Here is a 57,044-nt window from a genome sequence, read left to right on the forward strand (position 1 = left end):
GAAGCATGAGCGCCAGCTTGTGTGGAGGCGCCGTTGGGATACCACCCTGATCGTATCTAGGTTCTAACCCGTGACCGTGAAACCGGTCAGGGGACCGTGTCAGGCGGGCAGTTTGACTGGGGCGGTCGCCTCCTAAAGAGTAACGGAGGCGCCCAAAGGTTCCCTCAGAATGGTTGGAAATCATTCGAAGAGTGCAAAGGCATAAGGGAGCTTGACTGCGAGACGGACAGGTCGAGCAGGGACGAAAGTCGGGCTTAGTGATCCGGTGGTACCGCATGGAAGGGCCATCGCTCAACGGATAAAAGCTACCCTGGGGATAACAGGCTTATCTCCCCCAAGAGTCCACATCGACGGGGAGGTTTGGCACCTCGATGTCGGCTCATCGCATCCTGGGGCTGAAGTAGGTCCCAAGGGTTGGGCTGTTCGCCCATTAAAGCGGTACGCGAGCTGGGTTCAGAACGTCGTGAGACAGTTCGGTCCCTATCTGTCGCGGGCGCAGGAAATTTGAGAGGAGCTGTCCTTAGTACGAGAGGACCGGGATGGACGTACCGCTGGTGTACCAGTTGTTCCGCCAGGAGCACCGCTGGGTAGCCAAGTACGGACGGGATAAGCGCTGAAAGCATCTAAGCGTGAAGCCCCCCTCAAGATGAGATTTCCCAGTATGTAAGACCCCTTGAAGACGACGAGGTAGATAGGTTCGGGGTGGAAGCGCAGCAATGCGTGCAGCTGACGAATACTAATCGGTCGAGGGCTTATCCTAAAACACCCCACAAAGTGAAGAAGATGCTGTCGAAGCAGATTCCGAATACTTGCCGGGGGCCCCAACTAAAGAATGAACAAAACTTCGCATCTAGTTTTCAAGGTACAAACCTTGAATGAAATAGCTGTTTGGTGATAATGGCGGAGGGGAACCACGCGTACCCATCTCGAACACGACCGTTAAGCCCTCCAGCGCCGATGGTACTTGAACCGAAGGGTTCCGGGAGAGTAGGACGTTGCCAAGCAGATGAACAAAAAGCCTTGCTGCATCATGCAGTGAGGCTTTTTTGTGTTTCCGTGCGGCAGGGGTTTACTTTGAATGGCTTGCATGGAGCGTGACAAGGGGAGGCGCAAGTCGTTCCTACGGGAAGAGTTATCAGGTCCAGAGAGCAAGGGGACCTAAAGAAGGACGGTCTCTACGAAGCTCAGTTGAGTAGGCTCAACCGACTCCATGTTGGAGAGGGAGCGACGTTTCAGAAGCAGTCCATTCTTTCCCTTGCATGGACGCCCTCTGCCGAGAGCAGACTACTGGCAACTAAGCCAGGGCAGGAGGAATCCATGTGATTCAGCAATATTTTACGGAGCTGCAATTAAAAGTTGGTGTTACGTTGAGCGAAGGGCTGGAGGCCTTGGTCAACGAAGCCGAAGGAGAGCTCGAATCGGAATATATGGAAGTGGTGCAGGTCATCAAGCACGATCCCTTTCATTATACGGTCATTTTGAATGTCGATTATCCCGACGATGAGGACGAGAAGGAAGAGGAAGACGAGGACTCGGGCGATGGTTCCGGCAGCAAAGGCGGGTCTTCTAAGAAGAAGTAGCCAGAGGATATTTTTCCGCGGGAAATTCCAGATTCGCGTTTAAGCTGCGGAGCTTGTTGGCGTGTATGAAACAGGCGAGCGGCACTTGCCTTGTTGAGCCCTCGCTTGTTTGCGTTGTACAAGGTTTGTTAATGGTTTATAATCAATGGACAAGTCAATGGGAAGGCGTTGTCCAACATGAGATTCTATACCATTAAAGAAGTGTCCTCCCGCACCGGGCTATCTACTCAGCTGATCCGGAAGTGGGAGGAGCGCTATGGAGCAGTGGAGCCGAGCCGCTTTCCGAACGGCTACCGGGCGTATACCCGGCAGGATGTGGATACACTCATTTGGCTCAAGCAACAGGCGGATGAAGGAACGCCTATTCATCTCGCTGTGCAAGCATACAAAGACCGGCCGTTATCGCTTGCCGACGATTCTGTTTCAGGGGCCCGAACGGGTGGTATCGGCGTAGAGCAATACCGGGAGCGCCTGTGCGAGGCGCTTGTTCAATTGGACAGTGTGGAAGCGCTCAAGCTGTTCGATCAACTGGTGGCACTTCATCATGTGGATTTTGTGCTGGTAGAGGTTTTGCAGCCGGTGTTGGAGAAGATTGGAGCACTTTGGGAAGCGGGAGAGCTCTCGGAGTTTCAGGAGCATTTCGGCAGCCATTTCATACGCGATCGTATATTGGCCTGGAAGCAGTTGTATAGCGGGAGCGACGATTTGCCGCTTCTCGTGACAGCCTGTTCGCCGGAGGAGCGGCACGAGCTCGGTATTCTCATGGTCGGCCATTTTGCGATGCAGCAGGGATTTCGGGTCTTTCACTTAGGGACAAGTCCGTCCGAGAAGGGAATCTTCGACTGCATCCGGAAGGTTGAGCCGCCCGTTATCGCGTTCAGCTCTTCCTCCCAAGAGCTACTGGAAGGCAAGCTGGGGTTTTATCGGGAGCTTGACCGCTTCATCGCCTGGAGCGGCAGCCAGACGAAGATCGTGATCGGAGGCAGAGTTATCGTAGAGGACGCTCCGGTGAAAGGAACCCGGTCTTGCTTCTACGTGGCGGGAAACGCCCGGGAAGCCCCGGGCAAAATTAGAAGGCTCGCAGCAGGCGAAAGCGGAGCAGGCCGCGTGACCTTATAAGCTGCGACGGGCGCCCCTCGATCGCTTCCGAGCACAAACAAAACCACCCCCATTCCAATGGGGGTGGTTTTGTTTGTAAACCAGCAAGCTTGCGCCGGAAAGAGGGCCAAATCCTTGTCCTACGCCAAACGGCGGCGTGTTTCTCTAGGAAGATTTTCTCGTAGCCAGAAGAGCCTTCATCTCCTGCGGATCGGGTGTGATGAAGATGGTTTTCTGGTGGTCGTAAATAACGAAGCCCGGCTTGGCCCCGTTCGGCTTGCGTACGTGGCGGATGAGGGTATAATCAACCGGCACCTGGCTCGAATCCTTGGCCTGGCTGTGGTAGGCGGCAAGCATAGCGGCCTCCCGAAGCGTCTCCTCCCCGAACGAGGTGCTTCGAATCACGACGTGGGAGCCCGGAATGTCCTTCGTATGCAGCCAGGTGTCCGACGCTTGGGCGAGCCGGTTCGTCAAGTATTCGTTCTGCGTATTGTTCTTGCCCACATAGATCGGAATCCCTTCACTCGACGTAAAGCAGCTGATGACCGGTTTTTCGTTCTTTTTCTTTTTGCGCAGCTTTTTGCGCCGGTCGCGGACATAGCCCTGCTCGGCGAGCTCCTCGCGAATCTCCTCCACATCCTGAAGGGAAGCGCCCTGCACCTGCTGCAGCAGCGCATCGAGATAGCGGATTTCCTCGCGCGCCGCTTCCATTTGCTCCTGCACAACGGAGACACTGTTCTTGATCTTGGTGTACCGTTTGAAATATTTTTGCGCATTGTCCGACGGGGTGAGCAGGGGATCCAGCTCGATTGTCATGGTCCCTTGCTCTTCGTCGTAATAGTTGGGGGCCGTGACCTGGCGGTCGCCCCGCTTGAACAGATGCAGCGAAGCCGTCAGCAGTTCGCCTTTGATCCGGTAACTATCGGCTTCCTTGGCGTCTTCCAGCGTCTCCTGGAGCTTCTCGAGCTTTTTGCTGTTCTTCGCCTTCTCATTCTGGAGAAACTTCAGCAGGTCTGAGGTCCGCTGCTTGACGGTATCCCTCTCGGCCTTGTCGCCATAGAAGCTCTCGAGGCATTCGCTCACCGTGTCGAACGTCAGCCTGTCGCCGGGCAGGTGGGTCAGCGCTACAACGGAAAAGGACCAGCGTCCGCTCTCCCGGTCGATAACGATCGTCGGCTCATACCTGTGCTCGCGCACCTGGGTCATCAAGGCGGCGAATGGCTCCCACAGCGTAGTATGCAAGCTGCGGGCGGTATCGTATTCCTTGGCCTTCTCTTTCCAGGAGGAGCCGAATGTCCGAAAGACCGTTTCTTTCGCGATCAGAGGGCTGATCCCGGCGAACTGCTGGACGAGCAGGGACGGAAGCTCGGGGGAAGCGGCGCCACCCTCAGCACCCGACTGTTCGGTGCCATCCGTGTCAAGGCGGGCCAGGAAGTCTTCCCGGGTAACGGTCAACGGATCGGCCTTGTGCTGCTCGGGCGGGGATACATACGCGGCTCCCGGCAGGACGATCCGGTAGCTGCTGATGGCTGGCGTGACGTGGTGAATCCCGTCCAGGATGGTGCCATTGGCCGGATCCACCAGGATCACGTTGCTGTGGCGGCCCATCAGCTCGACGACGAGAAGCTTGCTGCTGAGGTCCCCGAGCTCGTCCCGGTGCCGGACCCGGATGCGGATAATGCGCTCCAGGCCGACCTGTTCAATGGCCTCAATAACGCCGTTCTCGCAATGCTTGCGCAGGAGCATGCAGAACATGGGGGCTTCGAGCGGATTGAAGGAAGCTCCCCCCGTCAAATGAACCCGCGGGTAAGTCGGGTTGGCGGAGAGAAGCAATTTATAAGAATGGCCCTGCGCTCGGATCTGCAGGGCGATATCAGTATCGTTCGGCTGGTGAATCTTGCTGATGCGTCCGCCGACGCAAGCCTGAAGTTCGCGGACAACCGCGTGAATGACCAAACCGTCTAATGCCATATACGTCCACTCCCCTCTTCTTCTGAAGCTAACCAGATAATAGTCCGGCTATGCTCCCGTAACCATTCTACTATGATGCCATACTTGCCCCCAAACTTGAAAGTCCAATTCGGTTCAAACCGTTTTTGGCCGGGAAGCGGACTCCCCGAGAGAGGGATATTTCGCGGCTTGTCTGAATACATTTACCCTAGTACAAGTTGGCACACCAATAGGAGGGGAGTTCGGATGGCTCGGAAGACATGGTACCAGATGTCGGTGGAGGAGACCCTACAGGAGCAGCAGACGGATGCGAGCAAGGGATTGTCGCAGGAAGAAACGGACCAAAGACGGGAAGCGGCAGGGGCGAACGTCCTGACCGAAGGAGTCGCCGTTTCGCCGGTCGCTTTGTTTTTGAACCAGTTCAAGGATTTCATGGTGCTGGTGCTCATGGGCGCCACCCTCATATCGGGGCTGCTTGGGGAATATCTGGACGCGATCACCATTATCGTCATCATTCTGATGAACGGCATTCTCGGGTTCATCCAGGAATTCCGTGCGGAGAAGTCGCTTAAAGCGCTGAAGGAGCTCTCCGCGCCTACCGCCAAGGTGATCCGCGGCGGACAGCTGGTGCACGTGGCGGCGAAGGACCTCGTGCCGGGCGATATCGTGCTGCTCGAAAGCGGCGACCGGATTCCAGCCGACCTTCGCTGGATCGAGGCCAACGGCGTCTATGTCGAAGAATCGGCGCTCACGGGAGAATCGTTGCCGGTAAGCAAGACGAGCGAGACGCTGGCCGCCTCCGAGCTGCCGGTCGGGGATCAGCGCAATCTCGGCTTCATGGGGACTATGCTGACGCGGGGCACTGCCCGGGGTGTCGTCGTGAGAACCGGGATGGAGACGGAGATGGGCAAGATCGCGGATCTCATCCAGAACACCGAGGAAATGGAGACGCCGCTCCAGCATCGGCTCGAACAGCTCGGCAAACTGCTCATCCTGGTGGCGCTCGGTCTGACGGTGATGGTGGTCGTGGCCGGCATTCTGCATGGCCAGCCGACGTATGCGATGTTCCTGGCAGGGGTCAGTCTGGCGGTGGCGGCGATCCCCGAAGGACTGCCGGCGATCGTGACGATCGCACTAGCCCTCGGCGTCCAGCGCATGATCAAACGCAAGGCGATCGTGCGCAAGCTGCCCTCAGTCGAAACGTTGGGCTGCGCCTCTGTCATCTGCTCGGATAAGACGGGGACGCTCACCCAGAACAAGATGACGGTGACCCATCTGTGGCTGAGCGGCAGCGTGCTTGAGGTGACGGGGGAAGGCTACGATCCGGTCGGGGATATTTTGCATGACGGCAAAAAACAGTCCCCCGCGGGGCAGCCGATGCTGAACCGGCTGCTCCAGATTGCCGCGCTGTGCAACAATGCGGAGCTGGTGGAGCCCGAGGCGGGCGGGGCCAAGAGCAAAAAGGGCAAGGAGGCTCCCGCGTCCGGCTGGACGGCCAAGGGGGATCCGACGGAGGCGGCTTTGCTCGTGGCAAGCACAAAGGCCGGCGTGACGGGAGCGGAAAGCGGTCTGGAGCGGGAGGCGGAGTTCCCGTTCGACTCGGAGCGCAAACGGATGTCGGTCGTAGTGAAGCACTCCGGAGGCCAATGGGTGATGGCCAAGGGGGCTCCCGATATGCTGCTGGACGCCTGTTCCTATGTGCTCTGGGAAAACAAAATCATTCCGTTCACCGCTACGTTGAAGCAAAAAGTGATGGCGGCTAACGAAGGCATGGCCAAATCTGCGCTGCGCGTCCTCGGGCTCGCCTATCGGGAGCTCAAGACGCACGAGACGTGCGAGACGGAGGAGCAGGCGGAAGCCAATCTCGTGTTCGTCGGACTGGCGGGCATGATCGACCCGCCGCGGAGAGAGGTCTACGATGCGATCCAGCATTGCAAAAAAGCGGGAATCCGCACGGTCATGATCACGGGCGACCACCAGACGACGGCGGAGGCAATCGCGAAGCAGCTCGGCATGCTGCCTTCAGGCGGGCGGGTCGTCAACGGCCAGCAGCTGGCCGCGATGTCCGACGAGCAGCTCGACAAAAGCATCGAGTCTATCTACGTCTACGCCCGCGTATCGCCGGAGCATAAGCTGCGCATCGTGAAGGCGCTTCAGCGGCAGGGCCATGTCGTGGCGATGACGGGAGACGGAGTCAACGACGCTCCCGCGATCAAGGCCGCCGACATCGGCATCTCGATGGGGATGAACGGCACGGATGTCTCCAAGGAAGCCTCCGCCCTCATTCTGAGCGACGATAATTTTGCCACGATCGTCGCAGCCATTGAGGAAGGCAGAGGCATCTACGAGAATATCCGCAAGTTCATCCGCTATCTGCTCGCTTCCAACGTCGGTGAGATTCTGACGATGTTCATCGCCATGATGCTCGGCATGCCGCTGCCTCTCGTGCCGATCCAGATTCTATGGGTAAACCTCGTGACGGACGGTCTGCCGGCCATGGCGCTCGGCGTCGATCAGGCGGAGAAGGATCTGATGCAGCACAAGCCGCGTTCCGCCAAAGAGAATATTTTCGCCCGCCGTTTGGGCTGGAAAATCATCAGCCGCGGCGTTCTCATCGGAATCTGCACGCTGGCCGCTTTTTGGCTGACGCTTCGGACGAATCCCGGAGATGCGGGGCACCTCGTCAAAGCCCAGACGGTCGCCTTCGCCACGCTCGTCATGGCGCAGCTGATCCACGTGTTCGACTGCCGGAGCTCGCGCTCCATCTTCCACCGCAACCCGCTGCAGAACAAATATCTCGTCTGGGCGGTCGTCTCGTCCGTCGCTCTCCTGCTCGCAGTCCTGTACGTGCCGGCGCTGCATCCGATCTTCAAGACGGTGCCGCTCCATACGGCGGATTGGGTGCTCGTCCTGCTGGCCGCCGGCATTCCGACCTTCCTGATGGGCTTCGGCAGCGTCATGCAGAACCCCTCCAACAAGAAAAAGCAGCCTCTGAAGGCAAGACCGGCCGTGCGGTGAAGGAAGAAGGCGTTTTCGGTACAAAAAAGCTGTCCTTTCCGGGCGAGATACGTTATTATAATGGCTAACCGACAGCTTTTGTCGAATAAGCGCACAGCAGGAAGCAGGAGAGGATCGGCAGTGAACTTTACTAAGATGCACGGACTTGGCAACGACTTCATCGTCATTGCCGGCGAGCGGGACCTCCCGCCGGACGTCTCCGAACGGGCGGTCCGGCTGTGCAACCGGTATTTCGGCATCGGGGCGGACGGCCTCGTCTATATCCTCCCTTCGGAACGCGCGGACTATCGGATGCGCATCATCAACTCCGACGGGACGGAGGCCGAGCAGTGCGGCAACGCTATCCGCTGCGTGGCCAAATACATCTTTGATCACGGCATGCTCGACCGGACAGCCGGAACCTCCGGACAGACCGGGGAAGCATGCGAGCTGACCGTTGAGACGATCGGAGCCGGCGTGCAAAAGGTCCGGGTGCTGGCGGAGAACGGCAGGGCCCGATCCGTCCGCGTGGACATGGGCGAGCCGGTGCTTCGGCCGGCGGACGTTCCGGCGCTCGTGGATGGCGTGCAGGCCGTCGACCTCCCGATCGAGACGGACGGACGCGGCTTTCGCTTCACTGCGGTATCGATGGGCAATCCGCACTGCGTCATCTTCGTCGACAATGCGCCGGGCTTTCCGCTGGCGGAGTGGGGACCGCAGCTGGAGAAGCATCCGCTCTTCCCGAACAAGACGAACGTCGAGTTCGCGACCGTCCGCTCCCGCGACCATGTCGATATGCGGGTATGGGAGCGGGGAGCCGGCCCGACGCTGGCGTGTGGAACCGGAGCCTGCGCGACGATGGTCGCCTCGGTGCTGAACGGCCATACCGACCGGCAGGCGGTCGTCTCGCTCAAGGGCGGGGACCTGTTCATCGAATGGGACGAAGAAGACAATCACGTATATATGACTGGTCCGGCGGAGGAGGTCTACACGGGTAGTCTCCTCTGAAGCCGGCATCCGGGCTTGCGGTTAGCCGCAAGCCCGATAGGTTTTTTTTGAGGAAGCAGCAGGGGGGCAGCGTCATGAAACCGGATTTGAGAGAGATTCTGAAGGACACCATTCTGACCGGGGACGGAGCAATGGGGACATACCTATACCAGCTCGGATTCCCGATCGGCATCTCGTATGAAGAATTCAACCTGGTGAAGCCGGAGGTCATCCTGGATGTGCACCGCCGTTATTACGAAGCGGGCGCGCGTCTAATCGAGACGAACACCTTCTCGGCGAACCGGGAGAACCTGTCCAAATACGGACTGGAGAACGAAGTGGGAGCCATTAACCGCGCAGGCGCCGCGCTGGCGAAGCAGGCAGCAGGACCAGACGCCTACGTCATGGGAGCGGTCGGTTCGATCCGCGGAAGCCGCCGCCGCCATCTGGAGGCTTCGTTCATCGAGCAGGAGCTGCGCGAGCAGCTGGACGCGGTGCTGAGCGAGGGCGTGGACGGCATTCTGCTCGAGACCTTTTATGAGCTGGACGAGATGCTGCTCGCGCTGCGTACGGTCCGGGCGATGAGCGGCCTGCCGGTCATTTGCCAGTTTGCGACGGAAGGCAGCGGCATGACGACCGACGGCGTACCGGTGAGCGAGGCATTCATACGGCTGGAGGAGGCAGGAGCGGACGTCGTCGGCTTCAACTGCCACAGCGGGCCGAACGGCATTCTACGGGCGCTGGAAAAGCTCGGACCGGCGGAGCGTCTCCCTTACTCGATCTTTCCGAATGCGGGCCTGCCCGGGTTTATCGACGGCCGGTACACCTATCGCGCGACACCGGAATACTTCGCTCAATCGGCGATCCGGTTCGCGGATCTCGGTGCCCGCATCGTCGGCGGCTGCTGCGGGACGACGCCGGAGCATATCCAGGCGATCGCGGAGGCGCTTGCCGGCTACCGGCCGGGCGCCAAGGCGGACGCGGCAGACGGTCGGGGGGAGCGAATCGAGATTCGTCCTGCCGCAGCCGAGCCCAAGCGGACGCCCGGTGCGGAAGCAACCCGGTCGGTCGTCGATCTGGTGAAAGAGCGGCATACGGTCATCGTCGAGCTTGACCCGCCCCGCAGCCTGTCGGTGGACAAGTTCATGGAAGGCGCCGAGGCGCTCAAGCAGGCGGGGGCCGATTTCATTACCATGGCGGACAACTCGCTCGCCATGACGCGCATGAGCAACGTATCGACCGGGTATCTCGTCAAAGACAAGGTCGGCGTTCCGCCGCTTCTGCACATCGCCTGCCGGGACCGCAACTCCATCGGCACCCAGTCCCACTTGATGGGGCTGCATGCGCTCGGTATCAATCACGTGCTGCTGCTGACGGGGGACCCGGCCAAGTTCGGCGATCTGCCGGGCGCGAGCTCCGTCTACGATCTGACGTCGTTCGACTTGATTCGGATGGCGAAGCAGTTGAACGACGGCGTCTCCTTCTCCGGCAAGCCGATTAAGCAGAAGGCGAACTTCGTCATCGGGGCCGCGTTTGACCCGAACGTCAAATATATCGAGAAGGCCGTCCAGCGGATGGAGAAAAAAATCGCCGCCGGCGCTGACTATTTTATGACCCAGCCGGTCTATGACCCGGCCATGATCGACCGCCTGTACGAGGCTACCAAGCATATCACCGTTCCGATCTTCCTCGGCTTCATGCCCGTCATCAGCGGACGCAACGCCGAGTTCCTCCACAATGAGGTGCCGGGCATCCGGATCCCGGACGAGGTCCGCGCCCGCATGGCGGGACTAGAGGGCGAGGAGGGCCGCCGCGTCGGCGTAGAGATCTGCAAGGAACTGCTCGATTACGCGCTGGACAAATTCCATGGCATCTATTTCATGACCCCGATGCTCCATTACGGGATGACGGCCGAATTGACCCGGTATGTGCGAGAGCGGACGAATCGCCTGGCTCCTCTTGTTCCGGGTTCCAAAATCCATTAGAATAGGGTATTGGATGTGATGGTACCATGATTCGGAGCATGACGGGATTCGGACAAGTATCCCGCCTGACGGAAGGAACGTCGGTTTCCTGGGAGGCCCGCTCCGTCAACCACCGGTATTTGGACCCGGTGATCCGGCTGCCGAAGGACTGGAGCCACCTCGAAGGAGAGGTCAGGGCCCGCCTGCAGCAGACGGTCAAGCGCGGGCGGGTTGAGCTCTCCCTAGCGGTGGACGAGCTGCAGCAGGCCCCGAGCGAGCCCGAGATTAACTGGGCGCTCGCAGAGGGATACCTGCACGCCGCGCGGACCGTTTCCGAGCGGTTGAACGTCAGGGGCGAGCCGTCCTTGACCGAGCTTCTCGCGATCCCGGGCCTGCTGACGCTCCGTCAGCCGTACAAGGACCGGGCCGCCGTGGAGGCGGCCGCTCTCCAGGCGCTGGACGAGCTGCTGGAAAGGCTGTCGGGCATGAGGGAGACGGAGGGCCGTCATCTGCATGCGGAGCTGCTCTCCCGTCTCGGGACGGTTCAGAGCCTTCACGGCAAGCTGCTCGCTTTTGCTCCTGCCGTGGTGGAGGAGTATCGCAGCCGTCTGGAGAACCGGCTCTCCCGTCTATTGGAAGACGAGAGACTGCCTGACGAGCAGCGCCTCGCCCAAGAGGTGGCCATTCTGGCTGACCGCTGCGACATAACCGAAGAGTTGACGAGGCTGACCAGCCATTTTACTCAATTTTCCCTCTATCTCGACGAGAAGGAGCCTGCCGGCCGGAGGCTGGATTTTCTTCTGCAGGAAATGAACCGCGAAGCGAACACGATCGGATCCAAGTCTGGTTCTTCCGACATCGCCCGTTTGGTCGTCGAAATGAAAGCCGAGCTCGAAAAGCTGAGAGAACAGGTGCAGAACGTAGAATAAAAGAGTCCGCCGCCGCTCTCGCCCAGTATGAGGCTCCCCGGAAACGGCAAAACTAGAGCAATGCCTATGAAACCCTTTTAGGAGGAACAGAATGGCTATCAAACTAATCAACATCGGATTCGGAAACATCGTATCCGCCAATCGCATCATTTCGATCGTGAGTCCGGAATCCGCGCCGATCAAGCGGATCATCCAGGAGGCGAGGGACCGCCATATGCTGATCGACGCCACGTACGGCCGTCGCACCAGGGCGGTCATTATTACGGATAGCGATCATGTCATTCTGTCCGCCGTCCAACCGGAAACCGTAGCGCATAGGCTATCGAACAAGGAAGATGATCATGTCGAATAACAAGTGGCTCTCCAACGAAGAGGACAAAGGTATCCTGATCGTGCTGTCCGGCCCCTCGGGCGTCGGCAAAGGCACGGTCTGTACCGCGCTGCGCAGCCGGGCGAGAGAGCTCGTCTACTCGGTATCGGCGACGACCCGCGCTCCTCGAGAAGGAGAAGTGGACGGACTGAATTACTTTTTCAAGACGAGAGAGCAGTTCTTGGCGATGATCGAGCAGGACGAGCTGCTGGAATGGGCCGAATATGTAGGCAATTACTACGGCACCCCCAAAGAATTCGTCAAGCAGACGCTTGACGGCGGCAAGGACGTCATTCTCGAGATCGAGGTGCAGGGCGCGCTGAAGGTAAGGGACCAGTTCCCGGAAGGCATCTTCATCTTCCTATTGCCCCCGTCTCTCGACGAGCTCGAGAACCGGATCGTCAACCGGGGAACGGAGTCCGACGAGACGATCCGCCAGCGGATGGAAGCGGCTCTCTATGAAATCAACCTGCTCGAGCATTACGACTACGCCATCGTCAACGATCAGGTCGAGGCGGCCTGCAATCGGATCGAGGCGATTCTGCTCGCCGAGCACTGCAAGCGGGACCGGTTCCTGCCCAAGATCAAAAAATGGATAGAAGAGGTGAGTGAATAATGCTATATCCCTCCATTGATAAACTCCTCACGAAGGTAGACAGCAAGTATTCTCTCGTCGTAGCGGCCGCGAAGCGGGCAAGAGCGCTCCGCGAGGGGACCGAATCGATGCTGGCCGAGCCGAAATCCCATAAGCAGGTCGGCATCGCGCTGGAAGAGCTGTACGGCGATTACATCCACTACGAGAAGATCCAGCCAAAGACAGAGACAGAGACAGAATAACGGCCGCTCAGCCACCTTCTTCCCGACAACCCTTGCGGTTGTTATTTTTTTCTGTTCGGACAGCGCCGGCAGCCGCCGGCTTTACGAAACGAGGGAGTGGAGACTATGACGATTAAGGGAAAGTCGATTCTGCTGGGAGTGTCCGGGGGCATCGCAGCCTACAAGGCCGCGGCCGTCTGCAGCAAGCTGGCGCAGGCCGGCGCCAAGGTGAATGTCATCATGACGGAGTCGGCGACGAAATTCCTCGCCCCGCTGACGCTGCAGACGCTGTCGCGCAACCGGGTAGTCACCGATACGTTTGACGAGCAGGACCCGGCGGTCGTCTCTCACATCGACCTGGCCGATCATGCCGATCTGGTGCTGATCGCGCCGGCGACCGCCAACGTGATCGCCAAGCTCGCCCACGGGCTGGCGGACGATATGCTCAGCACGACGCTGCTCGCCACGACGGCGCCGATCCTCGTCGCCCCGGCGATGAACGTGCATATGTACGCCCATCCTGCCGTCCAGGCGAACATGGACCTGCTGCGCCGAAGAGGGGTCAGGTTCCTCGAGCCGGGTGAAGGCCAGCTCGCCTGCGGCTATGTCGGCAAGGGACGCCTGATGGAGCCTGAGGAGATCGTCGCGGCTGTGCAGGCGTTCTTCACGCCGGATCGGACGCTGCAGGGCAAGCGGGTGCTCGTGACGGCCGGCGGCACCATCGAACGGTTGGACCCCGTCCGTTATTTGACGAACGATTCATCGGGCAAGATGGGGTATGCACTGGCGGAAGAGGCCCGGGCAATGGGAGCCGAAGTAGTGCTCGTCAGCGGGCCGTCGGCGCTCCCGGTGCCGGCTGGCGTCGAGCTGGTCCCGGTGCAGTCCGCCGAGGATATGAAGACGGCCGTGCTGGACCGGCTGCCCGCGCTCGACCTCGTCATCAAGGCGGCCGCCGTTGCCGATTACCGGCCTGAGGTTACGGCCGACCAAAAGATCAAGAAAAAGGACGAGGTGCTGACGCTGCGGCTCGTCAAAAATCCGGACATCCTTCAGATGGTCGGCGAGCGCAAGCAACCGGGACAGCTCGTCATCGGCTTTGCGGCCGAGACGGAGAACGTCGCCGGCTATGCGATGGACAAGCTGGTGCGCAAAAACTGCGACCTGCTGGTCGCCAACGACGTCTCCAAGGACGACGCAGGCTTCGGCACTGATACGAATATCGTTACCATCTTCGATAAGAACGGGGTCGTCGAGGAACTCCCGGTGCTGGCCAAGCAGGAGGTCGCCCGGAGGATTCTCAAGCTGGCCGCTTCCCGGATGTCCCAGCCGGGAGGAGGCACGAGCTGATGTATGCCAAGGTGATCGTCGATGTGCCGGCTAAGCAGACGGACCGCCCGTTCGATTACCGGGTGCCTGCCGAGCTCGCGCCATGGGTCGCCGTCGGCAGCCGGGTAGGGGTCCCCTTCGGCAGCCGGGTGCTTCAGGGGTTTGTGGTTGGGCTGGTCGACCGGCCGGACGTGCCCGACGTCCGGAAGCTGAAGGACATCGGCTCCGTGCTCGATTCGCATCCGCCGCTGACGGAGGAGCTCGTGGAGCTGGCCCGCTGGATGAGCCGCTCCTATCTGTGCCGCGAGATCACCGCGCTGCAGGCGATGGTGCCGGGTGCGCTCAAGGCCAAATACGAACGGCTGGTCAGCGTTGCCGAGCATCGGCCGGAGGAGCTGGCGTTCCTCGTGCCCGAGCAGCTCGAGGCGGTCCGCTGGGTGCAGGCGAAAGGCTCTGTGAAGCTCGACGACCTGGTCGCGAGGTACCCGGCGCTCAGCGGCTGGATCAAGGAACAGACGGCAGGCGGCCTCTTCCGCGAGACTAAAGCGATCCATGACCGGCTTCGCGTGAAGACGAGGCTGACCGTGTTCGTCGAGAAGGAGCCGGAGGAGCTGCGCCTGGCGGCCGAGGAGCTGCCTGTGAATGCGAAGCGGCAGAAGGAAGTGCTCGCCTATCTCGCCGATCACAGCGAGCCCGTCGGGCTGGCCGAGCTGTGCGAGCAGCTCGGTACGGGCGCCGGAACGGTCAAGAGCCTGGCGGAAAAAGGCTGGCTCGCTATCCGCGAGGAGGAAGTGCTGCGCGATCCGTACGCCGGCCGCTCGTTCAAGCGGACCGAGCCGATGGCGCTTACGCCTGAGCAGCAGCTAGCCTATACGCCGATCGCGGAGGCGATCGACCGGGCCCGGCACGAGGTTTTCCTGCTGCGGGGGGTGACCGGAAGCGGCAAGACGGAGGTCTATCTGCAGGCGATCCAGCGCTGTCTGGATCTGGGGAAGGAAGCGATCGTGCTCGTTCCCGAGATCTCGCTGACGCCGCAGATGGTGGAGCGGTTCAAAGGCCGGTTCGGCGAGCGGGTGGCGGTGCTGCACAGCCGCCTGTCCCAGGGCGAGCGGTACGACGAATGGCGCAAAATCGCTTCGGGCCAGGTCAGCGTCGCCATCGGGGCACGTTCCGCGGTATTCGCTCCATTCGCCTCCCTTGGACTGATTATTCTTGACGAAGAGCACGAGACCAGCTACAAGCAGGAGGACGCTCCCAAATACCACGCGCGGGATGTCGCCATCCGGCGCGCGCAGTCGTTCGGGGCTGCCGTCGTACTGGGCTCCGCGACGCCTTCGCTCGAAAGCTATGCCCGCGCCTCCGGGGAGACGGCCTGGCAAGCCGGTCCGTCGGGCGAGGAGGACGCCTTCCGGCGCCCGTTCACTCTGCTGACGATGGACAGCCGGGTCGAGGGGCGCCCGCTGCCTCCCGTCCGGATCGTGGATATGCGGGAGGAGCTGAAGGAAGGGAATCGGTCGATGTTCAGCCGGCCGCTTCACCAGGCGATCGAGGATCGGCTCGAGCGGAAGGAGCAGACCGTCCTGCTCTTGAACCGCCGCGGCTACTCGACGTTCGTCATGTGCCGGACGTGCGGTTATACGCTGACGTGCGAGCACTGCGACATTTCGCTGACCTATCATCAGAACTCCCGGACGGTGCGCTGCCACTACTGCGGCTACGCCGAGCGGCAGCCCGAGCTCTGTCCGAGCTGCGGAAGCGAGCATATCCGCTACTTCGGCACGGGGACGCAGCGGGTGGAGGAAGAGCTGGCCAAGCTGTTCCCCGGCATCCGGGTCATCCGGATGGACGTCGACACGACGTCGGAGAAGGGGGCCCACGAGAAGCTGCTTGGCCAGTTCCGCGACCGGCAGGCGGATGTGCTGCTGGGCACGCAGATGGTGGCCAAGGGGCTCGACTTCCCGCTCGTGACGCTGGTCGGCGTTATTGCTGCGGATACCGTTCTGAACCTACCCGATTTTCGGGCCGGGGAGCGGACGTTCCAGCTGCTGACCCAAGTGGCGGGCCGGGCGGGCCGGCACGAGCTGCCGGGCGAGGTGTTCGTACAGACGTATACGCCGGAGCATTACAGCGTACAGTGCGCGAGCCGGCACGACTACCTGGCGTTCGTTGGGACCGAGCTCGAGACGCGCGGCATGCACGGCTACCCGCCGTACTGTCGGCTCATTCTCGTGACCTTTGCCCATGAGCAGGTGCCGCTCTTGGTTCGGACCGCCGAAGGCTTCGCGAGCCGGCTCAAGGAACGGGCGGCCGCGAGCCGCGGGCTTCAAGGCGCGGCTGCGATGGAAGTGCTCGGGCCCGTCGCCTCGCCCATCTCCCGGATCAAAGATAGATATCGGTTTCAATGCATGATAAAATATCGGGGAGACGCCCGCGTGACCGATTGGATCCGTGAGGCAGCCGCGGCTTACGACGATTTGGTCCGCAAGGAGAACATGCAGATCAGCATTGACGTCGATCCGCAGCTGCTCATGTAGCGGAGACGGCCTATCCTTTTCCCGCAAAGAGGGTCCATAGAAGAGGAGCTTAAACCGACAGGAAGAACGCCGTCCCGGGAACGCTCTCCCGACCGGCTGTCATATATAGAAGGAAACCACTTAAGGAAGGTGCTTACTTATGGCATTGCGCATCATTGTGAAAGACCCCGATCCGGTTCTCCGCCAGGTCTGCAAGCCCGTACCCAAAATTACGCCGAACATCCACAAGCTGCTTGACGACATGGCGCAGACGATGTACGACGCACAGGGCGTCGGACTCGCCGCTCCGCAGGTCGGCATTCTGAAGCGGGTGATCGTCATGGACGTAGGCGACGACAACGGACTCATCGAGCTGATTAACCCGGAGATCGTCAGCAAGGAAGGCGAGCAGCTCGGACCCGAAGGCTGCCTCAGCATCCCGGGCCTAAGCGGCGACGTACGGCGCGCCAACAAAGTGACCGTCAAGGGACTCAACCGGAATGGCGAAGAAATCACGATAACCGGAGAGGAACTGTTGGCGCGCTGCATCCAGCACGAGGTGGATCATCTGAACGGCGTCCTCTTCACGGATCTGGCCTCCAAGGTCTATCCGAACGAAGCCGAGCCGGAGGAGTGATCCTGTGAACATCGTATTCATGGGGACGCCGGACTTCGCCGTCCCCGTTCTCGAGATGCTGCTGCAGGAGGGGTACCCGGTAACCGCAGTCGTTTCCCAGCCTGACCGTCCCAAAGGCCGTAAAAAGGTGCTGACCCCGCCGCCCGTGAAGGAAGCGGCGCTCCGGCACGGCCTGCCGGTGCTGCAGCCCGAGCGCATCCGCCGTTCCGAGGCGGTGGAAGCGATAGCCGGGCTTCAGCCCGATCTGATCGTCACAGCGGCCTACGGGCAGATCGTGCCGAAGGCGATTCTCGAGCTGCCGAAGCACGGCTGTATCAACGTGCACGCCTCACTGCTGCCCAAGTATCGCGGCGGCGCTCCGATTCAGCATGCCATTCTGAACGGAGAGGCGGTCACCGGCGTCACCATCATGTACATGGCGGAGGGGCTCGATACCGGCGATATGCTCGCCAAGGTTGAGGTGCCGATTACCGACGAGGACACCGGAGGCACGCTGTTCGACAAGCTGAGCGAGGCGGGCGCCGACCTGCTGCGCCGCACGCTTCCCGACCTGCTGGTCGGGAAGCTGACGGCAGTGCCGCAGGCGCACGAAGAAGCGACACTCGCGCCGAATATCAAGCGCGAGGACGAGTGGATCCGGTGGGAGCGCCCCGCTATGGAGCTGTTCAACCAGATTCGCGGGCTCAATCCGCATCCTGGCGCCTTCACGACGTGGAACGGCGATGTGCTCAAAATCTGGGCCGCCCGGAAGCCGAAGCCGGCTTCCGTCCCGCAGGGAGCCGTTCCGGGTACAGTCATTGGCACGGGCGACGACTACATCGAGGTCGCTACGGGCGACGGCGCTCTCCGCGTGACCGAGCTTCAGCCGGCGGGCAAGAAGGCGATGAGCGCCGCCCAGCTGCTGCGCGGGACAAGCGTGCCGGCGGGCACCGTGCTCGGCGAGCGGGCGGACGCCGGAACGGACGGCCGCCGATGACGGGCAAGGGCCGGCGTCCCGGCAGCCGCCCGCCAGGCCGCAAGCCGGCGGTGCCGGCCAGCGCCCGCGAGCTGGCGATGGAGCTGCTGACGCGCGTCGAGCAGGAGGGAGCGTACAGCAACATCCTGCTGAACCAGCTGCTGCGTCAGAGCCAGCTCGACCGCCGGGAAGCGGGATTTGCGACGGAGCTCGTGTACGGCACGATCCAGCGCCGGAACACGATCGATTACTTTCTGGCCCGCTTCGTACCCAAAGGACTGCACAAGCTGGACCCTTGGGTGCGGAGCCTGCTTCGGCTCAGCTTCTACCAGCTTTATTATCTCGACCGGGTGCCTGCGCATGCGGCGGTGAACGAAGCGGTCAACCTGGCCAAGAAGCACGGCCACGCCGGCATTGCGGGCATGGTGAACGGCGTCCTCCGCAACGTGCTGCGCCAGCGAGAGACGCTTGTGCTCCCGGCCGATCTGCCCGACGTGAAGCGGATCGCGCTCGAGCATTCCCATCCGGAATGGATGGTCGCCCGCTGGATTCGCGAATACGGCGCGGAGGAGGCGGAGAAGCTGTGTGCCGCCAATAACGAAGCGCCTCCCGTCAGCGTGCGGGCGAACGCTCTCCGGCAGTCCGCCGGAGAGCTCGTGCTCGAGCTTCGCGAAGCGGGCTACGAGGCGGAGCCCTCTCCCCTCGCGCCGGCGGGCGTTCGGGTAGCCGGTGCCGGCAACATGGCGGACTCGCCCTGGTACGAGCGCGGAGCGCTGTCCGTCCAAGACGAGAGCTCGATGCTTGTCGCCGAGGCGCTTGCGCCGGAGCCGGGTATGACCGTGCTCGACTGCTGCGCCGCACCGGGCGGCAAGACGACGCATCTGGCGGAGAAGATGCAGGACCGCGGCCGGATCGTCGCCTGCGATGTCCACGAGCATAAGGAAGCGTTGATCCGCCGGCAGGCGGAGCGGCTCGGCCTGACGAGCATCGATACGCAGGTAACGGATGCACGGGAGCTGGCGGCCAAGTACCCGCCCGCCTCGTTCGACCGCATTCTGCTGGACGCGCCGTGCAGCGGGCTGGGTGTCATTCGCCGCAAGCCCGATCTCAAGTGGGCGAAGGAGGAAAGCGAGATCGCTTCCGTCGCGAAGGTGCAGCAGGAGCTGCTCGAGGCGGTGCACGGCCTGCTCAAGCCGGGCGGCGTGCTCGTCTACAGCACATGTACGACGGCGCGCGAGGAGAATGCCGGCATGGTGAAGCAGTTTCTCGAGGCCCATCCGGACTTTCGGCTCGAGCCGCTTCCCGCGGACGTATTCGGACCGGACAAGCTGCCGGGGGCGGACAGCGGCATGGTCCAGCTGCTGCCCCAACAATTTCACTCGGACGGGTTCTTTATCGCCCGGCTGCGGAAGCAGGAGAACGGCTGATGCCGCGCTCCGGCCTCCGCTGGCCGGGCTTTTTTTAGATAAGGCGGTTGGACGGGGGAGTCTCCCCCCGGGCGTCGAACCAGCTGGACTATCCGGCCTATCCGGACCAGCACGGAAACCGTATTTCCCTGCGGGCGAGGGCGGGCGTTCCGGGCCGCAAGACAGCTGTGCTGGCGGCGGGCTGAGTGCCTTGTCCCCAGCGGCTTCCGGCAGCTCGGCGCCGGGACGGAGAGCGGTGAGGATTCCCGTTTCTCCTTTCCGGATCCTTGTGATAAAATAGACAAGATCGGCAAGACATTTCCATTAAAGTAAGGATGAAACCATGAAAGCGACAGAACCGACAAACAGCAAACCGTTTGTGTATGATCATACATTTGAAGAATGGCAGGAATGGATGAAGGAGAACGGGGAGCCCGCATTCCGTGCAGGACAAGTCTTTGACTGGCTGTATGTGAAGCGGGTAACCGACTTCGACGAGATGAGCAACCTGCCCAAGCCGCTGCGCGACAAGCTGAAGGAGCAGTTCCTGTTCGTGACGCTTGACGAGATCGCCCGGCAAAGCTCGAAGGACGGGACGGTCAAGTTCCTGTTCGAGCTGCACGACAAGCATGCGATCGAGACGGTCGTCATGAAGCACAACTACGGCAACAGCATCTGCGTCACTACGCAGGTCGGCTGCCGGGTCGGCTGCACGTTCTGCGCTTCGACGCTCGGCGGACTGAAGCGCAACCTCCAGCCGGGCGAGATTATCGCTCAGGTGGTCAAAGCGCAAAAGCTTCTCGATGCCACGAACGAGCGGGTGAGCAGCATCGTCATCATGGGCATCGGCGAGCCGTTCGAGAACTACGATGCCGTCATGAAATTCCTGCGGGTGATGATCCACGAGAAAGGCCTCAATATCGGGCAGCGCCACATCACCGTCTCGACGAGCGGCATCGTGCCGAACATTTACCGGTTCGCCGATGAAGATACTCAGATTAATCTGGCGATTTCGATCCATGCGCCGAACGACAAGCTGCGGTCGAAGCTGATGCCGGTGAACCGGCGGTTCCCGTTCGCCGATCTGATCGAGGCGTGCAAGTACTACGTCGAGAAAACCGGGCGCCGGATTTCGTTCGAATACGCCCTCATGGGCGGAGTGAACGATCAGGCCGAGCATGCCGAGGAACTTGGGCAGGTGCTTCAGCAAATCCCGCTTACCCATGTCAACCTCATTCCGGTCAACTTCGTCCTGGAGCGCGATTTTGTGCGGAGTACGCGGGACGATATCTTCCAATTCCAACGGATTTTGGAGAAGCACAAAATCACGACCACGATCCGGAGGGAACAGGGAAGCGACATAGCGGCCGCCTGCGGTCAGCTGCGGGCCAAGCACATGGAAACTGGTAAGAGGTGAGGTAGAGGATGAGGATTGCTAGTCGAAGCGACGTCGGCCGGATCCGGTCGGTGAACGAAGACCGAACCGCCGTTCTGCCCGATTGTGCGGGCTTTGTCGTCGGGATTGTGGCAGACGGCATGGGCGGCCATCAGGCGGGGGATCTCGCGAGCCAAATGGCCATTGAGGCTATCCAGCAGGAGCTGCGTAGCACGCTGACCGCTTCGATGACGGAGCAGGAATGCGGCGAGGCGCTCCGCCTCGCCATTCAGAAGGCGAACCAGGCGGTCTACGCGTTCGCCCAGGGCAAGGAGCAGTATAACGGAATGGGAACGACGGTCGTCGCTGCTATCGCCTCAGCGGACCGGCTCGTGATCGCGAACATCGGCGACAGCCGCGCTTACCTGGCCGACAGCGAAGGCTTTCGCCAGGTTACCGAAGATCATTCGCTTGTTAACGTGCTGTTCCGCACGGGCCAGATCACGGAGGAAGAAGCGAAGCACCATCCACGCAAAAACATTCTCATGCGCGCGCTCGGCACGGATGATCAAGTCGAGATCGACCTGTTTCATCGGTCCTGGAGCCGGGGCGACATGCTGCTCTTGTGCTCCGACGGGCTAAGCGGCTCGGTCGGCAGCGAGCAGTTGAATGCCATTCTACGCGGAGAGGACGAGTTCGACCGCAAGGCGGACCGTCTCGTCCAGGCCGCGCTGGAGGCGGGCGGGGAGGACAATATCACCGTTGTCCTGCTCATTAACGAGCCCGGGCTTCCGGAAGGAATGAGGTGATGGCGTGATAGGTCAGGTACTCGGGGGACGCTACGAACTATTGGAACGCGTCGGGGGCGGCGGCATGGCGATCGTCTACAAAGCCCACGACCTGCTGCTGAACCGCAATGTCGCCGTTAAGGTGCTGCGCCAGCAGTATGTACACGATGACGAATTTATACACCGGTTCGAACGGGAAGCCCAGTCGGCCGCTTCGCTGTCTCATCCGAACGTGGTCAGCATTTACGATGTAGGCCAGCAGGAAGACGACCATTATATCGTCATGGAATACGTCGAAGGCATGACGCTGAACGACCTCATCAAGCAGAAGGCGCCGCTGCAGGTGGAAGAAGCGGTGCATATCGCCGCCCAGATCTGCGATGCACTCGAGCATGCGCACGCCAACGAGATCATTCACCGGGACATCAAGCCGCACAACATTCTGATCGGCCGCAACGGCCGGGTGAAGGTGACGGACTTTGGCATCGCCCGGGCGGGCACCGAATCCAGCATTACGCAGACGGGTTCTGTCGTCGGCTCCGTGCACTACTTCTCGCCGGAGCATGCGAAGGGCATCGCTGCAGGAGCCAAGTCGGACCTGTATTCGCTCGGCATCGTGCTGTATCAGATGCTGACCGGACGGCTGCCGTTCCTCGGCGACAGTCCGATCAGCGTAGCACTGAAGCATCTGCAGGAGAACGTGGAGGAGCCGCGCAAGGTCAATCCGCTTATCCCGCAGAGCGTGGAGAACATCATCCTCAAGGCGATGCGCAAAAATCCGGAGACGCGCTACCAGTCGGCACACGAGATGCTCATCGATCTGGACACATGCCTCTTGCCGGAGCGGCTGAACGAGCCCAAGCTGATCGATCTGGAGGATTTGGACGATGCGGAGAAAACCCGCATCGTGCCGGCGATCCGGCCGGACCGGGGGCTCGTGCTCGAGGAGCAGCCGGTCGCGACGCCTCCGGAGAAGAAAAGCTCCAAGTGGGTGAAGCCGACCGTCTGGCTGCTTGTGTTCCTCGTTCTGGCAGCGGGCTTATGGGGCGGCATCGAGTATGTAAAGGGCAATCTTATCATCAAGGACGTGACGCTGCCCAATACGGTCAACAAGACCGTTGAAGACGCGCAAAAGGAACTGGAGGCGGCCCATCTCAAGTCGGAGGTCATCGTCAAGCCGAACAAGGACGTGCCGAAGGATGTCGTCTACGAGCAGTCGCCTCCCGCCGAGGTCAAGACGGTGAAGGAAGGATCGACGATCAAGCTGTTCGTCAGCGGCGGAGTCGAACAGCAGACGATGGAGAATTACGTGGGCAAGAAGTGGCTCGACGTCAATGCCGACATCTATGCGCTCGGCGTCGACAAATCCCGGGTGCTCGTCGAAGAGAAATTCGGCGACGGGGAGCCGGGCACCATTGTCGACCAGTCGCCCAAACCGAACGAGCAGTACGATCCGACGACCATCCAGTTGAAATTTACGGTGAGCAAGGGCAAAGAAAAAACGAAGATGCCCGGTCTGATCGGCGAGACGGTAGAGAAGGCGGAAGCATTGCTCGCGGATGCAAATCTGAAGCGGGCGCCCGGAAAGGACGGACTCATCGAGAAGCCGACCTTTGCCCAGCCGAAGGGCGTCATCTTCGATCAATGGCCGTACAAGAAGGGGCAGGAAGTCGACGCGGGAGCGAGCAACATCGTGCTCTACGTCAGCGCGGGACCGCCGCCGGACGCCGGACAGATGGTCGTCTCGCTGACAGACCTCAAGCCGGCCAAGGAGGGAGGCACTTCCTCTTACAAGATCAACGTCACCGACGCCCAGTACGACAACTATGAGCTTCGCTCCTTCACCGTCTCCAAGCCGGAAACGATGAACCTGCCGGTGGTCGTCACCAAGGAGAAAAACGCCGTGATCCAGATTTTCCGGGACGGCATTCTGGCGGACACAAGAACCGTCACGTACGACGATTACCTGAAGCAAAAAGACAAGCCCGCCTCCGGCAACCCGTCGCCGACACCGACGCCGTCGCCGGGCGGGACCCAGCCGCCCGCCAATTCGGGCAAACCGCAGGGCGTAGCTCCGAGCCGCCCCCCGGGAACAGGAGGACAGTAACGGCATGCCGAATGGAATCATCGTCAAAGCGTTGAGCGGCTATTATTACGTGCTGCCGGAAGGAGCCTCGGATAAAACCGCCATGGTGCAGTGCCGGGCGAGAGGAGTCTTCAAGAAGAAGAATGTCACTCCGCTCGTCGGAGACCGGGTGGAGTTCGAATGGACGGACAACGGAGAAGGGACGGTAACCGAAGTAAAGTCCCGTTCCTCCGAGCTCATCCGGCCGCAAGTGGCCAACGCGGAGCTGGCGGTGCTTGTGTTCGCGGTCGCTGAGCCCGCGCTCAGCCTCAATCTGCTGGACAAATTCCTTGTCCATATCGAATGTGCGGGGCTGGATACGGTGCTCTGCCTGACGAAGCAGGATCTCGCCCGTCCTGGAGACCGGCAGCCGGTCTCCGAACAACCGGAGTCGGCGGCCGAACAAGGGATCGTGGAGACTATCCGCGCGGTCTACGGCGACGGGATGGGGTACCCGATCGTGCTGACAAGCGCCAAGGAAGGCGTCGGGCTGGAGGAGATCCGCCGGCTTCTGGAGGGCCGGATCAGCGTGTTCTCCGGGCAGTCGGGCGTCGGCAAGTCGTCGCTGCTCAATGCCTTGATGCCGGAGCTTGGACTGGAGACGAACGCGATCAGCCAGAAGCTGGGCCGGGGCAAGCATACGACCCGGCACGTGGAGCTGATGCCGCTTGAGCCTTCCGGCTGGGTCGCGGATACACCGGGCTTCAGCCAGCTCGACTTTGCCTCGATCGAAGCGGATGAGCTGGGAGGCTGTTTCCGTGATATTCGGAAGGAGTCCGAGGGCTGCCGGTTCCGCGGCTGCCTGCATGACCGGGAGCCGGGCTGTGCGGTCCGCCGAGCCGTTGAAGAAGGCGGCATCGCGGAGTCCCGCTACGAGCATTATCTGCAGTTTTTAACCGAAATCCGAGAGAGAAAACGGAGGTATTGACATGGGGAACGTGCGCATCGCGCCTTCGATTCTTTCGGCCGATTTTGCGAAGCTCGGGGAAGACATCCGGGAAGTGGAGCAGGCCGGAGCCGATTGGATTCATGTGGATGTGATGGACGGTCATTTCGTCCCTAACCTGACGCTGGGTCCGCCGATCGTCAAAGCGATCCGGCCGCATACGCGGCTGCCGCTCGACGTTCATCTGATGATTGAGAAGCCGGAGGCCTACATTCCGGCCTTCGCCGAAGCCGGGGCGGACTGGATCTCGGTGCACGCCGAGACGTGCCCGCACCTTCATCGGACGCTTCACCAGATCCGCGAGAACGGCGCCAAAGCCGGCGTCGTGCTTAATCCCGCCACGCCGGCGGTCGCCATCCGGCACGTGCTCGATGCGGTCGACTACGTCCTCGTCATGACGGTCAACCCCGGCTTTGGCGGCCAGTCCTTCCTCGCCACCATGCTGCCCAAGATCAGGGAAATACGGGCCATGCTGGACGAGGCGGGCCGCCCCGACGTTCTCATCGAGGTCGACGGCGGCATCCAGGCCGGGAATGCCCGCGAGGTCGTGGAGGCGGGGGCGGAGGTGCTGGTGGCCGGCAGCGCGGTCTTCGGGGCCGCCGATCGGGCCGAGGCGATCCGGCAAATCCGGATGAGGGGAGAGGCGCGGGATGCGTAAAGCAGGCTGGCTGCTTCTCTGCAGCCTCGTGGCCGGGGCCCTGATGACGGTCTTCGTCATGCTGCCGGGCTCGATCACCCGTCATTTGTTCTCGCTCGGGGCACTGGTTATCGGTTTTTATTTCTTTCAGCGGTTTGAAACGAAAGGCATCCGCATCGGCTTCGTCGTCTTGACACTTGTCTTTTCGTTCCTGCTTCCGCCTGTCTATGTTCTGCTCGCCCATGCCAACGGCTGGCCTGTCGATCCGGCCTTCCTGGAGGGCGTGGAATAGAGCACGAGACGACGAGGCGGAACTTGCAAGCCGTTTGATCCGCTTGCCCGAAGGCCCAGCCGGCAACCTGCCGGCCGGCCTTTTTTTTATGGACGCTGCGCTTGCTGTTAAAGAAGAGGAGAGGCGATCGGGACCGTCTCGCGGTCCACTGCCGGGCATACATCGGCCGCTGCCGGCATACACTTGGTGACAAGAGCATGCGGGCTGGCGCCGCCGCCGCGGGCGATCCGCCGGAAATGAGAGGAAGGCAGGCACATTTTGAGCAAACCCGGAATAAAGTAATAGTAATGAGGCGGGTAAGCGAGTCTTCCCCAGGCACGCAAGTATTCACACGGGAGGGGTTCAAAATGAAATTCTATACCATCAAACTTCCTAAATTCTTGGGCGGGTTTGTCAAAGCGGTCCTGAACACTTTCAGCAAAAACTGAAGCTGCCTGGCGGCGCGGCCTGACGGGGAGAAGCGGCCCGGGGCCGGCTACGTCCCAATCGGCGTCGGTCCGGGACGGGAGCCGAACGGCGAAGGGAGCGGACGGCCGTTCGGCTCCGCACCCGTCCGCCGGCTAGCCCTTGCCCGGGCAATAAAAAAAAGCACCTGGAAAGGGTGCTTTTTGTCTATGCGCCGCGGGTAAATTACACGCGGGTCACTTTGCCGGATTTCAGGGCGCGAGTGCTAACATACACGCGCTTCGGCTTGCCGTCCACGAGGATGCGGACTTTTTGTACGTTGACTCCCCAGGAGCGCTTGCTCTTGTTGTTGGCGTGGGATACGTTGTTTCCGGATTTCGGTGCTTTACCGGTAATGAAGCATTTGCGAGACATGACTACACCTCCTCTTGCGGCTTTCGGAGTAACCTTAAGTCCAAAATCGAGCTTAATACATACCATATTATATTAGCATAGCCCAGTTCGGACAGTCAACGCCAGAAAAACCGCGATCTTGCATTTCTTTCTTTTTTTTATTATAGTACAATGAGACTTAATCCCTAATCAAACGAATGAAAAAGGTGTTGATCTGCATGCCCATTCAAATGGCTAACGAATACGGTAGCATTCATGTAGGCGATGAAGTCATCGCAGTCATCGCCGGCTCGGCAGCACTCGAATGCTATGGACTCGTCGGTATGGCTTCGCGCAAGCAATTGAAGGACGGAATTGCGGAGCTGCTCGGCCGCGAGAACTTGAGCCGCGGCGTCGAAATCCGGCGGGAGCCCGACGGGGTTCACATCGATTTATACATCATCGTCAGCTACGGCACCAAGATCTCGGAGGTTGCTCACATCGTGCAGAACCGGGTCAAGTATGTTCTGCAGGAGATCGTTGGGCTTCAAGTCGCCCATATTAACATCTTAGTCCAGGGCGTTCGTGTAACCCGTTAGCCAGGAAGGAGAATCTGATTGAGTAAGCGCTTCATTTCCCTAAACGGTACAGATTTCATTCACATGGTGTTGTCGGGTGCCTCTCGCTTGCAGAAGAACGTGAATAACGTCAACGCATTGAATGTATTCCCCGTTCCGGACGGTGATACCGGGACCAATATGAATTTGACCATGACGTCCGGTGCAGAAGAGTTGACCCGCAGGCAGAGCGCCCATATCGGCAAGGCTGCAGAAGCCTTGTCCAAAGGATTGCTGATGGGGGCCAGGGGCAACTCCGGCGTCATTCTTTCCCAGCTGTTCCGCGGCTTTGCCAAGTCGGTCCAAGAGCTTGAGGAAGTGAATCCTCAGCAGTTCGCGGCCGCGCTGCAAAAAGGCGTCGACACCGCTTATCAGGCGGTCGTGAAGCCCGTCGAGGGAACCGTGCTCACGGTCGCGCGGGAAGCGGCCAAGCATGCGACCTCCTATGCGCGCAGAGCGACCGATATTGTGGATCTCATGCAGGAGGTTCTCAAGGCGGGCAAGGAGACGCTTGCCCGGACGCCGGACATGCTGCCGGTGCTCAAGCAGGTCGGCGTCGTCGATGCCGGCGGCCAAGGACTTATCTTTATATATGAAGGATTCGTAGCCGCTCTGACCGGACAGGCTCCGGCCGCCGACTATGTGCCGGCCTCGGTCCAGGCCTCTTCGGACATGCCCGGACACGACCATGCGACCGCGCAGTCCATGCTGGCGACGGAGGATATCGAGCACGGCTATTGCACGGAATTCATGGTCAAGCTGGGCTCGGAGAGCGGCAAGCCCGCTGGAGCTCCGTTCGATGCGATCCGATTCCGTACGGAGCTGGAGAAGCTCGGAGATTCGCTCCTCGTCGTCGCCGACGACGAGCTCGTCAAGATTCATATCCATGCCGAGCATCCGGGCGACGTCATGAACTACGCGATGAAGTTCGGCGAGCTGACGCGCATCAAGATTGAGAATATGCGCGAGCAGCACAGCCATATTCTGCAGACGAACGAGTATGACCCGCGGTTTGCGCCGGTCAGCGAGACGGAGGAGGAAGAGTCCGAGCAGCCGAAGCCCCTGCAGCCTTACGGCTTTGTGGCGGTATCCGCAGGCGAGGGCATTCGGGAGATCTTCTCGAGCCTCGGCGTCCAGGAGATTATCGCCGGCGGCCAGACGATGAATCCGAGCACGGAGGATATTGTCCAGGCGATCGGGCGTGTGCCGGCGCAGACCGTGTTCGTGTTCCCGAACAACTCCAATATCGTCATGGCGGCGCGCCAGGCGAAGGAGCTGGTCGAGGACAAGACGGTCATCGTCATTCCGTCCAAGACGATCCCGCAGGGCATGGCTTCGCTGCTGGCGTTCCAGGAGACCGCTTCACCGGAAGACAACGAGGAAGCGATGGCGGCCGTTCTGCAGCAGATCAAATCGGGACAGGTGACCTTTGCGGTCCGGGATACGGAGATCGACGGCATCGCCATCAAAGAAGGCGATTACCTGGGCATTTTCGACGGCCGGATCGTAGCCGCCCGTCCGGATCTGCTGGAGACGTCCAAGCAGCTGCTGGACGCGATGCTCGCGGACGGAGGAGACATCGTCACCATTCTGTCCGGAGAGGATGCCGAGACTGCCCGTACCGAAGAGCTGCAGGCGTATATCGGCGAATCGTATCCCGAGACGGAAATCGAGACTCATGACGGCGGACAGCCTCTGTACGTCTACTTGTTTGCAGTCGAATGATGCCCGGCTTTCGCCATCTTCCCATATTGTAGATGAGGTGATTTAGTGAGCAGGGTCCGCATCGTTACCGACAGCACATCGGATATTCCGGCAGAGCTCCGGCAGGAACTCGGCATCGAGGTTGTGCCCCTTAAGGTGCATCTGGGGACCGAGACCTTCCTGGATTCCGTCAATATCGAACCCGAGCAATTTTATGAACGGCTGGCCCAATCGTCGGCTCCGCCCACCACGTCGCAGCCTTCGCCGGTCGATTTCGTTGAGTTATATAAGCGCATTCTATCCGAGGACCCGGAGGCCTCGATTCTCTCCATTCACTTGTCCTCCGCCATGAGCGGCACGTACCAGTCTGCGGTATTGGCCCGCTCTCTGCTCGAGCAGGACGCGGACATTACGACGATCGATTCCCGTTCGGCCTGTTACGGCTTCGGCCAGCTGGTCGTGCTTGCGGCTGAAGCGGCCCGCGACGGCAAATCCAAGGACGAGATTGTGGCGATGGTAGAGAAGGCGAGAGACAATATGGTCCTCTACTTCCTCGTGGATACGCTGGAATATTTGCAGAAGGGCGGACGGATCGGCAAAGCTTCCGCGCTTCTCGGCTCGCTGCTGAATATCAAGCCCATTCTTTCGATTGACCAGGAGGGCAGCATCTATTCGATAGACAAAGCCCGCGGCACGAAGAAAGCGATGGCCCGCATCATGGAGCTGATGAAGAAGCAGGTCGGAGACGACCGCACGCTTCGCGTGGTCGTCGCCCATGCCAATGCGATGCCTGCCGCCGAGGAGCTCAGCGCCTCAATCCGGCAGCACTTCCAGGTCAGCAGTCTGGGGTACACGTCGATCGGTCCGGTCATCGGCACGCATGCCGGTCCCGGCACAGTCGCCGTGTTCGCACTCGTGGAGTAACGCCATGGAAGTTAGACAAATTCCAGTCCGGCAGGTGAAGGGCGTCGGTCCGAAGAAAGCCGAAGACCTTCTTCTGCTCGGCATTGAGACGGCCGAGGACCTGCTGGAGTATTATCCGTTCCGTTACGAAGACTACAGCTTGAAGGACTTATCGCAGGTCAAGGACGGAGAACGGGTCACCGTAGAGGGGACAGTTTACGGCATGCCCGCCCTGCAGATGTACGGCCGGAAGAAATCCCGGCTGTCCTGCAAGGTGGTCGTGGACCGGTTCGTCGTGACGGCGGTCTGGTTTAATCAAGGTTATTTGAAGGAACGCCTAGTTCCCGGGGAGACGATCGTACTCACTGGGAAGTGGGACGGACGAAGGCTGCAGATCACGGTGGCGGAATGCGAATTTCCCGGCAGGGAAGGAGCAGCCCGGACCGACACGCTGCAGCCTGTTTATTCAATTGCGGGGCCGATCACGCAAAGCTGGCTGCGCAAGACGATCGCCCAGGCACTGGAGACGTATGGCCCGTCGCTCCCCGAGACGCTCCCGCCCGGCCTGCTGGCGAAGCACGGCCTGATGCCGCGGGGCGAAGCCATCCGGATTCTGCACCAGCCGACGGATGCCGCCGAGGGCAAGCGTGCCCGCAAGCGGATCGCTTACGAGGAGCTGTTCCTCTTCCAGCTGAAGATGCAGGCGTATCGGGCATTGAGCCGCAGCAAATCGGACGGCGTAGCCCTTCCGGTCGACCATCCGGCCGTCCGGGCGTTCGTCCGTTCGCTGCCGTTCACACTGACCGGCGCGCAGAAAAAGGTCATCGCCGAGCTGCTCGAGGATCTCAAACAGCCCCATGCGATGAACCGGCTTTTGCAGGGTGATGTCGGCGCCGGCAAAACGGTCGTTGCAGCGGTCTGTCTGTTCGCCGTCGTCAAGGCGGGCTACCAGGGGGCGCTCATGGTGCCGACCGAGATTTTAGCCGAGCAGCACAAGCGTTCGCTCGAGAAGCTGTTCGCCCCTTACGGCATTCAGGTGGCACTGCTTACCGGCAGCCTGACGGACCGCAAGCGCCGGGAAATTCTTGATGCGCTGCAGATGGGGCTGATCGACGTCGTTGTCGGCACCCATGCGCTCATCCAGGAAGACGTGTTTTTCCGCAGTCTCGGCCTCGTCATTACGGACGAGCAGCACCGGTTCGGGGTCAACCAGCGGGCGATTCTCCGCCGCAAGGGACTGCATCCGGACGTGCTCATGATGACCGCCACTCCGATTCCGCGTACGCTTGCCATCACGGCGTTCGGGGATATGGATGTCTCGACGCTGGACGAGCTGCCCAAGGGACGCAAGCCGATCAAGACGTACTGCGTTCCCCACACCATGCTGGAGAGGGTGCTTGGCTTCATCCGCCGTGAGGTGGCGGCAGGCCGGCAGGCTTATGTCATCTGTCCGCTGATCGAGGAGTCCGACAAGCTAGATGTCCAGAATGCGATCGACGTCCATGCGCAGCTGACCCATCACTTCCCCGATCTCAAGGTCGGCCTGCTGCACGGCCGGCTTCCGAATGCGGAGAAGGAAGAGCTTATGCGGGCGTTCAGCGAAAACCAGCTGCAGGTGCTTGTCTCCACGACCGTCATCGAGGTAGGCGTGGATGTGCCGAACGCCTCGCTCATGATCATCTATGACGCGGTCCGCTTCGGCCTGTCCCAGCTTCACCAGCTGCGGGGCCGTGTCGGGCGGGGCGAGCATCAATCGTACTGCGTGCTCATCGCCGATCCGAAAAATGAGATCAGCAAGGAACGGATGCGTGTCATGACCGAAACGAACGACGGCTTTGAGATTGCACGGCGGGATCTGGAGCTGCGCGGTCCGGGCGAGTTTTTCGGCACCCGGCAGAGCGGGGTTCCCGAGTTCAAGGTGGCCGACATGGTCAGCGATTTTGAGCTGCTGGAGCAGGCGCGCGAGGATGCGGCGGAGCTGGTGAGCCGTCCGGACTTCTGGACGGCGGCTGAATGGCTCCCGCTTCGGGATTACTTGCAGAAGGAGCAGGTATTCCAGGGCGCCCCGTTCGATTAGGCGATGAGGACTGGCAAGATTCTCCGCTCCCGGTCATAGACTAGGAGAGATCGCGGGAGCGGAGGTGGAACATGAGCTACCAGCAGTTTGGGATACCGAGGGAATTGGTGGAGCGGATCAAGGTCAAGCTGAAGAATCCGATCGCCAAGGACAAGGTCAAGAGGATTTTGGACGGTGTCACCAAGTACGACTTGCAGGATAAGGCAAAGGTGAGCACGCTTTTGGCGAAGGTGGCCAAAGCGCTGAACGAACCGCTTTCTCCGTCGCAGTCCTCCAATATCGTGCAGTTCGTCCTCGCCCAGAAGATCGACCCGTCCAACACGTTTCATCTATTGAAGCTGTGGGGGATGTTTCGGTAACGGCGGGACGATTGCTCTTCTCGGATCCAGAAAGAAAGGACCGGCTGCGAAAGCAGCCGGTCCTTTCTTTGTGAGCCGACGGGGGAGGGGAGGATGGGCCAACGAGAGGGCCGGTGAGAATGGGCAACAAGGGAGCCGAAGGGTGTGCTGCCGGGGGTTCCGGCGAGCAGGGCCATACGAGCAGGACAACGATGGCGAGTAGGCTGACAGGTAGGCCGACGGGTAGGCCAACGGGAAGGGCCGGCGAGCAGGGCCATACGAGCAGGACGACGATGGTGAGTAGGCTGGCAGGTAGGCCGCCGGAGGTTCCAGCGAGCAGGGCCAGTGGGCCCGACGAAAGGGGCGGGCGCGATGGGCAAGGGCGATGGGCCGTATACTGATGCCGTCCCAATCATGCGCCCATCCTACCCCAGCAAACCGGCGCGGGCTCATTCGTCCGGGTCGGACGCCGCCTCCTCGATGTCGAGAATATCCTTGAACGGCAGCCACGTGAACTCGTCTTCGTCCTGGTGGCGAAGCTTGACCCGGAGAGCCTGCGCGTCGATATGCTCGACGGTTCCGGTCAGCCGGACGGGCTCATACGGATCGTACAGCGTGACGCATACGGGGGAATGCCAGGCCGCAGCGCTCGACAGTTTGCGGGCAAGCAGCTCCAGCCGCTGCTCGTCGAGCTCGGGAGCTTCCCGGCGCCCCAGCTCCTTGCGGTGCTTCAGAATCTGCTCCTTATGCTCCGGCAGCATCATCCGGGACGATTCCCACAGCAGGTTGCCTCGCTTCAGCTCGCTCATTTGGCATGCCCTCCAATCCGGGTAGCCCGGTAGAACGCCTGCCCAGCTTCGCTCAGCGAAGCCGCCTTGACGATTGCGGCCGCCCCGTACCTCTCCTTGATCCCATCGATGGCAGCATCGAGCCGCCGTTCCTTGTCTCGGTTGCGAAACAGATCCAGCTGGTATTGGTGATCCGGCCGGAGCTGATCCAGGTTGACGCCGAGGCTGCGGACCGGCTGGCCGTCCCAATGGACGTCGAACAGCCGGCACGCCGCCCGGTAAATATCCTTGGCGGAATGGGTCGGATCCTCCAGCTTCATCTGCCGCGAGAAGCCGCTCGGGCGGTCGAAGTCCGCTCCCCGGCAGCCGGCCGACACCGTCGTGCCCATCAGCCCCTTGTAGCGCGCCCGGCGGCCGACCTCCTCGCTCAGCTCGAGCAGCACGACGCGAATTTCCTCCATCGTCCGGTAATCCCGGGGCAGCGTCATGTTATGGCCGATGGCCTTCTGCGTCCCGTGCGTGCCCGGCGAAACGGGCGAGTGATCGATGCCGTTGGCCGTCATCCACAGCACGTGGCCGTTGACGCCCCACAACTGCTGCAGCCGGGCGAGGGGGAAGCGCGCGAGTTCGCCGATCGTATGAATCCCCATGCGCTGGAAGTGGGCGGTCATCCGCCGGCCCGCTCCGAACATGGAGCCGACCGGCAGCGGCCAGAGCGCCTCCGGCATCGTCTCCCGGGTCACGTGGAAGATGCCCTCCTTGTTTTTCTTGGCCAGGTTGTCGCAGGCCATCTTGGCCAGCACCTTGTTCGGACCAATGCCCACCCGCGCATAGACGCCCGTCTCCAGATTGATCGAGCGCTGCATCGCCTTGGCCAAGGCAAGCGGCTCGCCGAACAAGCCCAGGCTCCCGGTGACGTCGACGAACTGCTCGTCGATCGAATAGGGCTCGACCTGGTCGCTGTAGCGCTCCAGAATTTCCGTGATCTGAATGGACACGTCGATGTACCGCTGCATATGCGGCCGCACGACGACGAGCCCGGGGCAGCGGTTCAGAGCGTCGCCCAGCCGCTGGGCGGTCGAGACGCCGTGCTGCTTCGCGAGTGGACAGGCGGCCAGCACAATGCCCGAGCGCCGCTCCGGGTCGCCGGCGACGACCAGCGGCCGGTTCTTGTATTCCGGGTAGGAGGCCTTCTCTACACTGGCGTAGAAGCTCTGCATGTCGACAAGAAAAATCGTCCGGTCCTCCGTCACGTCCGAACTCCTCCTTCGGTATGGTAAGTGGAACAAATGTTCTTATGTAGGGTATGCTCATTATATGGCGAACATGCGTTCTATTCAAGTGGCAATTGCTGGCGGGAATAAAAGAGGCGGCCCGCTTCATACTAAGCGGGTGTTAAATTTTGCGAGTGGAGGGAAATTCCATGTATTTCGTTAACGCCAACCAGCAGATCCAGCATTGTCAGCAAACGCTCCAGCAGCTGATGCAGCAAACCCAGCAGGCAAGCGCCATGTACCAGGAGATGCTGCAGCAGGAGCAGCAGAACGCCGTTCAGCTCGAGCAGCTCGCTCACAAGGAGCATAGAGCGGTTCAGGCCATCCAAACCGCGCTTCACGGCCACCAGATGGCGGTTCAGCAAATGCAGAGCCTCTCGCAGGTCATCGGCCAGCTTGGCCAAATCGTGACCAGCATGTCGCAGAACGTGCTTGGTCAGCAGCAGCAGGGCCGCCAGGACTTCCAGCAGGGACAATCGTTCCCGAATTACCGCCAATAAAAGCGATCCCCGATACGACCCCCCCTCCAGACTCTGGAGGGGGTCTGTGCTGAGACGCCGGCTTTTAGTTTAGACGAGAGGCCGGTCAATCAGCGTTGCGAATTGGAAGGCGTGTCTGTGCTCGTCGTTTTCGGTCGTCATGCCGGATACGAAATGAACGTGCTTCCCATTGCCGACGGGAATCGCAGGCCCGGTTCTTATTTTTTTGAGGTCATGGAAATGATCAAGGAAATCGGTATGCGAGAGATCGATCTCGTGGACATGGCTGTTCCCTACCCGAATCGCTTGTCCGGTAACGCCCGCAAACCGGTGATTGTGTCGGTCCGGACCGGCTTCTGCCAGCTTCGTGCTTCCTTCAAATTCATGGACGTGCCGCTGCCGGCTTCTTTTTAACTTGCTCTTCTTGGATAACGTTCTGCTCATGCGTGCCCTCCTAAGGTCAAATGGAACTTCAGGGCATCATACGGCAGGACGGTCCAGAAGGTGTGGGCCTAGTGTCAACGTCAAGACGATTCATCGGGCTCGGGGACTTGGAAAGATGACGCCCCATAATCGCCACAGCTATAAAAGGTCTCCAACAGAAAGCGAGGGCCCCTTGCGGGGCCCTCTTTCATGGGAGAGGAGAAACCGGACGAAGAACTTATGGGGAAACGTAAGCCTTCTCCGCGGTTGTCTTCGACACTTTCATGTCGATACTTTAAGGATGGACAGGGGGCAGGCGAAATATACATCGGCTGGCAAAATTTTTTTGTCGCGTCTGCGAAGTGTGGTACGATAGCAACGAAAAGCAAACGATAAGACGGGTGAACACAAGATGAGAGTCATTTCGGGAGAAGCCGGAGGCCGGCCGCTCAAGGCTGTGCCCGGCATGGGCACAAGGCCGACGACCGACAAAGTGAAAGAGGCCGTCTTCAGCATGATCGGCCCTTATTTCGACGGAGGCAAGGCGCTCGACCTGTTCGCGGGTACGGGCGGCCTGGGCATCGAGGCGTTGAGCCGCGGCATGGAGCTCGCGGTTTTCATCGACCGGGAGAAAAAAAGCATCGACGTCATACGCGACAATCTGAAGGCGACGGGACTCGAGAAGCGGGCGGAGGTCTACCGCAACGACTCGTTCCGCGCCTTGAAGGCGCTGGCCAAACGGGACATCCGGTTCGATCTGGTGCTCCTCGACCCGCCTTATAAACTGACGGGAATGGACGACGTCCTGCTTCAGCTCGAGGAGCTGGGTCTCGCGAACCCGGGGGCGGTCGTGCTGATCGAGCATGATGCGGAGCACCGGTACGCGGCCCGCATCGGCTCGTTTGTAGAGCGTCGGCATACCGAATACGGGGAGATTGCCATCACACTGTACGACTATGCTCCAGCCCCCGGCGACGAGCCGGAAGGGGCGGAGACGCCGTAAGCAGAGCAGCATAGGGAGGGAGAACGCATGAAGAGCATAAGACGGCATTCGGGGATTGCGGTTTGTCCGGGGAGCTTCGACCCGGTTACCTACGGGCATCTGGACATTATCCAGAGAGCGGCCCAGGTGTTCGACAAGGTCATTGTGGCGGTTCTGGTCAACGCGAGCAAGACGCCGTTGTTCGATCTGGAGGAGCGCAAGGGACTGCTGCAGCAGGTCACGCAGCATCTGCCGAACGTGGAAGTCGACAGCTTCAACGACCTGCTGATCAACTATATGGTGCAGAAGCAGGCCGACGTCATCGTCAAAGGGCTGCGCGCCGTCTCGGACTTCGAGTACGAGCTGCAGATGGCGGCTCTGAACCGCAAGATGAACGAGGATGTCGAGACGTTCTTCATGATGTCGAGCAGCCAGTATTCGTACCTCAGCTCCAGCATCGTGAAGCAGATCGCGCAGTTTCACGGGCCGGTCGGCGAGCTCGTGCCGCCGGAGGTGGAGGCGGCGCTCCGCGCCAAATATGGCACCAGCTAACGGGTACGGGGCTTCCGAAGCCGGGCAAGGATAGACAAGCCAGCCGCCAGTAGGACAAACAGGGACGCCAGCACGGCATACAGCCAGAGGGCGAGCGTCCACAGCTCCGGCGTGCCGGACACGGAGCCGGCAGGAGCCGCGGCGGGCAGGAAGCCGGGCGCCGCGCCGAAGAACAGGCTGCCGAGCGGCTTCCACAGCGCGAGCGTGAGTCCGAACGCCAGGGCGGCGTGCAGGACGCGGGCGGCGAGAAAGGGGCCGTAGCGGAGCCCCGCCGAGCGCGCCAGGCTGTAGGCCTGCGCGTGGACGGACAGGCCGCTCCAGCCGAGCACGGCCCCCGCGAGCGCCGCCTGCAGAGCCGGGCCGCCGGGCGCGCCGCTGGCCGCGTAGGCGCCGAGGTGCGGCTCGAGCAGCGCGGGCGAAGCGAGCGCGGCGAGCCTCGCGGGCAGCCAGGCGCCGGCGAGCTGCAGGACGACGCGGTTCAGCACCGCGAAGGCGATCATGAAGCCGCCTACGGCCATGAGCGCCTGCACGGAGCCCGCCACCGCGTCGCCGAGCAGCTTGCCGAAGGCGCGGCCGTCGTCCCGCTGGGCGGCGCGCATCGCACGGGCGGCGCGTACCGGCAGGCTTGCCGGGCGTCGGCCCGGAGACCGGCCCGGCGAAGGGGCCTCTCCGGGCCGTGCCGCTTCGCCCGGCGCGCCTCCGGTCCCGGCATCCGCGGGAGCGCCCGCCCCGTCGGGCCTGAGTCGCAGCGCCAGGCCGGTCAGCATCGCCGCCGTGTAATGAACGACGGCGAGCAGGAATCCGGTTTGGGCGCTGTGCAGGAACCCGACGCCGACGACGGCGATCAGCAGCATCGGATTGCCGAGATGCGACAGGGCGAGCAGCCGCTCAGCCTCGCCCTGCCCGAGCAGCCGCTCGCTGCGCAGCTGGGACGTGACCTTGGCCCCCGCGGGATAGCCGGCGGTAAGGCCCATGGCGAGAGCCCAGCCGCCGGCGCCGGGCAGGCGAAAGACGAGCCGCAGCAGAGGCTCGAGGACCACGCCCAAACCGTGGACCACGCCAAGGCCGATCAAGAGCTCCGACAGGATCAGGAATGGCAGCAGGCCGGGAAACACGAGGTCCCACCAGATGCCGAGTCCCTGTAGGGAGGATTGAAACGCCTGATCCGGATATACAATAAGAAAGACGACAAGCACCGCGGCCAGCAGGCCGAGCAGAAGCGTAAACAGCCGGCTGTCCGTTTTGCCGGAGGACGGCGAAGAGGCCATACAGCACGTCACCACGCAATCTGGAGAGAAGTTTGCTAAATGTTTACGCCGGCCCGGATGCAATTAGACCAAGCCGGGCTTGTCTCGGAAGGAGGCATCAGCCTTTGGAAAATCATGACGGCGGGCGGTGGATGGCCGCAGGCAGCGGCCGCAGGGGAGGATCAAGCAAGCGAGGGGACCGGGCCTATTCCCGGTTTTGGCCCGCCGCCGTATGGGGATTTATCCTATTTCTTCTTCTCTTTGTGTTTCCGCTGCCCTATTTTATCTTTAAGCCGGGGTCCGCGGAGGTGCTGGGCCCCATGGTGCATACCAAAACGGAAGCGAAGCCGGTCTCCGGGCAGTTTCTGCTGACGACGGTCGGGGTCAAAAGCGCTAACGCGGCGGGGCTCGTCGCAGCCAAGCTGAAGGGCGAGGAGATCCGCACCAAGAAAGCCGTGCTCGGGACGGACAGCAACGAGGACGAGTATAACCAGCGGCAGGAGTACAACATGATGTCCTCCCAGAGCAATGCGATTCAGGCCGCGTACAAAAAAGCGGGCATTCCTTACACCATCCAGGGGGACGGCGTGCTCGTGCTGCATGTGCAGAAGGGCATGCCGGCCGCACAGGTGCTGCAGGTCGGCGATCTGATCATCGAGGCGGACGGCCAGACGGTGCGGCAGCCGGGAGACCTCACCTCGCGCCTGAAGGGCAAGCAGGCGGGCGACCGCGTCGCGCTCGCCTTCAAGCGCAAGGAAGAAACAAAGCGTGCCGAGGTGACGCTCGGCGTGATTCCCTCCCCTTCGCCATCGCCGGGGGCGTCACCGGCGCCGTCGGCCTCCCCTCAGGGCGGGCCTTCCGTAGGCATCGGCATTACGCTCGGAAGCGTGCAGTCGGTCCAGCCCCATGACGAGTCCAAAAAGGTGACCGTGAGCGCAGGCGATATCGGAGGCCCTTCCGCAGGCCTTATGTTCTCTTTGGAAATTTACAACCGGCTCGTAGCGGGGGACATTACCAAGGGATACCGGATCGCAGGGACCGGCGAGATCGACCCGGAGGGACATGTCGGGGTCATCGGAGGGATCAAATACAAGGTGATGGCGGCGGACCGGGAGAAGGCGGAGATCTTTTTCGCACCGGCGGACTGGACCTCCCCGAACGGGCAGACGCTGCCGAACTATTCGGAGGCGGCCGAGCAAGCGCGCAAAATAGGCACGACCATGAAGGTCGTGCCGGTGAAGACGATGCAGGATGCGCTCGATTATTTGAGCAAGCTGCCGTCCAAGGCGGAGAAGCCGGCCGCCTGAATCAGTCGGCCCGGACGGGCGGCTGGTAGTAATCCCGGAACAGCTCGTCCGGGTGCGGATTCGCATAGCCGAGCGCGTAGACGGCCGTCGCCCGGACGTCGAGCTCGAACAGAGGATCGGCGAACCGCCCAGCCTGCGCGATCACCGGGCGGGTGGCGGTACGCTTCATCCGCTTGAGGAGCGCCTGTCCGCGGGAAGTGAAGCCAAGCACCCGCAAGTAGGAGGGGCCTTCCGCCAGTATGGGGCGGGCCAGCTGGTCCTTGCGGTGGTTCAGCAGAATGCGCAGCAGCGTCCGCTGGAGCTTGGTACGGGTGTAGCGTTTCGTCTTGAGCGCCGCCAGCAGCTCCTCAAAGCGGATCGTGCCCGCGGCGGGCTGCAGCCGGGGGAGCGCCTGCAGGATGCGGTGCTCGAGCCCCTCGCGCACCTCCGCGAGGGATTCCAGCTCCGCGGCGGGGCGGGTGACGAGCTGGTGGAGCAGCGCGGGCACGAACCGGTCCCAGTCGACCGGCCCGCGGCCCGCCGCCAGCTCCTGCGTGAGCACCTCGTAGGTCGAGTGCGGCACGTAAGGCCTCAGCGCTTCGAGCCCGTCTTCGCCGAGCATGCGGCGCAGCGCGGTGGCGCTGGCGATGCGGGCGTCGGCCGCCTCCCGGTCATGGTACCCGGCCTTGTGCCGGGTGACGGTGGCCGGCTCGATCCGGCTGCCGAGCCGCCTCAACGCGAGCAAATAGTGCAGGCCAAGCGTATTGTTCGGCTCGGCCAGCCGGCGGGCGTCGGCCTCCGGGAGCGTGTCCCCTGCGGCTTCCCCGTAGGCCGCCGGGTACGGCAGCCCCTGCTTCAGCCGCGCCGCGAGCGCGGTCCGGAACGCCGCGCTTTCGGCGGACAGGCCGTCCGCGAGAGCGGAGAGCCAGGCGAGATCGCCGCTCTCGCTGCCGAAGCATAGAGCGTCCACGACGCCGGTCCGCTCGAGCGTCGCCACGGCGCCGTAGGCGAACCATTCGGCGGGCTGGCACGCATAGGCGACCGGCAGCTCGAGCACGAGATCGGCGCCCATGCGGAGCGCCATCTCGGCCCGGGCCCATTTGCCGACGACAGCCGGCTCGCCCCGCTGGAGGAAATGGCCGCTCATGACGGCGACAGCGGCTTCCGCGCCGGTCAGCCGCTTCGCCTGCTCGAAGTGGTAGACATGTCCGTTGTGCAGAGGATTGTATTCGACGATCAGTCCGACGGTTCTCACGACTTGGCTCTCGTTCCTTTCGCCAGGCGGACGGCGCGGGTTCCGCCGCTTCCGGAACGGCACGCGCGGCCGCCGAGAGGGCGGCGCCGCCTGTTTTTGCTAGTTTGACTATAGCACGTACAGAAAATGTTGACAAAACCCTTTTCCTATAGGATAATTACTTTTGTTTGTTTGGGGTGAATGTGATGCAGTTGCTATGGAAAAAGCTGGCCAAAGAAAAGACGGTACGCTTGAAGGAAACGCTCGACGTTTCCGGACTGCTCAAAGGACGCACAGACGTCAAAGGCTTCGGCGAACTCGAAGCCGATCTGCAGGCAGAGTTGACGTCCGGCGTTGCGGAAGTTACCGGACAATTGACCCTTGACGTACAAATGGTTTGCGCCCGCTGCTTAGGACCTGTTCACGAGCGGCTCGCCGTTCCGTTCCGCGAGGTGTTCACCGAGCGGGAGGACCTGCTCCCCGAGAAGGAGCGGGAGGATGCCCACATCGTGACCGAAGACGCGGTCGACCTGAAGCCTTTCGTGGAAGAAGCGGTCTGGCTCGCCTTGCCGAACATTCCCTTGTGCAAGGAAGATTGCAAGGGCCTGTGCCCGGTATGCGGAACGAACCGCAACGAAACGGATTGTGCGTGCAAGCAGGAACGGATTGATCCGCGTCTCGCCGGCTTGGCGGACTTTTTCAAAGATTCGGATTAAGACAACCCCGCCCGCTGCCGCTGCGGCGGCAGAGAGGGCGTTGATTACTGTAAGGAGGTGGGAAGTATGGCAGTACCTCAAAGGAGAACATCCAAAACGCGCCGCGACAAGCGCCGGACTCACTTTAAGCTGGTTGTGCCGGGCATGGTCAAGTGCGAGCAATGCGGAGAATTGAAGTTGGCTCACCGCGTTTGCAAGGTGTGCGGTTCTTACAAAGGAAGAGAGATCATTAAACAATCTTAAGCTGCAAAACAAAGTAGTGCTTCATCCTGTGGTGAGGTGCTATTTTTTTTGTCCGTTTTTTCCTCTGGCGGCAGGCGTTGGCAGCGGACCGACGGTTTGTCTTTCTTTTTTGGCGGGAATTCTATATACTACTTTTAGCACCAGGTAATAAGAACGGGAAGAGGCGGTGCTGCATGACCGAACGCATACCAAAACGGCTTCGCCAACAGCAGCTGGTCAAGGAAATCGAGGACAATCCGTTCATTACCGACGAGGAGCTGACCAAGCGGTTTGGCGTCAGCATCCAGACGATCCGCCTGGACCGTCTGGAGCTCGGAATCCCTGAGCTAAGGGAGCGGATGAAGCAGATGGCGGAGGAGTCCTACGATCAGGTCCGGTCGCTTCCCCTTCACGAAGTGATCGGGGATATCATCGACCTGCAGCTGGACAAAAGCGGAATCTCCATATTCGAAATCCGGGAGGAGCACGTCTTCTCCCGCACCAAGATTGCCCGGGGGCATCATATTTTCTCGCAGGCGAATTCGCTTGCCGTAGCCGTCATCAACGACGCGATCGCCTTGACGGCATCGGCCGACATCCGGTTTATTCGCTCGGTCATGCTCGGGGAGAAATGCGTGGCCAAGTGCTACGTTCGCTCGATCACCAAGGGCAAAGCCAAGGTGGAGGTATTCACCTACGTGAACGATGAGATGGTCTTCCAGGGCAACTTCCTCATCTACCATTCCAAGAAAGAGAAAGACCATCGCAGCGAAGGGGGATACGAATAATGCGAATCGCGATAGACGCCATGGGCGGCGATCATGCGCCGGACGCCGTCGTGGCGGGTGCGCTGCAGGCGGCAGCCGAGTGGCCGGACACCGAGCTGATCCTGGTCGGGCACACCGATCGGCTGCAGCCGCTGCTGGCCCAGTGTCCGCCTAACGTGCGCCTGCACCATGCGGAGGAAGTGATCGAAGCGGAGGACGAGCCGGCCAAGGCTGTCCGACGCAAGAAGAACGCCTCCATGGTCGTAGCCGGCCAGCTGGTGCGGGCCAAGGAAGCAGACGCGATGATCTCGGCCGGCAACACCGGTGCGCTGATGGCGACCGGACTGCTCATCGTCGGCCGCATTCGGGGCATCGAGCGCCCGGCGCTCGCTCCGATGATTCCCTCGATGGACGGCAGCGGGGCGCTCGCGCTCGATCTCGGCGCCAACATGGACGCGAAGCCGGAGCATCTGCTCCAGTATGCGATCATGGGGAGCGTCTACCGGAGCAAGGTGCATGGCATCGAGAAACCGCGCGTCGGCCTGCTGAACGTCGGTACCGAGCCCGGCAAGGGCAACGAGCTGACCAAAGCGGCGTATCCGCTTCTTCAGGAAGCGCCGATTCATTTCATCGGCAACGTGGAGGCGCGGGACGTCCTGTCCGGAACGTGCGACGTGCTCGTTTGCGATGGCTTCGTTGGCAACATTCTCCTCAAATCGCTCGAGGGAACGGCGGGGGCGATCTTCTCGGCGCTCAAAACGGAGTTCACGCGCTCCCTGTCCACGAAGCTGGCGGCGGCCGTGCTCAAGCCGGGCCTCAGCCAATTCAAGAAAAAGCTGGATTACACGGAACACGGGGGAGCGCCGCTCCTCGGCATCGATGGGCTCGTCCTGAAGAGCCACGGCTCCTCGGACGTCCACGCCTTCAAGAATGCAGTCCGGCAGGCAAGAACGGCCGTACAGAACGGATTGGTCGAGGCCATCTCCTCGGAAATTAGAGTGGGAAGTGAACTGACATGATAGGAATTCCGGTAGGAATATTGGGAACGGGCAAATATGTGCCCGAGCGCGTGCTGACCAACCACGACCTTGAGCAGATGGTGGATACGAACGACGAATGGATCCGGACCCGGACGGGAATGAGCGAGCGCCGCATCGTGTCGCCCGAGCAGGCTTCCTCGGATTTGGCCTACGAGGCGTCCAAAATTGCGCTGGAGAAGGCCGGCATTACGGCCGATCAGCTTGACCTGATCGTCGTGGCGACCATTACGCCGGATATGGCATTCCCGTCGACGTCCTGCATCCTGCAGGAGAAGCTCGGCGCCCGCCGCGCGGCCGCCTTCGATCTGTCCGCCGCCTGCTCCGGGTTTATCTACGGCCTTGCCAACGCGGCGAATTTTATCGCAACCGGGACTTATAAATATGCATTGGTAGTAGGGGCCGAATGCCTCTCCAAAATTACCGATTATACCGATCGCAACACTTGTATCTTGTTCGGAGACGGCGCTGGAGCCGTCGTCCTCGGCGCCGTTCCGGAGGGACGCGGCTTCCGCTCGTTCGAGCTCGGGGCCGACGGCTCGGGCGGCGAGCTGCTCAAGATCGAGGGCGGCGGCTCCCGTCTGCCGTCGAGTCAGCAGAGCCTTGAGGAGAAGCGGCATTACATCCAAATGGCCGGCAGCGAAGTGTTCAAATTCGCCGTCCGCATTATGGGCTCGGCCGCGGAGGAAGCGCTGCGCAAGGCGGGGATCGAGAAGAGCGAGATCGACCTGCTCGTGCCGCATCAGGCGAACATCCGGATTATCCAGGCGTCGCTGAACCGGCTGGAGCTGCCGGAGGATAAGTGCATGATCAACCTCGACAAATACGGCAACGTATCGGCGGCGTCGATTCCGATCGCCCTGGCGGAGGCGGACGAGCAGGGGCGGCTCCAGGAAGGCGACTGCGTCGTGCTGGTCGGCTTCGGCGGCGGCCTCACCTGGGGAGCCTCGGTTCTCATCTGGTAATCGAAATTCGTCAGGTTAATTCAATGAGCGGGGCCCGGCAGGCCCTCTTGGCGGACGTTCCGTCCCGCGCAGGAGGGGGCCGCGAGGCCGTCCCGCCGCCCGGCCGGCGTTCCGGCCGAGGCACGATAAACGCATAGCAAGGAGAGAGACAATGGGGAAAGTGGCATTCGTATTCCCCGGCCAGGGAGCGCAGGCAGTCGGCATGGGACGCGATCTCTACGAAGGGGACGCGCGCGCCAAGGCGCTGTTCGATTACGCGGACAGTGTGCTCGGCTACCGCCAGACCGACCTGATGTTCCAGGGGCCGGAGGAAGAGCTGAAGAAGACGTTCAACACACAGCCCGCCTTGCTCACGACAAGCGTCGCCTATTACGAGGCGGTTAAGGAAACAGGGCTCGCACCGGATTATGTCGCGGGACACAGCCTGGGCGAATACAGCGCGCTGGTCGCGGCCGGCGTGCTCTCGTTCGAGGATGCCGTCCGGGCGGTCCGGCTAAGAGGGCAATTCATGGAATCCGCCGTGCCGAACGGCACCGGTGCGATGGCGGCGGTGCTGGGCGCCGAGCGGGAGGCGCTCGCCGAGCTGTGCGCCGCGGTGTCTGCGGAAGCGGGCGTCGTCGAGATGGCGAACCTCAACTGTCCCGGCCAGATCGTCGTGTCGGGCAGCAAGGAAGGGGTAGCCGCCCTCGTGGAGCGCGGCAAGGAAGCGGGCGCCAAGCGCGTCATTCCGCTTGAGGTCAGCGGACCGTTCCACTCGTCGCTTATGAAGCCCGCCGGCGAGCAGCTGGCGCTCGTGCTGGAAAAGACGGCGATGAACCGGGCGTCCGTCCCGGTCGTGGCGAACGTAACGGCCCGTCCGGTCCAGGACCCGGCGGAGATCCGCGAGCTGCTCGTGCGGCAGGTCGACGCGCCGGTTCTGTGGGAGGACAGCGTCCGCTGGCTCATCGGCGAAGGTGTCGATACGTTCGTCGAGATCGGCTCGGGAACGGTCCTCGCCGGTCTGATCAAGAAGATCGACAAGCAGGTTCGCGTGCTGTCCGTAAACAGCCGCGAGGCGGTCGAGCAAGCCGCTTCGCTGCGGTAGGGGCGAACGCTATAAGCTCCTCTCTTGAGTGCCGTACGGCGAGAGCCGGGGGGAGCAACCACTTTATTACTCTTGGCTAGGAGGAGAACTATGCTGCAAGGAAAGATCGCTCTTGTAACCGGAGCTTCCCGGGGCATCGGACGCGCCATCGCGCTCGAGCTGGCCGAGGCGGGGGCCGACGTGGTCGTCAATTACGCCGGCAGCGAGGCGGCGGCGGACGAAACCGTCCGGCTGATCGAGGAGAAGGGCCGACGTTCGTTCAAGGTGAAGGCGGACGTCAGCAGCGCCGAGCAGGTCGACGCGATGGTCAAGCAGACGCTCGACGAATTTGGCCGACTGGATATTCTTGTGAATAATGCCGGCATAACGAGAGATAATCTTATCATGCGTATGAAGGAAGAAGAATTCGACGCGGTCATCGCGACCAACCTGAAGGGCGTCTTCCACTGCCTCAAGGCCGTGACCCGTCCGATGATGAAGCAGCGCTCCGGACGGATCATCAACATCTCCTCCGTCGTCGGCGTGCTGGGCAATCCGGGCCAGGCCAACTACGTGGCGGCCAAAGCCGGCGTGATCGGCATGACGAAGTCGGCGGCGCGCGAGCTCGCCTCGCGGGGCATTACCGTGAACGCGGTCGCACCGGGCTTTATCGCTACGGACATGACCGATAAGCTGAACGACGAGACCAAAGCCTCGTTCGTGCAGCAAATCCCGCTCGGCCGGCTAGGCCAGCCCGAGGAGATCGCCAAGGCCGTCCGTTTCCTCGCTTCGGACGACGCCTCTTACATGACCGGCCAGACGATTCATATCGATGGCGGCATGTATATGTAAGCCTGTCCCGCTCTTTTTGGAGCCTGTATAGGATTCTATGGCAATTTGAAGTTAATTCTCGTATAATACCAAAGAGGAGGTGAGCCGGATGTCCGACGTTTTGGACCGCGTAAAGCGAATTGTCATTGATCGTCTCGGAGTGGAAGAGTCTGAAGTCACTACCGAAGCTTCGTTCAAGGATGACTTGGGCGCTGATTCCCTGGATGTAGTGGAATTGGTTATGGAGCTTGAAGACGAGTTCGATATGGAGATTTCCGACGAGGATGCTGAGAAGATTACAACTGTGGGAGAAGTAGTCGCCTACATACAATCTCATAAGTAAGCTGGAATGCGAGTCCCGTTCTTACAGACGGGACTTCTCCTCATCCATCGCCTATGAAGATACCAACCAATACTTAAGTTTCTATAGAGGTGACTCATGACAAGACGCGTGGTTGTTACCGGTATGGGGGTTATGACTTCGCTTGGTCATGATCTTGATACCTTCTGGAGCAATCTTATGGAAGGCAAGTCCGGCGTATCGCTGGTGGAGAGCTTCGATGTGAGCGAGTATCCGACTCGAATCGCAGCCTCGATCAAGGACTTCAATCCCGAGGACTATATGGACAAGCGGGAAGCCAGACGGATGGACCGCTACGTACAGTTCGCGGTTGCGGCCAGCCAGATGGCGCTGAAGGACGCTGGATTGAACATAAAGGAAGATACGGACCCCGAGCGTGTCGGCGTAATCGTCGGCTCCGGAATCGGGGGATTGAGCACGTGGGAAGAGCAGCATAAGATCCTGCTGGAAAAAGGACCGAAGCGCGTCAGCCCGTTCTTCATTCCGATGATGATCGCGAACATGGGCTCGGGCCAGATCTCGATGATGACCGGAGCGAAAGGACCGAACAGCACCGCCGTCACGGCGTGCGCGACCGGCACCCACTCGATCGGCGATTCGTTCAAGCTGATCCAGCGCGGAGACGCCGACGTCATGATCTGCGGCGGGTCGGAGGCGACGATCAGCCCGACCGGCATGGCGGGCTTTTGCGCCCTTAGGGCCATGTCCACGCGCAACGACGAGCCGGAGAAGGCAAGCCGCCCGTTCGACAAGGACCGTGACGGCTTCGTCATGGGCGAGGGCTCAGGCATTCTCATTCTGGAATCGCTTGAACACGCCCAGGCACGCGGCGCCCGTATCTATGCGGAGGTCGTCGGTTACGGCATGAGCGCGGATGCGCATCATATGACCGATCCGTCTCCGGGCGGAGAAGGCGCGGCTCGCTGCATGAAGCATGCGATGAGAGACGCCGGTCTGACCGGCGAGGATCTCGATTACATCAATGCTCACGGCACGTCCACGGGCGTCGGCGACATCGGGGAAACCCAGGCGATCAAGAACGCCTTCGGCGAGCAGGCTTACCGCATCCCGGTCAGCTCGACCAAGTCGATGACGGGGCATCTGCTCGGGGCAGCCGGCGGCGTGGAAGCCGTTATCTGTACGCTCGCGATTGAGCGCAGCATGCTGCCGCCAACCATTAACCTGGACAATCCGGATCCGGAGTGCGATCTCGATTACGTGCCGATTCATCCGCGCCAAGCGGACGTGAAGGTCGCCATGTCGAACTCGTTTGGCTTCGGGGGCCACAACGCCACCATCGTGCTGAAGAAATTCGAGGCCTAAATCTAGCAAAGCGGGTGGAAACCATGAATCGGGATTTAAAGCAGCTGTTGTCCGCTCTCGGCATCGAATTCCGCAATCTGCCCCTGCTAAAGCAGGCTTTCACGCATTCTTCCTATGTGAACGAGAACCGGGTATCGGGGAGCAGGGACAACGAGCGTCTCGAGTTTCTCGGAGACGCCGTCCTCGAGCTGACCGTCTCGGAGTATCTGTACGAGACGCACCCCAACCGGTCGGAGGGCGAGCTGACGAAGCTGAGAGCGTCGATCGTCTGCGAGCCCTCTCTCGTCCTGTTTGCGGAGCAGCTGGAGTTCGGCAGCTACGTCCTGCTGGGCAAAGGAGAAGAGCTGACCGGCGGGCGGACCCGTCCGGCTCTGCTGGCGGACGTGTTCGAATCGTTCATCGGCGCCCTCTATCTCGACCAGGGACTGCCGACGGTGAAAGCATTTCTAGCGAAGTATGTCTTCCCCCGGCTATCCGGAGAAGGCAAGCCGCAGATTCTCGATTACAAGACACAGCTGCAAGAATATACCCAGCAGCGGAATCTCGGTCCGCTGGAATACCGGATCGTGGACGAGCGCGGTCCCGCCCACGACAAGGAGTTTTTATCCGAGGTGTGGATGGCCGACAAACTGCTCGGCCAGGGCACCGGACGCTCTAAGAAGGAAGCGGAGCAGCAAGCGGCCGCCCAAGCGCTGGAACGGATGAACGTACCGGTCAAATAAACCGCCCCGCCGCCGCTTGGGAAGAGCGGACAGGAACCTGAAGCAGGTTGCTGTCCGCTCTTTTTTTGGGTCGCTCCCGCCGGGAGGAATCGTCACTGTATAGGGTGTATGGTACAATGGAATGGAGGTGAGAGCATGTTTTTGAAGCGGATCGAGCTGGCTGGATTCAAGTCGTTCGCCGACAAGACCGAGCTGGAGTTTGTCCAGGGCATTACGGCGGTCGTCGGGCCGAACGGCAGCGGGAAGAGCAACATTTCCGACGGAATCCGCTGGGTATTGGGAGAGCAGAGCGCCCGCTCCCTGCGGGGAGGCAAGATGGAGGATGTGATCTTCGCCGGAAGCGACGCGCGCAAGGCGGTCAACTACGGAGAAGTCTCCCTAACGCTTGACAATTCCGATAACGCGCTGGGGCTCGATTTCAGTGAAGTAACCGTCACGAGACGGGTACATAGAAGCGGAGACAGCGAATATTTCATCAACCGGCAGTCATGCCGGCTTAAGGATATTACCGAGCTGTTCATGGATACGGGGATCGGCAAGGAAGCCTATTCCATCATCGGACAAGGCCGCATCGAAGAGATCCTCAGTACCAAAAGCGAGGATCGGCGAGGCATCTTCGAGGAAGCCTCGGGAATCGTCAAATACAAGTCCCGCAAGAAGGAAGCAGAGAAGAAGCTGAATGAAACCGAGCAGAACCTGCTGCGGATTCACGATCTCGTCTCCGAGCTCGAGGACCAAATCGAGCCGCTGCGGCTGCAGTCGGAGAAGGCGATTCGGTACAAGCAGCTGAAGGAAGTGCTCAAGAAGAGCGAGATTTCGCTGTATGTGTACCAAATCGAGGAGATTCACCGCAACTGGTCGGCGATGAAGCAGCGGCTCGAGGAGCTGAAGACCGAGCAGATGGAGCTCGCTAGCGTCGTCAACCAGCATGACGCTTATCTGGAGCGCCACCGCTGGGAGACCCGCCGGCTCGAGCAGGAGCTGCAGCAGCTGCAGGAGAGCCTGCTCACGATCAGTGCCGAGTTCGAGAAGTGCGAGGGGCAGGGTGAGGTGCTGCGCGAACGCAAGAAGCACCTCGCCTCTACCCGTGCACAGCTCGAGCAGACGATCGGCTCGCAGGAGGAGCGGATCGGAACACGCAGGGACGATCTCGCCGAGACGAAGCAAAAGATCGTTACCGTCTCCCAGCAGCTGGAGGACTGCCGCGATCAGCTCACGGAGGAAGAGGAGAAGCTCCTCGGCGTGAACGGCGGCATTTCAAGCGAGGCGGAGGAGACCCACAAGGCCGAGCTGCTCGATGCGCTCAATGCGATTGCGCAGAGCCGCAACGAGCTGCGCTATGCCGAGCAGCAGCTCGAAGCGGTCGCCCGCCGGGAGGGCCGCCTCGAGGGCGAGCTCGCCAAGTGGGCCGAGGAGAAGGACAAGCTGGCGAGCCGCCGGACGGAGCTCGAGGCATCCAAGGAACGGGTAGGCGGTGAGCTGACGCACATCCGGGAGCGCTATGCCGAGCTGGTGCAGAGCCTCAAGGCGAAAAGCGCCTCGCTCGAGCAGAGCCAGCTTGCGGTCCGGCGCGAGGAGCAGCGCCGCGACGCGCTGCTCTCGCGCAAGGACACGATGAAGGAGATGCAGGACGATTACGACGGCTTCCAGCACGGCGTCAAGGAGGTACTGAAGGCCGCCAAGCGGCCGGACGGGCTGCGCGGCATCCATGGCGCGGTCGCCGAGCTGGTCACGGTGCCCGCCGAGATCGAGCTGGCCGTCGAGACGGCGCTCGGAGGGGCACTGCAGAATATCGTCGTAGAGAACGAAGCAGACGGCCGGACGGCCATCGCCTTCCTGAAGAAGCGGCAGTCCGGGCGCGCGACCTTCCTGCCGCTCGACGTCATCCGGGGCCGCTCGGTCTCCGACCATGATCTGAGGGCGGTCGAGGGGCAGCCCGGCTTCGTGGGTGTGGCGGCCGAGCTGGTCCGGTTCGATGACAAATACCGGAATATCTTTTCAAGCCTGCTCGGGACCGTTATTATCGCCGAGACGCTGGAGGACGCGAACCGGATAGCGGCCAAGTGCCAATACCGGTTCCGCGTCGTGACGCGGGAAGGGGACGTCGTCAACCCCGGCGGCTCCATGACGGGAGGCAGCCAGCATCGTAAGACGACCAGTCTGCTCGGACGCCAGCGGCAGATCGAGGAGCTGACCCGCGAGATCGCGCAGGCGGACAAACAGCTCGCGGCGCTCCAGGAGCAGACGAGGCAGCTGCGGCAGCAGCTGGCCGCGGAGAACGAAGAGCTTGAGCGGCTCCGGGAAGAAGGCGAGCGCAAGCGGATCGAGGAGCAGCAGTATGCGGCCGAGCTGGCTCCGCTCGCCAAGGAAGCGCAGAAGAACGAAGAGCTGTCCGCTCTCTACGAGCAGGATCAGGAGGCGCTGGAGGACGAAAAGCGTCAGCTGCTCGCGAGACGGACGGAGGCAGAGGCGCAGCTGGCCGCGATGGAGCGGCGGGAGAAGGAGCTGCAGCAGGCGATCCGCGACGCGGAGCTGGCCCGCAAGGCGAGCGAGTCGGCCAAGGAAGAGCTCGTCGGCCAGATGACGGAGCTCAAGGTGCAGGCGGCGTCGCTCGCCCAGGAGAAGCAGTCTCTCGTCGAGCAGTACAAACGTCTGCAGGCCGACCATGGCCAGGCGGAGAGCGAGCTGGAGATGAACCGCCGCCTGCTGGAGCAGGTCATCGCCGATAGCGAGACGAACGAGAAGGAATCACTCATGCAGGCGGAGCAGCTGAACGATCTGAAGAGCAAGAAGCAAAGCTGCCTCGAGAAGACGGAGTACAAGCGCGCCGAGCGGGCGGAATGGGCCAAGACGCTGGAGGAAGAAGAGAACAAGACCCGCACGCAGCGAAACCAGCTGAAGAAGGTCGAGGAGGAACTCCACCAGACCGAGGTGCGGCTCAACCGGTCCGACGTCGAGCTGGACAACCTGCTGAACAAACTCGCCGAGGATTACGAGCTGAGCTACGAGATGGCCAAGGATAAATATCCGCTTCCGGAGGACGTGACGGCCACCCAGGCTACCGTCAAGGAGCTCAAGAGGCAGATCACCGCGCTTGGTGACGTCAATCTGGGAGCGATCGAGGAATACAGCCGCGTGAACGAACGCTACGAGTTCCTGAGCGAGCAAAAGGCGGACTTGACCGAGGCGAAGACGACGCTCTACCACGTCATCCGGGAGATGGACGAGGAAATGTCCCGCCGGTTCCGGACGACGTTCGAGGCGATCCGATCACACTTTGTCATCGTGTTCGCCAAGCTGTTCGGCGGGGGCCGCGCCGATTTGATCCTGTCCGACCCGTCCAGTCCGCTGGATACCGGCATCGAGATCGTCGCGCAGCCGCCCGGCAAGAAGCTGCAGAATTTGCAGCTGCTGTCCGGCGGGGAGCGGGCGCTGACGGCCATCGCCCTGCTATTCTCGATTCTGCGGGTCAAGCCGGTGCCGTTCTGCGTGCTCGACGAGGTCGAGGCGGCGCTGGACGAGGCGAACGTCTCGCGGTTCGCCGAATATTTGCGCGAGTTCTCTCACGTGACACAGTTTATCGTGGTCACCCACCGCAAAGGAACGATGGAAGAGGCCGACGTGCTGTACGGCGTGACGATGGAGGAGGGCGGCGTCTCCAAGCTGGTGTCCGTCAAGCTCGAGCAGGAGGAGGCGGCCGTCTCGGCCTAACCCGGCCGGGCGAGAGCCGTCTGTGCAGAAGCGCCCCGCCGCGGGCGCGGACTACTGGAAGCTTGCGCGCAGGGACGAACGGCCTTATGCGTACAGGCAGATGCGAATTGGAGGAAAGCCCATGAGCTTTTTTAAACGACTGAAGGAGAACATTTCCCGCCAAACCGAGGCGGTCACGAACAAATTCAAGGAAGGCCTGACGAAGACGCGGGATGTGTTCGTCGAGCGGGTCGAGGACCTCATCCTCCGCCGCAAAAAAATCGACGAGGAGTTCTACGAGGAGCTGGAGGAAATTCTGATCGGCGCCGATGTCGGCGTAACGACCGTCCTGAAGCTGATCGACGAGCTGCGCGTCGAGGTGCGCAAACGGCGCATTGAGAACGCCGAGGAGCTCCGCCCGGTGCTGTCCGAGAAGCTGGTCGGCCTGCTCCGCGGGGAGCAGGACAATTCGCTTCATTTGAACGAGAACGGTCTGTCCGTCATCCTGGTCGTCGGCGTGAACGGCGTCGGCAAGACGACCTCGATCGGCAAGCTGGCGCACCGCTTCAAGCAGCAGGGCAAAAAAGTGCTGCTTGCCGCGGGCGATACGTTCCGGGCCGGAGCGATCGAGCAGTTGGAAATTTGGGGCGAGCGTGTCGGCGTGGACGTCATCAAGCAGCAGGCCGGCTCCGATCCGGCGGCCGTCATGTACGACGCCGTGCAGGCAGCCAAATCGCGGGGCGTGGATATTCTGCTGTGCGATACCGCAGGGCGTCTCCAGAACAAGGTCAATTTGATGGAAGAGCTGAACAAAATCTACCGGGTCATCCAGCGGGAAGTGCCGGATGCGCCGCATGAGGTGCTGCTCGTACTGGATGCGACGACCGGACAGAATGCGCTGAATCAGGCAAAGCTGTTCGGCGATAAGACCGGACTGACAGGGCTTGTCCTGACCAAACTCGACGGCACCGCCAAGGGCGGCATCGTCATTGCCATCCGCCAGGAGCTCGGCCTGCCGGTCAAATTCGTCGGCCTCGGCGAGAAGATGGACGATCTGGAGGAATTCAACTCCGATCAGTTCGTGCACGCTCTGTTTGCGGGGCTGATCAAGGAAGAGGATCTGGCCGAGGAGGCTTGAGCGGACCGGAACGGACTGCCAGACTTGACGGCGTGAAGCTTGCCGTACAGCCAAACCCCCTTTGTCTCCCGCTATGGGAAGGCAGAGGGGGTTTGGCACTTCCGGCGAGAGTGTGACGCGGGCAGCTGGAAGGAAAGCGGAAAGCGGGAATAGGGGGATAGGCGAGATAGGCGGGATAGGCTCAACCGGGACGCTCATCCTATTGGGACACCGGCTGTATGATTAGACCGGCAAGCGGATCTGCCAGCTTCCGTTTCCGTCAAAAAGTGGTACAATGGACCGGTTATGACCATTGTACCGTAGGGAGTGGAATCGGTTCTGAAGAAATGGTGGCCGCAGCAGGCGGGGCTTGTTCTCGCCGCGTATTTGTTTCTGACTTGTTATTTTAATCTGGTTCCGCTTCTGGTGCCTATGAACGATGGCCTGCGGGCACTGCATTTGCTGGCCTTCTTTCCAGTCGCCTACGCGGTGGCCAGATGCCTGTTCCGCAGAGGGCTCGATCTGTACGGCATCGTGAGGGTTCCGGGTTGGCACAGGAACCTCGGCATCGGCTTCCTGCTGGGGGCCGGTGCGTGGATTGTCCTGTTTGCGCTCTACTTCGGACTGGGCCGCTACCACTATAATGGGATGAACGGCGGCGGTCAGGCGGCGCTTGCTTTGGCTGTCGTGCTGTTCGGCTACGGCGTTGGGTCGTTCATCAGCGACATGATCGTCCGCGGCCTTCTGTTTAGCGGACTCCGGAACAGCCTGCCTCCGGCCGCCGTGTTCCTCGCAGCGCTCGTATTGTATGCGCTTGACGATGTCTGGTACGAAGGGCTGCAGGTCCAGAATACAGTGTTCTCGCTGGCACTTGGACTCAGCCTGACCTATGCCTATGCCCGCACGAACACCGTCTGGGCCAGCGCCGGTATCCACTTTGGCCTGAATACGGTCTATGGCTTGTTCTTCGGTGTCTCCGGCCGGATCGGGGATGGCGTGTTCACATTCACGGAGACAGGGAATTCTTCCCTGCTGCTGACATGGCTCTCTACTCTCCTCTCGCTTCTGCTGTTCGTTGGCGTCTGGCTCCTCCGGCATCAGCTGGCGGCGAGACGTGAGCCGCTGCAGCTTAAGCAGGAACCGGCGGCTCGTGGGAGGCGGACCGACACCGTCTCCCGGTAGCCGGACCGCAAGGATCTCTCGGTAGACGTATCTAGTCTTATTCGAATTTTGGCAGAAGCAAGGAGCATGACGATGAAGGCGAATCCCGTATTAGACGAAGCCCAATGGCGCGTGCTGCTCGAGGAGATAGCGGAAACCTATCGAGAGGTGACGCTCAGCCGGGGCTTTCAATATTTCAAGCAGGAACGTGTCGAGTCGCTGGTCCATGCCGGGAACGGCGAGATTCAGGCGAGGGTGGTCGACGAGGAGCCGTACCTGGCCACGCTCCGGCTGGACGACTTCCGATCGAGCTCGTGCACATGCCCGATGCACAAGGCCTGCAAGCATCTGGCGGCAGCCGTCATGGCGCTGGCCGACCGGTACGGCTTTCCGGCCTCCCGGATCGTGAACGCGAAGCACGCCGTGAAGCAGGCGGCGAATGCTTCCTTGTCCGAGCAGATCGGGCAGCTGGAAGGGCTAGACGTCATCGGCTGGCATAGGACGCTCGAACGGTTAGCCGCTCGGGTTGCACCGTCTCAGCTCCCTGGAGACTACGCCCACCGGCTCCGCCAGCAGGTTGAGGCGATTCAGAGAAGCGATACGGCGCTCCATCCGGCGGACTGGAACTGGTTCGAGCTTCACCGGGAGCTGTTCCTGCTGCACAAAGAAAAGGAAAGTCTGGCGCGCGCAGGGGGGCGTCCCCTCGCTTCCTTGCCGCTCTATCGGCAGCATGAAGCGGTGGAGGCGGGACTCCGGGAGCGGACGAGCGGCCTGGACATTCCGCACAGCGGCCATCGGCTCACGGAGACGCTGCAATATATGAGGCAGCAGATGGCGCGGAATGCAGCGGGAGACTACCTGGATTACGGCCTTTACACCGCCATGTGGCAGGCATGGGTCGCCCCGTTTCGGGATGCTGCCGTCCGGGCCGAGGAGGAGCTCGCCGGGATCGAGGAGCAGCGGACCGAGTCTGTCTCGCCGTCCTTGGCGGCGGCCGAGGCTTTTTTGCTGCTGACACTCTCCCGTGCGGATGAGGCCTGGGAGGCGGCAGCCGCAATCGGCCCGTCCAGGCAGACGCCCCCCGGTATTCTGCTGACCTTCTTCCGGCAGCTCGCCGATGCGGGCTGCTGGCAGGAGCTGGCCGATTGGCTGCGCCAGGGAGCCTCCTCCTTCTATGGCCGGAGGGATGAAGAGCTGCAGGCGTATGCCGACTGCTGGCAATTGGCCGCCGAGCATGTGCCGGGGGCGGAGAAGCAGATGTGGGAGGCGCTTGCGGGCATGCTCCCTCATTCCCTCTGGCTCCTCGAGAAGCTCCTCTACGAGAAGCGCAGCTGGGCAAAGTGGATCGAGCTGCAAATTCTTCAGGAACGTGATCCCCTCCATCACCGGGTAAGCGTTCTGCAGCCGATCGAGAAGGAAGCGCCCGAAGCGCTCCTTCCGTATTATCATCAAGCCGTCGCCCGCTGCCTCGGGCTGAAGAACCGCCATGCCTACAAGCAGACGGTCCGGCTGTTGAAGCGGCTCCGCAACGCCTACAAGAGAAGCGGACGGGAAGCCAGCTGGGACCGCTTCTTGGCCGATTTTGCTCAGCGGAACAGCCGGCTGCGGGCGCTCCAGGAAGAAATGAGGAAAGGAAAGCTGCTGGAATGAGCCTGATCTTGCACGACTTGACACTGTATATAAGGCTGACGGACAGCGGAGACGCTCTCTTGTGGGGGCAGCAGGATGGAAGGGACCTTGCGGGCGAGCAATTCCGCAACGTTCTGTTCGCCTGGCATGAGCCTTCTCTTTACGGGACTGCTCTTGAGCTGAAGCAGGCGGGGGAGCTGGCCGTAACGGTTCTGCCCGCCGAGCAGGTCCTTCCTTTTTTCGCCGATCCGGCCTCCTTGGAGGTCGTACGCTGGGAGGGAGGAGACGCACCGACGCGTGAGTGGCTGGCAGCGGCGCCGCTTCTGTACCGGGAAGCCCGGGAGGGCCGGTATCAGCCCAGCCTCCGCTCATACCGCCGCGGGAAGCTGCAGTGGACGTGGGAGACGGACAGCGAGCAAGCTCGGGAGCTGAATTGGGAGTCGCTCCAGGAGCTTGCGGTGGCGGGCCGGGAGCTGTCCGGACTAGAGGCCGCTTTCTCCGCCGCCGTCAGCAGCCTCTATTATGCCGACGAAGCGGCAGCGGCGGACCTGCGCCGGGAGTATCCGGCTCTCGCTAACGTCCCGCAGACGGCGGAAGGCGCGGCGAGCTATACCGAGGAGGAATGGCTTGCCGCGCTCGGATGGCGGCCGGATACGGCTCCCTTCCGTCCCGCGCTGCAGCTGCTCGAGCCGGATGAGGAAGAGGACACCTGGCGCCTCCGCCTCGTGCTCCAGGAGAAGCAGGACGTTTCGGCGCTTGTCCCTGTCCGCCTGACGCAGGAAGGGGACGTGCTCGGCGCCTGGGCGAGCGATTGGACGCCCTATATCCGGGAGCGGGCTCCCGGCTGGGCGGCGAGGCTCACTGCGGCGCTTCCCGCCCTTGCGGCGGGCCGTGAGCTGTTCGCCGACCCGCTGAGCGACGAGGCCGCCTGGCGGTTCCTGACAACCGACAGCCGCGCCCTGCTGAGCGATGGCTGGACGGTCATGCTTCCCAGCTGGTGGGAGGCGGCCTCGCAGCGCAAGCCGCGCCTGCGCGCGCGGGTCGCTCCGGAGGCCGGGGCCGCGGGAC

52 protein-coding genes and 2 rRNA genes (1 of these 54 running past the window's edge) are annotated in these 57,044 nt (G+C 61.5%); 47 read left to right on the top strand and 7 right to left on the bottom strand.

The genetic code is table 11. The features are described from left to right. The 4 genes from KJS47_RS00005 to KJS47_RS00020 all read left to right on the top strand — a co-directional run. Positions 1-760, top strand: a 23S ribosomal RNA gene (locus KJS47_RS00005); the annotation flags it as partial. Between the two features lie 127 nt (positions 761-887). Further along, positions 888-1,004 (top strand): 5S ribosomal RNA (rrf, locus tag KJS47_RS00010). A gap of 315 nt (positions 1,005-1,319) precedes the next feature. After that, on the top strand, positions 1,320-1,580 hold the full coding sequence (locus tag KJS47_RS00015; RefSeq protein ID WP_213521691.1) for a hypothetical protein: 261 nt from the start codon (positions 1,320-1,322) through the stop codon (positions 1,578-1,580). 177 nt (positions 1,581-1,757) lie between these two features. Further along, entirely contained in the window at positions 1,758-2,699 is a 942-nt protein-coding gene (locus tag KJS47_RS00020) for a MerR family transcriptional regulator (RefSeq protein WP_213521692.1), read from the top strand. A gap of 144 nt (positions 2,700-2,843) precedes the next feature. Here KJS47_RS00020 and KJS47_RS00025 read toward each other — a convergent pair whose 3' ends face one another. Next, the gene (locus KJS47_RS00025) at positions 2,844-4,649 is read right to left on the bottom strand and encodes an Rqc2 family fibronectin-binding protein (RefSeq protein ID WP_213521693.1); all 1,806 of its coding nucleotides are present in this window, start codon (positions 4,647-4,649) and stop codon (positions 2,844-2,846) included. 225 nt (positions 4,650-4,874) lie between these two features. Between KJS47_RS00025 and KJS47_RS00030 the strand changes: the two genes are divergently transcribed. The 19 genes from KJS47_RS00030 (at position 4,875) to spoVM (ending at position 26,119) form a co-directional block, all read left to right on the top strand. After that, positions 4,875-7,646 carry a calcium-translocating P-type ATPase, SERCA-type gene (locus KJS47_RS00030; RefSeq protein ID WP_213521694.1) on the top strand — a complete coding sequence of 924 codons (2,772 nt, stop codon included), beginning with the start codon at positions 4,875-4,877 and terminating at the stop codon, positions 7,644-7,646. 120 nt (positions 7,647-7,766) lie between these two features. Beyond that, positions 7,767-8,633 (top strand): diaminopimelate epimerase, encoded by an 867-nt coding sequence (gene dapF, locus KJS47_RS00035; protein ID WP_213521695.1) that lies wholly within the window; start codon positions 7,767-7,769, stop codon positions 8,631-8,633. Between the two features lie 74 nt (positions 8,634-8,707). Next, positions 8,708-10,597, top strand: coding sequence for a bifunctional homocysteine S-methyltransferase/methylenetetrahydrofolate reductase (locus tag KJS47_RS00040; protein ID WP_213521697.1), 1,890 nt, complete (start codon positions 8,708-8,710; stop codon positions 10,595-10,597). A 26-nt stretch (positions 10,598-10,623) separates the two neighbouring features. Beyond that, positions 10,624-11,505 carry a YicC/YloC family endoribonuclease gene (locus KJS47_RS00045; RefSeq protein ID WP_213521699.1) on the top strand — a complete coding sequence of 294 codons (882 nt, stop codon included), beginning with the start codon at positions 10,624-10,626 and terminating at the stop codon, positions 11,503-11,505. A gap of 91 nt (positions 11,506-11,596) precedes the next feature. Next, entirely contained in the window at positions 11,597-11,857 is a 261-nt protein-coding gene (gene remA, locus KJS47_RS00050; RefSeq protein ID WP_213521701.1) for an extracellular matrix/biofilm regulator RemA, read from the top strand. Continuing rightward, positions 11,847-12,491 (top strand): guanylate kinase, encoded by a 645-nt coding sequence (gene gmk / locus KJS47_RS00055; protein WP_213521703.1) that lies wholly within the window; start codon positions 11,847-11,849, stop codon positions 12,489-12,491. The genes remA and gmk overlap by 11 nt, the downstream gene beginning before the upstream one ends. Next, complete coding sequence (rpoZ, locus tag KJS47_RS00060) at positions 12,491-12,712, top strand: DNA-directed RNA polymerase subunit omega (protein ID WP_213521705.1); 222 nt, start codon at positions 12,491-12,493, stop codon at positions 12,710-12,712. The genes gmk and rpoZ overlap by 1 nt, the downstream gene beginning before the upstream one ends. 105 nt (positions 12,713-12,817) lie before the next feature. Beyond that, positions 12,818-14,038 (top strand): bifunctional phosphopantothenoylcysteine decarboxylase/phosphopantothenate--cysteine ligase CoaBC, encoded by a 1,221-nt coding sequence (gene coaBC, locus KJS47_RS00065; protein ID WP_213521707.1) that lies wholly within the window; start codon positions 12,818-12,820, stop codon positions 14,036-14,038. Continuing rightward, entirely contained in the window at positions 14,038-16,551 is a 2,514-nt protein-coding gene (gene priA, locus KJS47_RS00070) for a primosomal protein N' (RefSeq protein ID WP_213521708.1), read from the top strand. Before coaBC ends, priA begins: the two co-directional genes overlap by 1 nt. 139 nt (positions 16,552-16,690) lie before the next feature. After that, positions 16,691-17,167, top strand: coding sequence for a peptide deformylase (def, locus tag KJS47_RS00075; RefSeq protein WP_213521709.1), 477 nt, complete (start codon positions 16,691-16,693; stop codon positions 17,165-17,167). Between the two features lie 4 nt (positions 17,168-17,171). Continuing rightward, positions 17,172-18,143 carry a methionyl-tRNA formyltransferase gene (fmt, locus tag KJS47_RS00080; protein WP_213521710.1) on the top strand — a complete coding sequence of 324 codons (972 nt, stop codon included), beginning with the start codon at positions 17,172-17,174 and terminating at the stop codon, positions 18,141-18,143. Beyond that, positions 18,140-19,549 (top strand): 16S rRNA (cytosine(967)-C(5))-methyltransferase RsmB, encoded by a 1,410-nt coding sequence (rsmB, locus tag KJS47_RS00085; RefSeq protein ID WP_213521711.1) that lies wholly within the window; start codon positions 18,140-18,142, stop codon positions 19,547-19,549. The genes fmt and rsmB overlap by 4 nt, the downstream gene beginning before the upstream one ends. 322 nt (positions 19,550-19,871) lie before the next feature. Continuing rightward, a complete protein-coding gene (rlmN, locus tag KJS47_RS00090; protein ID WP_213521712.1) occupies positions 19,872-20,945 on the top strand; it encodes a dual-specificity RNA methyltransferase RlmN in 1,074 nt (357 codons plus the stop codon). A gap of 8 nt (positions 20,946-20,953) precedes the next feature. After that, positions 20,954-21,712: a Stp1/IreP family PP2C-type Ser/Thr phosphatase gene (locus KJS47_RS00095; RefSeq protein WP_213521713.1), complete on the top strand. Its 759-nt coding sequence runs from the start codon at positions 20,954-20,956 to the stop codon at positions 21,710-21,712. A 4-nt stretch (positions 21,713-21,716) separates the two neighbouring features. After that, positions 21,717-23,798: a Stk1 family PASTA domain-containing Ser/Thr kinase gene (gene pknB / locus KJS47_RS00100; protein WP_213521715.1), complete on the top strand. Its 2,082-nt coding sequence runs from the start codon at positions 21,717-21,719 to the stop codon at positions 23,796-23,798. 4 nt (positions 23,799-23,802) lie between these two features. Continuing rightward, complete coding sequence (gene rsgA, locus KJS47_RS00105; protein ID WP_213521717.1) at positions 23,803-24,744, top strand: ribosome small subunit-dependent GTPase A; 942 nt, start codon at positions 23,803-23,805, stop codon at positions 24,742-24,744. 1 nt (position 24,745) lies between these two features. Next, entirely contained in the window at positions 24,746-25,420 is a 675-nt protein-coding gene (gene rpe, locus KJS47_RS00110) for a ribulose-phosphate 3-epimerase (protein ID WP_213521719.1), read from the top strand. Then, positions 25,413-25,691, top strand: coding sequence for a hypothetical protein (locus tag KJS47_RS00115; RefSeq protein ID WP_213521721.1), 279 nt, complete (start codon positions 25,413-25,415; stop codon positions 25,689-25,691). The genes rpe and KJS47_RS00115 overlap by 8 nt, the downstream gene beginning before the upstream one ends. A gap of 347 nt (positions 25,692-26,038) precedes the next feature. Continuing rightward, complete coding sequence (spoVM, locus tag KJS47_RS00120) at positions 26,039-26,119, top strand: stage V sporulation protein SpoVM (RefSeq protein ID WP_014652194.1); 81 nt, start codon at positions 26,039-26,041, stop codon at positions 26,117-26,119. A 202-nt stretch (positions 26,120-26,321) separates the two neighbouring features. Here spoVM and rpmB read toward each other — a convergent pair whose 3' ends face one another. Continuing rightward, on the bottom strand, positions 26,322-26,510 hold the full coding sequence (rpmB, locus tag KJS47_RS00125) for a 50S ribosomal protein L28 (protein WP_213521723.1): 189 nt from the start codon (positions 26,508-26,510) through the stop codon (positions 26,322-26,324). Between the two features lie 197 nt (positions 26,511-26,707). On the opposite strand from rpmB, the gene KJS47_RS00130 reads away from it, so the two are divergent. The 5 genes from KJS47_RS00130 to KJS47_RS00150 all read left to right on the top strand — a co-directional run bounded on the left by KJS47_RS00130 (position 26,708) and on the right by KJS47_RS00150 (position 32,128). Continuing rightward, a complete protein-coding gene (locus KJS47_RS00130) occupies positions 26,708-27,067 on the top strand; it encodes an Asp23/Gls24 family envelope stress response protein (RefSeq protein ID WP_213521725.1) in 360 nt (119 codons plus the stop codon). A 63-nt stretch (positions 27,068-27,130) separates the two neighbouring features. Then, positions 27,131-28,810, top strand: a complete 1,680-nt coding sequence (locus KJS47_RS00135) for a DAK2 domain-containing protein (protein WP_213524889.1) — start codon at positions 27,131-27,133, stop codon at positions 28,808-28,810. A 45-nt stretch (positions 28,811-28,855) separates the two neighbouring features. After that, on the top strand, positions 28,856-29,713 hold the full coding sequence (locus KJS47_RS00140; RefSeq protein WP_213521727.1) for a DegV family protein: 858 nt from the start codon (positions 28,856-28,858) through the stop codon (positions 29,711-29,713). A 4-nt stretch (positions 29,714-29,717) separates the two neighbouring features. Then, positions 29,718-31,769 carry an ATP-dependent DNA helicase RecG gene (gene recG / locus KJS47_RS00145; protein WP_249716002.1) on the top strand — a complete coding sequence of 684 codons (2,052 nt, stop codon included), beginning with the start codon at positions 29,718-29,720 and terminating at the stop codon, positions 31,767-31,769. A 71-nt stretch (positions 31,770-31,840) separates the two neighbouring features. Continuing rightward, entirely contained in the window at positions 31,841-32,128 is a 288-nt protein-coding gene (locus KJS47_RS00150) for a stage VI sporulation protein F (protein ID WP_213521731.1), read from the top strand. 428 nt (positions 32,129-32,556) lie between these two features. On the opposite strand, the gene KJS47_RS00155 is transcribed toward KJS47_RS00150, so the two are convergent. After that, positions 32,557-32,916, bottom strand: coding sequence for a YolD-like family protein (locus KJS47_RS00155; protein ID WP_213521733.1), 360 nt, complete (start codon positions 32,914-32,916; stop codon positions 32,557-32,559). Next, positions 32,913-34,115 (bottom strand): DNA polymerase IV, encoded by a 1,203-nt coding sequence (locus KJS47_RS00160; protein ID WP_249716248.1) that lies wholly within the window; start codon positions 34,113-34,115, stop codon positions 32,913-32,915. Before KJS47_RS00160 ends, KJS47_RS00155 begins: the two co-directional genes overlap by 4 nt. 203 nt (positions 34,116-34,318) lie before the next feature. Between KJS47_RS00160 and KJS47_RS00165 the strand changes: the two genes are divergently transcribed. Further along, on the top strand, positions 34,319-34,669 hold the full coding sequence (locus KJS47_RS00165) for a hypothetical protein (protein WP_213521737.1): 351 nt from the start codon (positions 34,319-34,321) through the stop codon (positions 34,667-34,669). A 69-nt stretch (positions 34,670-34,738) separates the two neighbouring features. Here KJS47_RS00165 and KJS47_RS00170 read toward each other — a convergent pair whose 3' ends face one another. Further along, positions 34,739-35,092, bottom strand: a complete 354-nt coding sequence (locus KJS47_RS00170; protein ID WP_213521739.1) for a YmaF family protein — start codon at positions 35,090-35,092, stop codon at positions 34,739-34,741. A gap of 391 nt (positions 35,093-35,483) precedes the next feature. Here KJS47_RS00170 and rsmD point away from each other — a divergent pair, with 391 nt between their 5' ends. Next, on the top strand, positions 35,484-36,074 hold the full coding sequence (rsmD, locus tag KJS47_RS00175; protein WP_213521740.1) for a 16S rRNA (guanine(966)-N(2))-methyltransferase RsmD: 591 nt from the start codon (positions 35,484-35,486) through the stop codon (positions 36,072-36,074). Between the two features lie 27 nt (positions 36,075-36,101). Then, entirely contained in the window at positions 36,102-36,605 is a 504-nt protein-coding gene (gene coaD / locus KJS47_RS00180; RefSeq protein WP_213521741.1) for a pantetheine-phosphate adenylyltransferase, read from the top strand. On the opposite strand, the gene KJS47_RS00185 is transcribed toward coaD, so the two are convergent. Continuing rightward, a complete protein-coding gene (locus KJS47_RS00185) occupies positions 36,602-37,873 on the bottom strand; it encodes a hypothetical protein (protein ID WP_213521742.1) in 1,272 nt (423 codons plus the stop codon). The genes coaD and KJS47_RS00185 overlap by 4 nt on opposite strands. Before the next feature lie 299 nt (positions 37,874-38,172). On the opposite strand from KJS47_RS00185, the gene KJS47_RS00190 reads away from it, so the two are divergent. Next, a complete protein-coding gene (locus tag KJS47_RS00190; protein WP_249716004.1) occupies positions 38,173-39,159 on the top strand; it encodes a YlbL family protein in 987 nt (328 codons plus the stop codon). A 1-nt stretch (position 39,160) separates the two neighbouring features. Here KJS47_RS00190 and KJS47_RS00195 read toward each other — a convergent pair whose 3' ends face one another. Then, complete coding sequence (locus KJS47_RS00195; protein ID WP_213521743.1) at positions 39,161-40,393, bottom strand: nucleotidyltransferase; 1,233 nt, start codon at positions 40,391-40,393, stop codon at positions 39,161-39,163. 185 nt (positions 40,394-40,578) lie between these two features. On the opposite strand from KJS47_RS00195, the gene KJS47_RS00200 reads away from it, so the two are divergent. From KJS47_RS00200 to KJS47_RS00270, 15 genes are all read left to right on the top strand, one after another. After that, the gene (locus KJS47_RS00200; protein WP_213521744.1) at positions 40,579-41,088 is read left to right on the top strand and encodes a YceD family protein; all 510 of its coding nucleotides are present in this window, start codon (positions 40,579-40,581) and stop codon (positions 41,086-41,088) included. Between the two features lie 66 nt (positions 41,089-41,154). Further along, positions 41,155-41,331 (top strand): 50S ribosomal protein L32, encoded by a 177-nt coding sequence (gene rpmF / locus KJS47_RS00205; protein ID WP_213521745.1) that lies wholly within the window; start codon positions 41,155-41,157, stop codon positions 41,329-41,331. A 173-nt stretch (positions 41,332-41,504) separates the two neighbouring features. Further along, a complete protein-coding gene (gene fapR / locus KJS47_RS00210; RefSeq protein ID WP_213521746.1) occupies positions 41,505-42,098 on the top strand; it encodes a transcription factor FapR in 594 nt (197 codons plus the stop codon). Next, on the top strand, positions 42,098-43,096 hold the full coding sequence (plsX, locus tag KJS47_RS00215; RefSeq protein WP_213521748.1) for a phosphate acyltransferase PlsX: 999 nt from the start codon (positions 42,098-42,100) through the stop codon (positions 43,094-43,096). The genes fapR and plsX overlap by 1 nt, the downstream gene beginning before the upstream one ends. Beyond that, positions 43,093-44,079, top strand: a complete 987-nt coding sequence (locus tag KJS47_RS00220) for a beta-ketoacyl-ACP synthase III (RefSeq protein WP_283772041.1) — start codon at positions 43,093-43,095, stop codon at positions 44,077-44,079. Before plsX ends, KJS47_RS00220 begins: the two co-directional genes overlap by 4 nt. 151 nt (positions 44,080-44,230) lie before the next feature. Continuing rightward, complete coding sequence (fabD, locus tag KJS47_RS00225; RefSeq protein ID WP_213521750.1) at positions 44,231-45,163, top strand: ACP S-malonyltransferase; 933 nt, start codon at positions 44,231-44,233, stop codon at positions 45,161-45,163. A gap of 90 nt (positions 45,164-45,253) precedes the next feature. Further along, the gene (gene fabG / locus KJS47_RS00230) at positions 45,254-45,994 is read left to right on the top strand and encodes a 3-oxoacyl-[acyl-carrier-protein] reductase (RefSeq protein WP_213521752.1); all 741 of its coding nucleotides are present in this window, start codon (positions 45,254-45,256) and stop codon (positions 45,992-45,994) included. Between the two features lie 88 nt (positions 45,995-46,082). Beyond that, positions 46,083-46,316: an acyl carrier protein gene (locus KJS47_RS00235; protein ID WP_213521754.1), complete on the top strand. Its 234-nt coding sequence runs from the start codon at positions 46,083-46,085 to the stop codon at positions 46,314-46,316. Positions 46,317-46,412: 96 nt separating this feature from the next. Beyond that, positions 46,413-47,657, top strand: a complete 1,245-nt coding sequence (fabF, locus tag KJS47_RS00240) for a beta-ketoacyl-ACP synthase II (RefSeq protein ID WP_213521756.1) — start codon at positions 46,413-46,415, stop codon at positions 47,655-47,657. A 23-nt stretch (positions 47,658-47,680) separates the two neighbouring features. Beyond that, positions 47,681-48,379: a ribonuclease III gene (gene rnc, locus KJS47_RS00245; RefSeq protein WP_213521757.1), complete on the top strand. Its 699-nt coding sequence runs from the start codon at positions 47,681-47,683 to the stop codon at positions 48,377-48,379. Between the two features lie 135 nt (positions 48,380-48,514). Further along, positions 48,515-52,090: a chromosome segregation protein SMC gene (gene smc / locus KJS47_RS00250; RefSeq protein ID WP_213521758.1), complete on the top strand. Its 3,576-nt coding sequence runs from the start codon at positions 48,515-48,517 to the stop codon at positions 52,088-52,090. Between the two features lie 121 nt (positions 52,091-52,211). Continuing rightward, positions 52,212-53,207 carry a signal recognition particle-docking protein FtsY gene (gene ftsY, locus KJS47_RS00255; protein ID WP_213521759.1) on the top strand — a complete coding sequence of 332 codons (996 nt, stop codon included), beginning with the start codon at positions 52,212-52,214 and terminating at the stop codon, positions 53,205-53,207. A 306-nt stretch (positions 53,208-53,513) separates the two neighbouring features. Next, positions 53,514-54,368: a CPBP family intramembrane glutamic endopeptidase gene (locus KJS47_RS00260; RefSeq protein ID WP_213521760.1), complete on the top strand. Its 855-nt coding sequence runs from the start codon at positions 53,514-53,516 to the stop codon at positions 54,366-54,368. Between the two features lie 72 nt (positions 54,369-54,440). After that, positions 54,441-55,997 carry an SWIM zinc finger family protein gene (locus tag KJS47_RS00265; RefSeq protein WP_213521761.1) on the top strand — a complete coding sequence of 519 codons (1,557 nt, stop codon included), beginning with the start codon at positions 54,441-54,443 and terminating at the stop codon, positions 55,995-55,997. Further along, positions 55,994-57,044 carry the 5' end (the start) of a DEAD/DEAH box helicase gene (locus KJS47_RS00270; protein ID WP_213521763.1) on the top strand. Its footprint extends 1,877 nt past the window's final position, so 1,051 of the gene's 2,928 nt are visible here — the first part of the coding sequence; it begins with the start codon at positions 55,994-55,996; its stop codon lies off the right edge, out of view. The genes KJS47_RS00265 and KJS47_RS00270 overlap by 4 nt, the downstream gene beginning before the upstream one ends.

The organism is Paenibacillus sp. J31TS4 (assembly GCF_018403265.1).
Taxonomy (GTDB): Bacteria; Bacillota; Bacilli; order Paenibacillales; family NBRC-103111; genus J31TS4.

Bases quoted from the DNA above. Each gene is read 5' to 3' on its own strand.
- KJS47_RS00020 (WP_213521692.1), top strand. From the start codon at position 1,758: ATGAGATTCTATACCATTAAAGAAGTGTCCTCCCGCACCGGGCTATCT.
- KJS47_RS00025 (WP_213521693.1), bottom strand. From the start codon at position 4,649: ATGGCATTAGACGGTTTGGTCATTCACGCGGTTGTCCGCGAACTTCAG.
- KJS47_RS00030 (WP_213521694.1), top strand. From the start codon at position 4,875: ATGGCTCGGAAGACATGGTACCAGATGTCGGTGGAGGAGACCCTACAG.
- KJS47_RS00040 (WP_213521697.1), top strand. From the start codon at position 8,708: ATGAAACCGGATTTGAGAGAGATTCTGAAGGACACCATTCTGACCGGG.
- KJS47_RS00045 (WP_213521699.1), top strand. From the start codon at position 10,624: ATGATTCGGAGCATGACGGGATTCGGACAAGTATCCCGCCTGACGGAA.
- remA (WP_213521701.1), top strand. From the start codon at position 11,597: ATGGCTATCAAACTAATCAACATCGGATTCGGAAACATCGTATCCGCC.
- gmk (WP_213521703.1), top strand. From the start codon at position 11,847: ATGTCGAATAACAAGTGGCTCTCCAACGAAGAGGACAAAGGTATCCTG.
- rpoZ (WP_213521705.1), top strand. From the start codon at position 12,491: ATGCTATATCCCTCCATTGATAAACTCCTCACGAAGGTAGACAGCAAG.
- coaBC (WP_213521707.1), top strand. From the start codon at position 12,818: ATGACGATTAAGGGAAAGTCGATTCTGCTGGGAGTGTCCGGGGGCATC.
- priA (WP_213521708.1), top strand. From the start codon at position 14,038: ATGTATGCCAAGGTGATCGTCGATGTGCCGGCTAAGCAGACGGACCGC.
- def (WP_213521709.1), top strand. From the start codon at position 16,691: ATGGCATTGCGCATCATTGTGAAAGACCCCGATCCGGTTCTCCGCCAG.
- rsmB (WP_213521711.1), top strand. From the start codon at position 18,140: ATGACGGGCAAGGGCCGGCGTCCCGGCAGCCGCCCGCCAGGCCGCAAG.
- rlmN (WP_213521712.1), top strand. From the start codon at position 19,872: ATGAAAGCGACAGAACCGACAAACAGCAAACCGTTTGTGTATGATCAT.
- KJS47_RS00095 (WP_213521713.1), top strand. From the start codon at position 20,954: ATGAGGATTGCTAGTCGAAGCGACGTCGGCCGGATCCGGTCGGTGAAC.
- rsgA (WP_213521717.1), top strand. From the start codon at position 23,803: ATGCCGAATGGAATCATCGTCAAAGCGTTGAGCGGCTATTATTACGTG.
- rpe (WP_213521719.1), top strand. From the start codon at position 24,746: ATGGGGAACGTGCGCATCGCGCCTTCGATTCTTTCGGCCGATTTTGCG.
- KJS47_RS00115 (WP_213521721.1), top strand. From the start codon at position 25,413: ATGCGTAAAGCAGGCTGGCTGCTTCTCTGCAGCCTCGTGGCCGGGGCC.
- spoVM (WP_014652194.1), top strand. From the start codon at position 26,039: ATGAAATTCTATACCATCAAACTTCCTAAATTCTTGGGCGGGTTTGTC.
- rpmB (WP_213521723.1), bottom strand. From the start codon at position 26,510: ATGTCTCGCAAATGCTTCATTACCGGTAAAGCACCGAAATCCGGAAAC.
- KJS47_RS00130 (WP_213521725.1), top strand. From the start codon at position 26,708: ATGCCCATTCAAATGGCTAACGAATACGGTAGCATTCATGTAGGCGAT.
- KJS47_RS00135 (WP_213524889.1), top strand. From the start codon at position 27,131: ATGGTGTTGTCGGGTGCCTCTCGCTTGCAGAAGAACGTGAATAACGTC.
- recG (WP_249716002.1), top strand. From the start codon at position 29,718: ATGGAAGTTAGACAAATTCCAGTCCGGCAGGTGAAGGGCGTCGGTCCG.
- KJS47_RS00150 (WP_213521731.1), top strand. From the start codon at position 31,841: ATGAGCTACCAGCAGTTTGGGATACCGAGGGAATTGGTGGAGCGGATC.
- KJS47_RS00155 (WP_213521733.1), bottom strand. From the start codon at position 32,916: ATGAGCGAGCTGAAGCGAGGCAACCTGCTGTGGGAATCGTCCCGGATG.
- KJS47_RS00160 (WP_249716248.1), bottom strand. From the start codon at position 34,115: ATGCAGAGCTTCTACGCCAGTGTAGAGAAGGCCTCCTACCCGGAATAC.
- KJS47_RS00165 (WP_213521737.1), top strand. From the start codon at position 34,319: ATGTATTTCGTTAACGCCAACCAGCAGATCCAGCATTGTCAGCAAACG.
- KJS47_RS00170 (WP_213521739.1), bottom strand. From the start codon at position 35,092: ATGAGCAGAACGTTATCCAAGAAGAGCAAGTTAAAAAGAAGCCGGCAG.
- rsmD (WP_213521740.1), top strand. From the start codon at position 35,484: ATGAGAGTCATTTCGGGAGAAGCCGGAGGCCGGCCGCTCAAGGCTGTG.
- coaD (WP_213521741.1), top strand. From the start codon at position 36,102: ATGAAGAGCATAAGACGGCATTCGGGGATTGCGGTTTGTCCGGGGAGC.
- KJS47_RS00185 (WP_213521742.1), bottom strand. From the start codon at position 37,873: ATGGCCTCTTCGCCGTCCTCCGGCAAAACGGACAGCCGGCTGTTTACG.
- KJS47_RS00190 (WP_249716004.1), top strand. From the start codon at position 38,173: ATGGTGCATACCAAAACGGAAGCGAAGCCGGTCTCCGGGCAGTTTCTG.
- KJS47_RS00200 (WP_213521744.1), top strand. From the start codon at position 40,579: ATGCAGTTGCTATGGAAAAAGCTGGCCAAAGAAAAGACGGTACGCTTG.
- rpmF (WP_213521745.1), top strand. From the start codon at position 41,155: ATGGCAGTACCTCAAAGGAGAACATCCAAAACGCGCCGCGACAAGCGC.
- fapR (WP_213521746.1), top strand. From the start codon at position 41,505: ATGACCGAACGCATACCAAAACGGCTTCGCCAACAGCAGCTGGTCAAG.
- plsX (WP_213521748.1), top strand. From the start codon at position 42,098: ATGCGAATCGCGATAGACGCCATGGGCGGCGATCATGCGCCGGACGCC.
- KJS47_RS00220 (WP_283772041.1), top strand. From the start codon at position 43,093: ATGATAGGAATTCCGGTAGGAATATTGGGAACGGGCAAATATGTGCCC.
- fabD (WP_213521750.1), top strand. From the start codon at position 44,231: ATGGGGAAAGTGGCATTCGTATTCCCCGGCCAGGGAGCGCAGGCAGTC.
- fabG (WP_213521752.1), top strand. From the start codon at position 45,254: ATGCTGCAAGGAAAGATCGCTCTTGTAACCGGAGCTTCCCGGGGCATC.
- KJS47_RS00235 (WP_213521754.1), top strand. From the start codon at position 46,083: ATGTCCGACGTTTTGGACCGCGTAAAGCGAATTGTCATTGATCGTCTC.
- fabF (WP_213521756.1), top strand. From the start codon at position 46,413: ATGACAAGACGCGTGGTTGTTACCGGTATGGGGGTTATGACTTCGCTT.
- rnc (WP_213521757.1), top strand. From the start codon at position 47,681: ATGAATCGGGATTTAAAGCAGCTGTTGTCCGCTCTCGGCATCGAATTC.
- smc (WP_213521758.1), top strand. From the start codon at position 48,515: ATGTTTTTGAAGCGGATCGAGCTGGCTGGATTCAAGTCGTTCGCCGAC.
- ftsY (WP_213521759.1), top strand. From the start codon at position 52,212: ATGAGCTTTTTTAAACGACTGAAGGAGAACATTTCCCGCCAAACCGAG.
- KJS47_RS00265 (WP_213521761.1), top strand. From the start codon at position 54,441: ATGAAGGCGAATCCCGTATTAGACGAAGCCCAATGGCGCGTGCTGCTC.